This is a genomic window from Mediterraneibacter faecis (assembly GCF_055383675.1).
Map to the genome: position 1 here is coordinate 1,579,285 of NZ_AP043803.1, position 57,671 is coordinate 1,636,955.

The window sequence follows — 57,671 nt, forward strand, 5'->3', positions numbered from 1 at the left end:
ACCGTCTTTACCAAGAGACTGGATCATGACGTCAATGTTCAGTTTATTCTTATCTAAAAGATTTAAAAGACGGAATGTGCTACTAGGCTCGTTCCCGAGACCGGCAACACGGATTTTGGCTACATTTTTATCGGCTGCCACACCACTGATTAACATTTTTTCCATTTTCGTTTTCTCCCTTACAATTGTTCCTGAATTGTGGTTTAAGCTAGAACATACCAGAAGTTCTACACCGTATTTTTTCGCAATTTCTACACATCTGCTGTGAAGGACTTTCGCACCAAGAGAGGCCATCTCAAGCATCTCATCATAAGTGATCTCCGTCATTTTATGAGCGTTTGGAACAACGCGTGGATCGGCGGTATATACTCCGTCTACATCTGTGTAAATTTCACAGACATCGGCATGGAGTTCAGCAGCAAGAGCAACCGCTGTTGTGTCAGAGCCGCCGCGGCCAAGAGTTGTGATATCTTCATACTTATTGATTCCCTGGAATCCAGTTACGATGACGATCTTGTTCGCATCAAGCTCTTTACGGATACGCTCGGAATCAATTCTCTTGAATCGTGCATTTTGATAATTTGAAGTTGTATGCATTGGAACCTGCCATGCATTCAGTGACACTGCACTGACGCCCATGGAAATCAGAGTCATTGCCATTAAGGATACAGAAACCTGTTCACCGGTTGTGAGAAGCATATCTAATTCCCTGCGGGAAGGCTGCTCTGTGATCTGTTTTGCTGTTGCAATCAGATTATCTGTAGTCTTTCCCATAGCAGACAGGACAACAACAACCTGGCTGCCTTCGCGCTGCTTTGCGATACAGCGGTTTGCTACGTTGCGGATGTGCTCCAAATCGGCCACGGAGCTTCCGCCAAATTTCATTACTGTCAGCATATTTTTATCTCCCTTATATTCTCTGACGAATCTGTGTTGCTGGTAATATATAGTGTGAGCAGTAACAGCAAAAGAGTCAGAGAATTTTTAGTTACTGTTCATAGTGGGTGTGAGCAGCAACTTTATACGTAGATAAGTATAGCAAAAAAAAGAAATAAAATACAGAAGAACGTTTGTTCTATATATACTTGCAGTGGCATAAAGTGTGTGTTATACTGCAAATTAACAGAAAGCAGGTGAATAAAGATGACTCCAAAAGAAGTAATACCAAAAGTGCAGCAGGACCTTTTTGCAATGCAGGATCTAAAATATCGGGATTTTCACGCAAAACTGATGCCAACAGTAGAGAAAGAATCAGTGATAGGAGTGAGAGTTCCTGTACTTCGAACTTATGCAAAGAAATTCGGGAAGACAGAAGAGGCGAAGCAGTTTCTTAAGATCCTGCCACATCAATATTATGAAGAGAATAATCTGCATGGGCTTCTGATCGAGCAGATTAAAGATTATGAACTCTGTATAGAAGAACTGGAGCGCTTTCTGCCCCATATAGATAACTGGGCAACCTGTGATCTTCTGGCAGTCAGAACAGTGAAGAATCATCTGAATTCTTATATCAAAAAGATAGATCGATGGCTGGAATCAGAGCATATATATACGATCCGATTTGGAATCAATATGCTGATGCGCTATTATCTGGAAGAAGAATTTAAGTTAGAATATCCGGGGAAGGTTGCCGCAATCCGTTCAGAAGAGTATTATGTAAATATGGCCAGGGCATGGTATTTCGCAACAGCACTTGCCAAAAAGTATGATCAGGTTCTTCCATTTCTAGAAGAACAGAAGATGGACGTATGGACACATAATAAGACAATCCAGAAGGCAATCGAAAGCTATCGGATCACGCCGGAACAAAAAGAGTATCTGAGAACTTTGAAGATAAGACAATAATGTTTGTAGGAGGAGAAATAATGGCAGAAATAATAAGAGTACTTATGATTAATGGAAGTCCAAGAGCAAACGGAAATACTAGTGTAGGACTAAAAGAAATGGAAAAGATTTTTCAGGAAAATGGAGTAGAAGTAGAGACAGTAGTTGTTGGAAATAAACCTGTCCGTGGATGTGTTGCCTGTGGAGGATGTGCTTCCAAGCAAAAATGTGTTTATGATGATGTAGTTAACGAACTGGCTTTGAAATTCGAGAAAGCAGACGGACTGGTTATCGCAAGTCCAGTCTATTATGCATCCGCAAATGCAACATTGATCGCCTGTCTTGACCGTCTGTTCTACAGCACACCATTTGATAAGACTATGAAAGTAGGAGCCAGTGTTGTCTGTGCAAGGCGTGGTGGATGTTCAGCAACATTTGACGAGTTAAACAAATACTTTACAATTTCTGGAATGCCAGTTGCTTCCAGTCAGTATTGGAATAGTATTCATGGAAGAATACCAGGAGAAGCAGAGCAGGATGGAGAAGGAAAGCAGACTATGAGAGTCCTCGCCAGAAACATGACATTTCTTATGAAGAGTATTGCCTTGGGTAAAGAACAGTTTGGACTTCCGGAGAAAGAAGAACGAATTGCAACACATTTTATTAGGTAAAGAAGAGGAGAATTAAAATGAGTTATGTATCTTTTAATGATGTGATAGAATTAAATGGAATTCTTAAAGATAAAGGTCTGAATTTCCGAATTCATCTCAGGGACACTTGTGGAAGGCAATCCTTCTGGATCGAACCACTTGGTAATTGTGCCTGCGAAGGACGATATGATGAGATGTATCAGGTGGTAGAAGAGTACCTCGAAGGAAAAGGATTTTCCGTGCAGTACGACGATCAGAAGATGAATTTTGTGGTATAAATTTGTATTTAGATGTTTGAATTCTGAGTGATGGAGCAAAAACTTTTGTTGGATAAGGGCGTGATATGGATACTTTATTGCATCGGACACCGGCCCGCTCCTCTTCATCCCTTTGAATGAATGTAACGAAAAAGCCCAAACAGGCATCGTGAGTGATTTCTGTTTGGGCTTTTTCTAACATTCAGAACAAAGTGTATTCAGAACCGCTCCTGCCTTAAAATGTGTCCTCAGCAATAAAGTATCCACATCACTTACATTATCCAGGACAGAAGGGATTGCCGTGGAACGAATTCAACACTTAAACATAGAATTCCGGACGGAAGTAAAAAAGGAACGCTATCGACTGAACCTGAGTCTATCTTCTCGTTTACGTGCATCAAATCAAAACTTGTATGAAGTCTTTCAGATTCGTCCCGTTAAGCAAACACTTCTGTTTGGAATAAAGAAGCGAGGATGGTGCTATATTGTTGAGGACACATGTAAGGCAGGAGCGTTCCGAATACACCTTGTTCAGTATGTTAGTAAGAGCCAGACAGGCACCACTCACGGTAACTGTTCTGGCTCTTACGTTACATACTTTCAAGGGGAGGAGGTAGAGCGGGCCGGTGTCCGATGCAATATAGCACCATTCTTGCGGCCTTATTCACCACCAAATCCTTTGCTTCAATATGGAGAATCAGACAGACAAATACAAATTTATTTCGACTTCACTTCTCTCCACAATTCGTTATACAGCGCCTCATTTTCATCTCCGAGGAAATTAAACGTCTCACAGTTTTTCAACTGATCAATATCAGGGAATGCAATCGTGCTGTTTCTCATGTAGTCATCCTCGATCAATGCCTGCCCGGCAGAGTTAGGGATGGAGTAAGTGATGTATTCAAAATTCATTTTTGCAATATCCGGTCTACAGAGGAAGTTGATGAATTCTTCTGCATGTTCTTTATTCTCTGCATTTTTTGGAATAACCCAGGAATCAATCCAAAGATTAGAACCTTCCTTAGGAATCACGTAATCGAGATTTGGATTCTCCTGCTGGCAGTAGAGTGCTTCGCCGGAATAAATTACTCCGAGAGCTGCTTCATTTCCAATCATTTTATCACGTACCTGGTCGATAACATATGCCTGCACAAGAGGTTTCTGTTCAATCAGCAGATTTTTGGCAGCCTGAAGTTCATCCAAGTCTGTTGAATTTAATGAATAGCCCAGGTATTTTAAAGCGACACCAAAGGCATCTCTTACACTGTCCTGCATAAGGATGCTATCTTTATATTTTTCATCCCACAGAACACCCCAGCTGTCAATTGGCTCATCTACCATTTTCTTGTTATAAAGGATTCCGACAGTCCCCCAAAGATAAGGGACAGAATATTTATTATCAGGATCAAATCCTTTGGCAAGATCCATATATTTCTGATCGATATATTTCAAATTTGGGATGTTGTCATAATTAATCTCTTCCAAAAGATTATTCTCAATCATTCTCTGAATCATATAATCAGATGGACATACGACATCGTATGCAATCGCTCCCGACTGAATTTTTGGATACATGATCTCGTTTGTCTCAAATTCTTCATATACTACATCAATACCGGTTTCTTCTTCAAACATATCAATAACATCAGGATCAATATAATCACCCCAGTTATAAACAATTACCTGACCTTGTGAGGAGATAACATCGTTCTTTCCATAAATAAAACCACCGATGATAATAAGCACAGCCATAGCAACAGGTACCAGACGTTGGAAGAAAAATCTTCCAAATTTTTGTGCTTTTCCGAAACGCTTTATTTTTACTACTTTTTTCTTTTCGGCAGGTGACATATTAATCAGGATCAAAAGTAACAGCACTGTAACAAACATAATGGTTGAAAGTGCATACATTTCAGGCTTGATTCCTTTACGGACTTCACTGTAAATCTTGGTTGAGAGTGTATCAATACCAGGACCTTTTGTGAAATGCGTGATCACAAAGTCATCCAGAGACATTGTAAAGGAAAGCAGGAAACCGGAGAAAATTCCAGGCATAATATCTGGAAGTACTACTTTGAAGAATGCATAGGCTGGAGAAGCTCCAAGGTCCAGTGCAGCTTCATAAGTTCTACGGTTCGTCTGTTTTAATTTTGGCATTACACTTAAGATGACATAAGGTATGTTGAATGTAATATGTGCCAAAAGGATTGTTTTGAATCCAAGTGTGAAGCGGAATGCAATGAAGAGAAGCATCAGGGATACTCCTGTTACGATATCGGCATTCAGCATAGGGATGTTTGTAACTCCCATAAAGAGGGTACGCATTCTTGAATTCATTGCCTGCATGCCAAGTGCGGCACAAGTACCGATCAATGTTGCAATCAGTGCAGAGAGCAATGCAATGATCAGTGTTGTGTACAATGCATTCATAATCTCTTTGTTTTGGAAAAGAGACACATACCATTTTCCGGTGAATCCGCCCCATTTGGAACGTGTTTTAGTATTGTTAAAGGAGAGGACCATCAAAGTCACGATCGGTGCATACAAAATAATGCAGATCAGTGCCAGATAGATCTTTTTTGCTATAGTTTTCATTAAAATGCTGTCCCCTCCCCGTTTTTATCATATTTGGCGATCACAGCCATACTTGCGATGATGAAGATCATCAGCACCAGGGATAAACCGGAACCGGTATGCCAGTTGCTTCCCTGTTTGAATTCCTGCTCGATCACGTTTCCAATCAGAAGAATCTTGCTTCCACCGAGAAGGTCGGAAATAACAAAGGTCGTCAGCGCAGGTACGAAGACCATAGTGATACCACTGATAATTCCAGGAATGCTCAAAGGAAAGATGATCTGTGTAAATGTCTGAAATTCATTGGCTCCAAGATCTCTTGCTGCATAAATGACATCTTTATCAATCTTTGCCAATACATTATAAATAGGAAGCACCATAAAAGGCAGGAAGTTATATACCATACCTAATACAATAGCCCCCGGTGTATTGATGATAGACTGCTGTGGCAGACGGAAGAATGCAAGAATGCTGTTGATCACACCATTTTTTTCAAGCAGTGTCTGCCAGGCGAGTGTACGCAGAAGAAAGTTCATCCACATAGGAAGAATAAAAATCAGTACGATAAGACTTGTCTGGTTCATGTTTTTTTCAGATAAAATCATTGCAAGAGGATATGCAAGAACCAGGCAGATCAGTGTGCTGACCAGGGAAAGCAGCAGCGCAAGTCCGAGTGCTTTCAGATTCTCAGGCGAAGCCATCATTGCAATGTTAGACCAGGTAAAAGTCCCTTCTTTATCTGTCAGACCATAATAAAAGATCATGAGCAGTGGGATAATAATAAATGACACGGACCAGAAAAGATAAGGTCCGGCAAGTAATTTTCTATTCTTCAACAGCAGGTGCCTCCTCATCTTCAGATTCTGGTTTTTTCATAATCTGGATGTCAAAAGGATCTACTTTGATTCCGACTTCAGTTCCTACAGGGAACATATCTGTGCTATGTACGAGAAGTTCATAGTTGTTGGCAAGAACTTCCATCTCGTAGTGAACGCCCTTAAAGATCAAGTTTATTACAATTCCGTCAATAACACCTTCTCCAGGCTTGACAAGATCAATATCTTCCGGACGGATTACAGCATCGACCGGACGGTTATGACCAAATCCTACGTCTACACATTTCCAGACAGCACCGAGCATACGGACAACTTTGTCTTCGAGCATGGTTGCAGCAATAATATTGCTGTCTCCGATAAAATCAGCTACGAATGCATTTTGCGGTTCGTTATAAATATCTTCCGGGGTGCCGATCTGCTGGATGTATCCCTGATTCATAACGACAATCGTATCAGACATTGTAAGAGCTTCTTCCTGATCGTGCGTTACATAGACAAATGTAATTCCAAGTTCATTTTTTAATCGGATCAGCTCATATTGCATATCCTGGCGAAGTTTTAAATCCAATGCACCAAGTGGTTCATCAAGAAGAAGAACCTTTGGTTCATTTACAATCGCACGTGCGATTGCGATTCGCTGCTGCTGACCACCACTTAAGGAGTCAGGAGAACGATCCCCGTATCCTTCCAGATTGACAAGCTTTAAGGCATAATGAATTTTATCGCGGATATAGCCTTTAGATTTACCTTTGATCCTCAATCCAAAAGCAATATTTTCTGCAATGGACATATGAGAGAAGAGGGCATATTTCTGGAATACGGTATTCAGCTGACGACGGTTTGGCGGAAGACTGTTGATATTTTTTCCATCAAAAATAATATTACCGGAGTCCGGTGTCTCAAATCCACCGAGAATACGTAATAGTGTTGTTTTTCCACATCCACTAGGACCAAGGAGTGTGAGAAATTCGTTCTCACGGATATAAAGATTTAATTTATCCAGAATTACATTTTCGTCATAGGATTTGGTAATATCTATGATATCGATCAGTTTATTAGACATTTTTATCCTCCGTATATAATTGTTTTATCTGATTCATCCGGCTGACTGCATTACGCAAGAGCAGATCAGCGAGAGTGAGTGCGGTCATTGCTTCCACAACAACAACTGCGCGCGGTACGATGATTGGATCATGACGTCCGTGAATAGACAGTTCGATTTCTTCGCCTGAATTAGTTACAGTGTGCTGCATCTGAGAGATCGAAGGTGTTGGCTTGATCGCAGCTCTTAAGATTAATTGAGAACCATCACTCATGCCACCCAAAGTTCCACCGGAATGATTCGAAGTTTTCATAACCTCTCCTTGTTGCATGCAGAAAGGATCATTGTTTGTGCTTCCGGTAGAAGAGGCACTCTGAAAGCCATCGCCGATTTCGACACCTTTTACGGCTCCGATAGACATGATTGCCTGTGCAAGTAAAGCGTCCAGTTTATCGAAGACCGGTTCACCGAGACCGGCTGGAAGATGGTCAACACGGCATTCAATTAGACCGCCGCAGGAATCCATCTGCTCCATAAGAGTAGAAACATATTCAGCAGCCTTTTTGGCAGCATCTTTATTCGGCAGATAAAAACTGTTATTTGTAATCTCAGTAAAATCATAATCAGCTTCATCTACAGTGACAGGACCGATGGATTTTGCATAAGTTGTCAGCACAATCCCTAATTCGCCAAGTAATTTTGAAGCAATTGCACCGGCAGCAACACGGCCGATCGTCTCACGGCCGGAAGAACGTCCACCGCCACGGTAATCACGGAAACCATATTTCTGATCAAAGCAGTAATCTGCGTGTCCCGGACGATAAGATGTCGCAATATTCCCATAATCTCTGGAACGCTGATCCTGATTCCGCACGAGAAGAGAAATAGGAGTTCCGGTTGTAGTTCCTTCAAAGACTCCGGACAGAATCTCGACAGAGTCAGATTCATTCCGCTTCGTTGTATATTTACTCTGTCCCGGTTTGCGGCGATCTAAAAATTGTTGAATATCCTGTTCAGATAAAGGGATGCCGGCAGGGCATCCATCTATAACTACACCAACTCCGGGACCGTGGGACTCGCCCCAGGTAGTGACTCGAAATAAAGTACCAAATGTTGAACCGCTCATAGTATATCTAAAACTCCTTTCGTTTGTATCAATAAGGTATACAAAAAGTGCGTATAAAATGCTCTTTTGCATATCATATATCATTCTTTTTCGTATCATACCCCCAGATACGAAACATATTGTTGTGTTTCATAACTGAGGGTACAGTGCAATTATATAGGAAGAAAGAGGTGTACGCAAGTTAAAATGTTATAGAATTCAACAGAATTTCAAAAATAAATTACAAAAGTATTTCTAAAAGATTTCGTTCGAATTAACAATTCAACATCGGTTTAATTTGTGCGTATTTCATGAAAGTTTGGGGTGTACATTTTGGAAAAAGCGTAATATAATGAAGTCTGAATCAAAAAGAAGTATTAATCCAAAAGACGAGGGTGAGAATTAGAATGTCTGAAAAGAAAGTAGTTAGAAGACGCAAAGTAAGAAGAAAGAAAAAGCAGAAGACAATTGACAAGAAGATCTGGATGATTATCGGTGGTGTTATTGCTGGCCTTGTTATTGTTTATCTTGCAATATCAGTCTTTTTTATGAGTCATTTCTATATTAATACGCAGATTAACGGAAAGAACTTTTCTGGTAAGAACGCGGCGGCGGTAGAGAATTATATTAAAAATCAGGTGGCAGATTATAAACTGACAATTGTAGAACAGAATAATATGACAGATGCAATCGAAGGATCGGATATTTCACTTGTATATAAGGAAAATTCAGATATAGAAGATGCGCTGAAGAAGCAGAATGCATTTTTGTGGCCACAGGCATTTTTCTCAAAAAGTTCAGCTGAAGTCACAATTGAGGTCGGATATGATGAAGCGGCGTTGGAGTCAAAGATTGAATCCGTACAGGCTCTGAATCAGGAGCAGACAGATCCACAGTCTGCTTATCCAAAGTATGATGGGAACAGTTTTGTTGTTGAACCTGAAGTTTATGGTACGAAAGTAGATGTGGATACATTTAAGGCAAAAGTGAAGGATGCGATCACAAACTTCAAGAGTGAATTAAATATGATGGATGAGAAGTGCTATGCTATGCCGAAGTACACTTCAGAGTCTCCGGAAGTTCAGAAAGCCTGTGATGCGATGAACAATTATCTGAAAGCCAGCATCACTTATAAGATGACAAACCAGGATGTGGTTGTGAACAAGGATCTGATCTCAGGCTGGGTAACATATGATGATAATATGAATGCAACGCTTGATGAGTCAAAGGTGAAAGAGTGGCTTCGTGAATTTGGAAAGACTTATGATACGGTTGGAACGACAAGAAGTATTACAACTCCGGGAGGAAAAACAGTAGACGTTTCGGGAGGTACTTACGGCTGGTCAGTTGACGAGGCAGCAGAACTGACTGCGCTTGTTGACAGCATTAAGAAAGGTGAGGTTGTCGAGAAAGAACCTGCTTATGCACAGACGGCAGCTACACATGACGCGCAGGATTGGGGAACGACTTATCTGGAAGTAGATATCCCGGCTCAGCACATGTGGTATGTGGTTAACGGAGCTGTACAATTAGAGACAGACGTTGTTACAGGACTTCCTACACCGGAGCGAGAGACACCGACAGGAGTTTATTCGATCCTTGAGATGAAGAGGGATAAAGTTCTTACAGGAACAATAAATCCTTCAACAGGAAAGCCAATTTATCAGACGGAGGTAGATTACTGGATGCGTGTGACCTGGACAGGAATCGGATTCCACGATGCGACATGGAATCCAAGCTTTGGAGGAAGCCGTTATCAGACGAATGGTTCTCATGGATGTATCAATATGCCATTAGACCAGGCGGCAAGTCTTTACGGAATGCTTAGTACGGGAACACCTGTTATAATACATAATTAAAGGAAATGCAAAGATAAATATAGCCTGCCATAACTATTGGCAGGCTTTGATAGTCTGAAAACCAAAAAGAAAAGAAGAGGAAAAAAGCTTATGTATGAACTTTTAAAGAAGGACGGGCGTGCGAAAAGAGGACGCTTTACAACAGTTCACGGAGTAATTGAAACTCCGGTTTTTATGAATGTTGGAACAGTAGCAGCAATCAAAGGAGCAGTATCTACAGATGATCTGAGAGGGATTAAGACGCAGGTGGAGTTGTCTAATACATATCATCTTCATGTTCGTCCGGGAGATGAAGTTGTGAAGAAACTCGGAGGACTTCATAAATTTATGAACTGGGATAAACCGATTCTAACAGATTCCGGCGGATTTCAGGTATTTTCCCTTGCAAAGTTGAGAAAGATCAAGGAAGAAGGAGTTCATTTTAATTCACATATTGATGGTCATAAGATATTTATGGGACCGGAACAGAGCATGCAGATTCAGTCTAATCTTGCATCCACGATTGCGATGGCATTTGATGAGTGCCCGTCCAGTGTGGCAGACAGAAAGTATATGACGAATTCTGTAGAGCGTACGACGCGCTGGCTGAAGCGCTGTAAGGAGGAGATGGCAAGACTGAATTCTCTGCCGGATACGATCAATCCACATCAGATGCTGTTTGGAATTAATCAGGGTGGAATTTATGAGGATATCCGAATTGCACATGCACAGCAGATCGCAGAACTGAATCTGGATGGTTATGCAGTGGGTGGACTTGCAGTAGGAGAGAGCCACGAAGAGATGTACCGTATTCTTGATGCAGTGGTTCCGCAGCTTCCGGAAAACAAGCCAACTTATCTGATGGGTGTTGGTACACCGGCTAATATTCTGGAGGCAGTAGATCGAGGAGTGGATTTCTTTGACTGTGTATATCCGTCAAGAAACGGACGTCATGGGCATGTATATACAAATCATGGAAAGATGAATCTGTTTAATGCCAAGTATGAACTGGATGACCGTCCGATCGAGGAAGGATGTAACTGTCCGGCATGTAGAAGCTACAGCAGAGCGTACATCAGACATCTTTTGAAAGCAAAAGAGATGCTCGGAATGCGTCTGTGTGTACTTCATAATCTGTATTTCTATAACACAATGATGGAAGAAATCCGTGATGCGATTGATGCAGGGGAATTCCAGGCATACAAGAAGAGAAAATTGGAAGGCATGGAACAGAAATAAAGATTCTGAACAAAAGATATAAAAAATGTATAAAAACATATAAAATATCCATGGAATATTAGAAAAACACTTGAATTAAAAGCTATTTTTGTGTATAGTAGATTTATTGTCTATTAGTATTTTAAAAGTACTGGACAGATAGGTTTAAGAAATAGTCAGGAGGAAATTTCAATGGGAACAGTAGGTATTATTGTTGTTTATGCTGTTATCCTCGGTGGTATGTGGTTTCTTCTGATGCGTCCTCAGAAAAAGGAGCAGAAGAGAATCCAGGCAATGCTCGCTGATATGGAGATTGGAGATACAGCGCTTACTACAAGTGGATTTTATGGTGTTATCATCGATATTACTGATGATGACGTGATTGTTGAGTTCGGTAATAATAAGAATTGCCGTATTCCTATGCAGAAGGCTGCGATCGCTCAGATTGAGAAGCCAGGTGCTGAATAAGAGGAAAAATGAGACCGGAAGGAGTGTGACTCTTTCTGGTCTTTTACTTTATATAAAAACGTGCCCGAAAAGTACAATTTTCGATAAAAATACAGAGCGCCCTCTATTTTTTCACTCGAAATACTTGAAACAGCGAAAAAAATGCGGTATGATAAAAAAAGATTTTTACATTTTGGAAGGATGAGTTAGATATGGAAATGAAAATTGGAGTAATCAAAGGAGATGGAATCGGTCCTGAGATCGTAGATGAGGCAATGAAGGTGCTGGATCAGACAGCGAAAGTTTATGGTCATTCTATTTCCTACACGCAGCTTCTGATGGGAGGAGCATCAATTGATGTGAACGGGGTGCCGCTTACAGAAGAGACTCTTCAGCTGGCAAAGGACAGTGATGCAGTTCTTATGGGCTCCATTGGTGGTGATGCGAAGACTTCTCCATGGTATCAGCTCGAACCATCAAAACGTCCGGAAGCAGGTTTGTTACAGCTTAGAAAGGGACTTAATCTTTTTGCAAACTTAAGGCCGGCAGTTCTCTACGATGAACTGAAAGGTGCGTGTCCACTGAAGAAAGAGATCGCGGACAGAGGATTTGATCTAATGATCATGCGTGAATTGACAGGTGGTCTTTATTTCGGAAAACGAAACACAGAAGAGATTGATGGTGTCCTTACCGCAAAAGACGAACTTACTTATAATGAAAATGAAATCCGCAGAATTGCAAAACGTGGCTTTGATATTGCAATGAAGAGAAACAAGAAGGTCACAAGTGTTGACAAAGCGAATGTACTTGACTCTTCCAGACTTTGGAGAAAAGTTGTTGAGGAAGTAGCGAAGGACTATCCGGAAGTTACATTAGAACATATGTTTGTTGACAACTGTGCAATGCAGCTTGTGAAGGATCCGGCACAGTTTGACGTTGTCCTGACAGAGAACATGTTTGGAGATATTTTATCCGATGAAGCAAGTATGGTGACAGGTTCTATCGGAATGCTTGCAAGTGCAAGTCTGAACGATACAAAATTCGGTCTGTATGAACCAAGTGGCGGTTCAGCACCGGATATCGCCGGAAAGGGAATCGCAAACCCGATCGCAACAATTCTTTCAGCAGCAATGATGCTGAGATTTTCATTTGATCTTGATAAAGAGGCAGATGCGATTGAAAATGCTGTTGCAGCAGTATTAAAAGACGGATACCGTACAATCGACATTATGTCTGAAGGAAAAGAACAGATCGGAACAGCCCAGATGGGAGATAAGATCTGCGAATATATTAAGTAATTAGCAGTTGTTACAGAAAGAGAGGATTTTAAAATGAGAAGTGATACAGTTAAAAAAGGAATTCAGCAGGCACCACATCGTTCTCTGTTTAATGCACTGGGACTTACAGAAGAGGAATTAGAACGTCCACTGATCGGTGTTGTAAGTTCTTATAATGAGATTGTACCGGGACACATGAATCTGGATAAGATCACAGAAGCAGTTAAACTTGGCGTGGCAATGGCCGGAGGAACACCAATCATGGTTCCTGCAATTGCTGTCTGTGATGGTATTGCTATGGGACATATCGGTATGAAATATTCTCTCGTAACAAGAGATCTGATCGCAGATTCTACAGAAGCTCTTGCTATGGCACATCAGTTTGACGGGCTTGTAATGATCCCAAACTGTGACAAGAATGTACCGGGACTTCTGATGGCAGCTGCCCGTGTGAATGTACCGACAGTATTTGTAAGCGGCGGACCGATGCTTGCAGGACATGTAAAGGGAAGTAAAACAAGTCTTTCCAGTATGTTTGAAGCAGTAGGTTCTTATGCAGCCGGAAAGATGAATGACGAAGACATTTGCGAATTTGAGAATAAAGCATGTCCGACTTGCGGATCCTGTTCCGGTATGTATACGGCAAACAGTATGAACTGTCTGACAGAGGCTCTTGGTATGGGGCTGAAAGGAAATGGAACAATCCCAGCTGTTTATTCTGCAAGAATCCAGCTTGCAAAGCATGCAGGTATGCAGGTGATGGAGCTTGTAAGAAAGAATATCCGCCCGAGAGATATTATGACAGAAGATGCAATCCTCAATGCACTTACAGTTGATATGGCACTTGGATGCTCTACAAACAGCATGCTTCACCTTCCGGCAATCGCACATGAGATTGGTATGGATTTCGAGATTGATTTTGCAAATGCGATCAGCGAGAAGACTCCAAACCTTTGTCATCTTGCACCGGCAGGTCATACTTATATTGAAGATCTGAACGAAGCAGGCGGAGTTTATGCAGTTATGAATGAGCTGAATAAGAAGGGACTTCTTCACACAGACTGCATGACTGTAACAGGAAAGACAGTAGGAGAGAATATTGCCGGATGTGAGAATAAGAACCCGGAAGTTATCCGTCCAATCGACAACCCATATACTCAGACAGGCGGACTTGCTGTATTGAAAGGAAATCTTGCACCGGACGGAAGTGTTGTAAAACGTTCTGCAGTATGTGATGAGATGCTTGTACATGAAGGACCGGCAAGAATCTTCGAGAGTGATGAAGAAGCGACAGAAGCAATCAAGACAGGAAAGATCAATCCTGGAGATGTTATTGTAATCCGTTACGAGGGACCAAAAGGCGGCCCTGGAATGAGAGAGATGCTCAATCCTACATCTGCGATTGCAGGATACGGACTTGGGTCTACAGTAGCTCTTATCACAGATGGAAGATTCAGTGGAGCATCCAGAGGTGCTTCTATCGGACACGTATCACCGGAGGCAGCAGTTGGCGGACCGATCGCACTGGTAGAAGAGGGAGATATTATCAAGATCAATATTCCGGAACTGAAATTGGAGCTGGATGTATCGGATGAAGAACTGGCAGCAAGAAAAGCAAAATGGCAGCCAAGAGAACCTAAGGTTAAGACAGGATACCTCGCAAGATATGCTTCTATGGTAACATCAGGTAACCGCGGAGCAATTCTCGAAGTACCGAAGGCAAAATAAAATAAAGAACCAGGAGGAGAGTACGTCATGCAGTTAAATGGAGCAGAAATCGTGATCGAATGTCTGAAAGAACAAGGCGTTGACACTGTATTTGGCTATCCGGGTGGAGCAATTTTAAATGTATATGATGAACTTTATAAACACCGCGATGAGATTCGTCACATCCTGACTTCTCATGAGCAGGGGGCAGCACATGCGGCTGACGGATATGCGAGAGCTACAGGAAAAGTGGGGGTCTGCCTTGCAACAAGCGGACCGGGCGCAACAAATCTTGTAACAGGAATCGCAACAGCATATATGGATTCTATACCGATTGTTGCAATTACATGTAATGTCGGTGTCCCATTACTTGGAAAAGACAGTTTTCAGGAGATCGACATTGCTGGAGTAACAATGCCAATTACAAAGTACAGTTATATCGTTAAAGATGTAACAAAGCTTGCAGAAACAATCAGAAAGGCTTTTCGTATTGCTAAGACTGGAAGACCGGGGCCTGTGCTGATCGATATTCCGAAGGATGTTACTGCGAAAGTTACAGAGTATGAGAAGGAATATCCAGGGGTATATGACCGAGAGGTAATCCATTCAGAAGAAGAGGATCTCAAGAAAGCTGTTGAGATGATCAAAGAAGCGCAGAGACCATATATTTTCGTAGGTGGTGGAGCTGTTCTTTCTGAGGCAAGTAAAGAACTTTATGAATTTGCACAGAAGGTAGATGCACCGGTAACAGATTCTCTGATGGGGAAAGGAGCTTTCCCGGGAACTGATGAGAGATATACTGGAATGCTCGGAATGCATGGAACAAAGGCGTCGAACTTTGGAGTAAGTGAATGCGATCTTCTGATCGTAACGGGAGCAAGATTCAGTGACCGTGTAACCGGAAATACTGCAACATTTGCAAAAGATGCGAAGATTCTTCAGATTGACATTGATCCGGCAGAGATGGATAAGAATGTCATGATCGATCTTGGGTTAGTAGGTGATATTAAAGCAGTCCTGAAGAAAATAAATGAGCATCTTCCACAGCAGTCTCATCCGGAATGGATGAATAAGATTAAAGATTACAAGGCGAAATATCCATTAACATATCATAAGGATGTACTTACAGGTCCATTTGCAGTAGAAGAAATTTATCGTCAGACAAATGGAGAAGCAATTATCACAACAGAAGTCGGACAGCATCAGATGTGGGCAGCACAGTATTATAAATATACGAAACCAAGAACACTTTTAACATCAGGTGGTCTTGGAACAATGGGATATGGTCTTGGAGCAGCAATCGGTGCGAAGACAGGATGTCCGGATAAAATTGTTGTAAATATTGCCGGAGACGGATGTTTCCGTATGAATATGAATGAGATCGCAACAGCTGTAAGACATGATGTTCCGATTATCCAGGTTGTAGTTAATAACCATGTACTCGGTATGGTTCGTCAATGGCAGGATCTTTTCTATGATGAAAGATATTCTGCGACAGTTCTCCGTGATGCAGTTGACTATGTGAAGCTTGCAGAAGCGATGGGAGCAGTAGGACTTCGAGCTACAACACAGGAGGAGTTTAAAGAGTGCTTTGCGAAAGCATTGACATGTGGAAAACCGGTTCTGATCGATTGTATGATCGACTGTGATGATAAGGTATGGCCTATGGTTGCGCCGGGAGCACCGATCAGCGAAGCATTTGATGAGCAGGATCTGAAAGCAAAAGAAAACTAAAAATAATAAGTTTCAGCCACATAGTTGTATGGCTGATAAGTAAAGGAATATTTTATTTTTATGTGAGAAAATCTGTGAAAACGGAGTTTCTATAGATACACAATAACAGGAGGTAATTAAAAATGAGTAGAGTGTATAATTTTTCAGCGGGACCGGCGGTTCTGCCAGAAGAAGTACTGAAGGAAGCGGCAGCAGAGATGCTGGACTACAAGGGAACAGGAATGTCTGTTATGGAGATGAGTCATCGTTCCAAAGCTTTCGAGGAAATTATCACAGAAGCTGAGCAGGATCTCAGAGATCTGATGAATATTCCGGATAACTATAAAGTACTGTTTCTTCAGGGTGGAGCGTCACAGCAGTTTGCTATGATCCCTATGAACCTGATGAAGAATAAGGTTGCTGATTACATTGTCACAGGACAGTGGGCTAAGAAAGCAGCTAAGGAAGCAGAAAAATATGGAAAGGTAAATGTTGTTGCATCCTCAGCGGATAAGACATTTTCATACATTCCAGACTGCTCCGATCTTCCGATTTCAGAAGATGCAGACTACGTATATATCTGTGAAAACAACACTATTTACGGAACAAAATTTAAAACACTGCCAAACACAAAAGGAAAAGATCTTGTGGCAGATGTCTCCTCCTGTTTTCTTTCCGAACCTGTAGATGTAACAAAATATGCAATGATTTATGGTGGAGTTCAGAAAAATATCGGACCTGCTGGTGTAGTGATCGCAATCATCCGTGAAGATCTGATCACAGAGGATGTTCTCCCGGGAACACCTACAATGCTTACATATAAGACACATGCAGATGCAAAATCTCTTTATAATACACCACCGGCATACGGAATCTATATCTGTGGTAAAGTCTTCAAATGGCTTAAGAAGATGGGCGGACTTGAAGTAATGAAAGAACGCAACGAAAAGAAAGCAAAAGTTCTTTATGATTTCCTTGATCAGAGCAAACTGTTCAAAGGAACTGTTGTCCCGGAAGATCGTTCTCTTATGAATGTACCATTCGTGACAGGCGATGCAGATCTGGATGCAAAATTCGTTAAGGAAGCAAAAGAAGCTGGATTTGAGAATCTGAAAGGACATAGAACTGTAGGCGGAATGCGTGCCAGTATTTACAACGCAATGCCATATGAGGGTGTTGTTGCACTTGTAGACTTTATGAAGAAATTTGAAGAGGAGAATCTGTAAGATGTTTAAATATCATTGCCTGAATCCAATTTCTGCCGTTGGCATGAATAAGTTGGATGAAAATTATGTAAAGACAGAAAATGCGGATGAAGCTGACGTGATTCTTGTCCGCAGTGCAAAAATGCATGAGATGGAATTCGGAAAGAACCTGAAAGCAATCGCTCGTGCGGGAGCCGGAGTGAATAATATTCCGCTTGATAAATGTGCAGAGGAAGGAATTGTTGTATTCAATACACCTGGAGCAAATGCGAATGGTGTAAAAGAACTTGTGATTGCAGGAATGCTTCTCGCAGCCAGAGATGTCGTTGGTGGAATTCAGTGGGTACAGGAATTCGAGGAAGATGGAGATATCGCAAAGATTGCTGAGAAGAAGAAAAAAGCATTTGCAGGAACAGAACTTTCCGGAAAGAAACTTGGTGTGATCGGACTTGGAGCAATCGGAGTTCTTGTTGCGAATGTAGCAACACATCTTGGAATGGAAGTTTATGGATATGATCCATATGTTTCCGTAGATTCTGCATGGAGACTTTCCAGAAGTATCCATCACGCAACAACAGTAGATGAAATCTATAAAGAGTGCGATTATATCACAATCCATGTACCTGCACTTGACAGTACAAAGGGAATGATTGACAAGAATGCAATCAGTCTGATGAAAGAGGGCGTTGTAATTCTGAACTTCGCCAGAGATGTTCTTGTAAATCAGGAAGATATCGTTGATGCACTTGTAGCAGGTAAAGTACACCGTTATGTAACAGATTTCCCAACAAAGGAAATTGTAGGTGTAAAAGGCGCAATTGTAATTCCGCATCTTGGAGCATCTACAGAAGAGTCAGAAGACAACTGTGCACAGATGGCTGTTGCTGAGATCCGTGATTTCCTTGAGAACGGAAATATTACACATTCCGTTAATTATCCGGATTGCAACGTGGGAACAAAAGCTGACGGAGACAGAATTACAATTCTTCACCGTAATGTGCCGAATATGATCGGTCAGTTTACAACACTTCTTGCACAGGAGAATCAGAATATCGCACTTATGACAAATAAGAGCAAGAAGGAATATGCATATACAGTAATTGATGTGGACGGAAGCGTTTCTGATGAAGTTGTAAGTAAACTGGAATCAATCACAGATGTACTTGGTGTGCGTGTGATCAAATAAAAAGTAAATGAAGTGTAAATTTGGCTAAGCTGATTTTGAAAGCTGATTTATAACGAAAAGAACAGGGTGGTTTTTCTATGTGAGAGACCACCTTTTTGTATACAATAAGTTGATAAATAAGATAGGGTACAAAGCATATAAAAATGAACAGATAGTATGGAGAAGTATTATGCAAAAATGGATACATTTTTAATACAATGATATCAGCATGAAATCATCTTGACAATATTTGTATAATCGTATACAATCATACAAAAAGAGAATAGGAGGAAATCATGGAAGAATATCAGGACCGTTCTCTGGGAGGACGTGTTTTTAAGAGACTCCGTGAAGATATCCTCAAAGGCAGATACAAACAACAGGATGAACTCAGAGAGGCTACCATCGGGAAAGAACTCGGGGTCAGCAGAACTCCAGTAAGGGAAGCGTTAAGACAGCTTGAATTAGAAGGTCTTGTGACGATTGTACCGAATAAAGGTGCTTATGTTACCGGAATCAGCCAGAAGGATATCTGGGATATCTATCAGATGCGTAAGTATCTGGAAGGAATGTGCGCCAGATGGGCGGCGGAACATATTACAGAAGACCAGTTAGAAGAATTAGAAGAGACTATTTTACTTTCAGAATTTCAGATGAAGAAAGAAAATGGATACAATAAAGAACAAGTAACAGGATTAGACGGAAGATTTCATACGATATTATATGAGGCTTCCGGAAGCAGGATGCTGTGTCATGTTCTTACAGATTTTCACCGATATGTTCAAATGGCAAGAAAGTCCTCGATCAATGTGAAGGCAAGAGCCGAGAAGTCAATTGAGGAGCATAAAGCAATTCTTCAGGCAATCAGGGACAGAAACCCGGATCTGGCAGAACAGCTTGCAAAGGAACATATTGTTCATGTCATGCAGAACCTAAAGAAAATAGAAGAAAAACATAATCAGGAGGAAGCAAAAGATGGAAAAAATTAAGATGACAACACCACTGGTAGAGATGGATGGAGATGAGATGACAAGAATTCTCTGGAAGATGATCAAGGATAATCTTCTTGAGCCATATATTGATCTCAAGACAGAATATTATGATCTTGGCCTGGAACACAGAAACGAGACAGATGACCAGGTAACAGTTGATTCCGCACTCGCAACAAAGAAATACAAAGTTGCCGTAAAATGTGCAACAATCACTCCGAATGCAGCACGTATGGATGAGTATGATCTGAAAGAAATGTGGAAGAGCCCGAACGGAACAATCCGTGCGATCCTTGATGGAACAGTGTTCCGCGCTCCAATCGTTGTAAAAGGAATTGAGCCATGTGTAAAGAACTGGAAGAAACCAATTACAATTGCAAGACATGCTTATGGAGATGTATATAAAGGATCCGAGATGAAGATTCCGGGGGCGGGAAAGGTTGAACTTGTATACACAGCAGAAGATGGAAGCCAGACAAAAGAACTGGTTCATGAGTTTGACGGACCGGGAATCGTACAGGGAATGCATAATATCAATAAATCCATCGAAAGCTTTGCAAGAAGCTGCTTTTCTTACGCTTTGGATACAAAACAGGATCTGTGGTTTGCAACAAAGGATACAATTTCTAAGAAATATGATCATACATTCAAAGATATCTTCCAGGAAATCTTTGATGCAGAATATGCTGATCAGTTCAAAGAAGCAGGAATTGAGTATTTCTACACACTGATCGATGATGCTGTTGCCCGTGTTATGAAATCAGAAGGTGGATATATCTGGGCATGTAAGAACTACGATGGAGATGTAATGAGCGACATGGTATCTTCCGCATTCGGTTCACTTGCTATGATGACATCCGTACTTGTTTCTCCAGACGGATATTATGAATATGAAGCTGCTCATGGAACTGTACAGCGTCACTATTATAAGCACCTGAAAGGTGAAGAGACATCTACAAACTCAGTTGCAACAATCTTCGCATGGACAGGAGCTCTCAGAAAACGCGGCGAGCTGGATGGAAATAAAGATCTGATGGACTTTGCAGATAAACTTGAGAAAGCAACAATCGACACAATCGAAGCAGGAGAGATGACAAAAGACCTCGCTTTGATCACAACGATCGAGAATCCGACAGTACTCAATAGTGAGGAGTTTATTAAAGCAATAGCGAAGAGACTGTAATTTATCGAGGGAATTTATACAATGGGCTAAGTTTTTGACAGAATCGTCGCAAGAATGGGTCTACTATTACCATGGGCACCGGCCCGCTCTACCTCATCCCTTTGAAAGTATGTAACATAAGAGCCAGAACAGTTACCGTGTGTGGTGCCTGTTCTGGCTCTTATTAACATACTGAACAAAGTGTATTCGGAACGCTCCTGCCTTACATGTGCCCCTGGCAACAGTAGACCCGTTCTTGCTTGCGTAGTTCAAAATTAAACTTTCTCCTACAAATACAAAATTCACTCGAAAATACAGAAACTAAAGTCAAAAGATCAAGAAATCTTCATCGACAAAAACAATGTCCTGTGAAAAAAATGTCAATTTGCGGAAAATATGAATTGAAATTTCAATCGACCTAGTATATAATACAATAGGCAGAAATTTTGGTTTATTTTAAAATTATTTTATAAGTATGGAGGGCTAAAATATGAGCTACAATGCAACAGAAAACTCAGCAAGCAGACGAATTGCCACACTGCTTGATGAGGGAAGCTTTGTTGAAATTGGCGGAGCTGTTACAGCTAGAAGCACAACTTTCAACTTGCAGGAGAAGGCAGCTCCTTCTGACGGTGTTATCACTGGATATGGAGTGATTGACGGTAACCTGGTTTATGTATACAGCCAGGATGCTGACGTTCTGGGTGGAGCACTCGGAGAGATGCATGCGAAGAAGATCGCAAGAATCTATGATATGGCTATGAAGATGGGAGCACCGGTGATCGGACTGATCGACTGTGCAGGACTCAGACTTCAGGAAGCTACAGATGCACTTGAGGCATTTGGAAGCCTTTATCACAAACAGGCACTTGCATCAGGTGTGATTCCGCAGGTTACAGCAATCTTTGGAATGTGCGGCGGCGGTCTTGCAGTTGTTCCGGGGCTTACAGATTTCACATTTATGGAAGCAAAAGACGGAAAACTTTTCGTTAATTCTCCAAATGCACTGGAAGGAAATGAGATTTCCAAGTGTAACACAGCAAGCGCTGAGTACCAGAGCAAGACAGCAGGTCTTGTAGACGGAATCGGTGCAGAGGCAGAGATCCTCGGACAGATCCGTGATCTTGTATGTATGCTTCCGGCAAACAACGAAGATGATATGTCTTATGAGGAATGCACAGATGACCTGAACCGTATCTGCGCAGACATTGCTAACGCATCAGAAGATACAGCAATCGCACTGGCACAGATTGCTGACAATCAGATTCTTGTTGAGACAAAGAAAGACTACGCAAAAGAGATGGTTACAGGATTTATCCGCCTGAACGGAATGACAGTTGGTGTTGTTGCAAACCGCTCTAAAGTATACAATGCAGAAGCTGAAGTAGAGGCTGAGTTCGACAGCGTTCTTACAGTAGACGGATGCAAGAAAGCAACAGATTTTGTAAACTTCTGTGATGCATTCTCAATCCCGGTTCTTACACTGACAAATGTAACAGGATTTGCTGCTACAGTAGAGTCAGAGAAGAACATGGCAAGCGCAGTTGCAAAACTGACATATGCATTTGCTAACGCTACAGTACCGAAGGTAAATGTAATCGTTGGTAAGGCATTCGGAAGTGCTTACGTTTCTATGAACAGTAAGTCAATTGGTGCAGATCTTGTTTATGCATGGCCAACAGCAGAGATCGGAATGATGGATGCGAAGCTTGCAGCACAGATCATGTACGCAGACGCAGATGCTGAGACTCTTAATGAGAAAGCAGCTGAATACAAAGAACTTCAGTCAAGCCCGAATTCAGCAGCAGCAAGAGGATATGTTGATGCGATCATCGAGCCGGCAGATACAAGAAAATATGTGATCGGAGCATTTGAGATGCTGTTCACAAAGAGAGAGGACCGTCCGGCTAAGAAACACGGAACGGTTTAGTGAGGTGAGGCGAAGTGAAGAAAAAAATCAGTTTATTAGGACTTATCCTCATTCTCGTTCTTAGCTTCACAGGATGTGGTAAGTCTGAGACAACAGAATATGATCAGGCAACATTAGAACAGTATGCTGAGTTTGTTGTTCAGAATTTCGAAGCGATGACAACAGAGCAGCTTGACAGCTTTTCTGATATGCGTGATCTTCAGCTTGACACACAGCTTATGAATGCAGGACTTCCGGTTGATGGAGAGGACTTCCTTACAATGATCAGCTCCTGGGAAGCAGCAGAAGAAGAGTGCGGTGCTTATGTTGAACATGGCGACTGGACAATGGAAGTAAAGAACGATGGAGTTTCACTCACATCTGAAGCAAAATATGAAAACAGAGATGCAGACATCGTCTTCAGTTTTGACGAAAAGGGCAACATGGAGAGTATGGATGTTTCTGCTCATTATTCAACAGGAGAGATCCTTAAGAAAGCCGGTCTGAATACAGTACTTGGTATGGGAACAGTATTCGTTGTATTGATTTTCATTTCATTCATTATTTATCTGCTTGAATACATTCCGAAACTTCAGCAGAAGATGGCTAATAAGGATAAAGAAGTAGAAGTGAAGAAGGAAGCAGCTGTACAGGCAGCTCCGGCTCCGGTAGCTACAGCAGAAGATGACGGAGAACTCGTAGCAGTAATTGCAGCAGCAATTGCAGCAGCCGAGGGAACTTCTACAGATGGATTTGTTGTTCGTTCTATTAAGAGAAGAAAATCAAACAGATGGAATTAATCAGGAGGATAATTAGATGAAAAACTATACAATCACAGTAAACGGAAATGTATATGATGTAACAGTAGAAGAGAATGGTGCAGGCGCACCGGCAACAGCACCGGTTGCAGCACCTAGAGCAGCAGCACCGGCAGCTCCGGCAGCAGCACCGAAAGCGGCAGCAGGCGCTGGAAGCATCCAGGTAAAAGCTGGAGCAGCAGGTAAAGTATTCCAGGTTCCTACATCTGTTGGACAGAAGGTAGAGGCTGGAGATACAGTTATTATCATTGAAGCAATGAAGATGGAGATCCCAGTTGTTGCCCCAGAGGCAGGAACTATTGCCAGCATTGATGTGGCAGTAGGTGATGCTGTTGAATCAGGAGCTGTACTTGCTACATTAAACTAGTAACTGAACCAGGAGGTTTTTACAAATGGAATATATTTCAAATACATTGGGAAACCTCGTAGAACAGACAGCGTTCATGAATCTTACATTTGGTAACCTGATCATGATTGCTGTTGCCTGCGTGTTTCTCTATCTGGCAATTCGCCACGAATTTGAGCCACTGCTTCTTGTTCCAATTGCCTTTGGTATGTTGCTTGTAAATATCTATCCGGATATTATGCTTCATGCTGAGGATGCAGCGAACGGAACTGGTGGACTTCTGTATTACTTTTATCAGCTTGACGAGTGGTCCATCCTTCCTTCTCTGATCTTCCTTGGAGTTGGAGCGATGACAGACTTTGGTCCGCTGATCGCAAACCCGAAGAGTTTCCTGCTTGGTGCAGCAGCTCAGTTCGGTATTTTCGCAGCTTATCTTGGAGCTATGGCTCTTGGATTTTCAGACAAAGCAGCAGCTGCTATCTCCATCATCGGTGGAGCTGACGGCCCGACATCTATCTTCCTTGCAGGTAAACTGCAGCAGACAGCTATCATGGGACCGATCGCCGTAGCAGCATACTCCTATATGTCACTTGTGCCGATCATCCAGCCACCGATCATGAAACTTCTCACAACAGAGAAGGAAAGAAAGATCAAGATGGATCAGCTTCGCCCGGTTTCTAAGCTTGAGAGAATCCTCTTCCCGGTTATCGTTACAATCGTTGTATGTGTGATTCTTCCTACAACAGCTCCACTTGTTGGTATGTTGATGCTTGGTAACCTGTTCAAAGAGTGTGGAGTTGTAAGACAGCTGACAGAGACAGCTTCCAATGCCCTGATGTACATCGTAGTTATTCTTCTTGGTACATCTGTAGGTGCTACAACAAGTGCTGAAGCATTCCTGAACTGGAATACAATCAAGATCGTTATCCTTGGTCTTATAGCATTTGCATTCGGTACAGCTGCCGGAGTTCTCTTCGGTAAGTTAATGTGTGTCCTTACACATGGTAAGGTTAACCCGCTGATTGGTTCCGCTGGTGTATCTGCGGTTCCTATGGCAGCCCGTGTATCTCAGAAGGTTGGTGCTGAGGCAGATCCTACAAACTTCCTTCTTATGCATGCAATGGGACCGAACGTTGCCGGAGTTATCGGTACTGCAGTAGCAGCCGGAACATTTATGGCTATTTTCGGCGTTAAGTAAATTAGGAGGATAAATAAATGGCAGAAATTGAAAAAAAACCAGTTAAAATAGTAGAAACTATTCTGCGTGATGCACATCAGTCTCTGATTGCTACCAGAATGACAACAGAGCAGATGATGCCAATCGTTGAGAAGATGGACAAGGTTGGATATCATGCTGTAGAGTGCTGGGGTGGAGCAACATTCGATGCTTCCCTCCGTTTCCTGAAAGAAGATCCATGGGAGAGACTTAGAAAGTTCCGTGATGGATTCAAGAATACAAAACTTCAGATGCTGTTCCGTGGACAGAATATCCTTGGATACCGTCCATACGCTGATGATGTTGTAGAGTATTTCGTACAGAAATCTGTGGCAAACGGAATCGATATCATTCGTATTTTCGACTGCCTCAATGATATGAGAAACCTTCAGACAGCTGTAAAAGCAGCTAACAAAGAGAAGGCTCATGCACAGGTTGCAATGTCTTATACACTTGGTGATGCTTACACAATGGAGTACTGGGTAGACCTCGCAAAGAGAATCGAAGATATGGGTGCAAGCTCAATCTGTGTTAAGGATATGGCAGGACTTCTTGTTCCATATAAGACAACAGAGCTTGTTGGTGCATTGAAAGATGCAGTAAATATCCCAATCGAGATGCATACACATTACACATCAGGTGTTGCTTCCATGACATATATGAAGGCTGTTGAGGCAGGAGCTGATATCATCGATACAGCAATGTCTCCATTCGCACTTGGAACATCTCAGCCGGCTACAGAAGTTATGGTTGAGACATTCAAGGGAACACCATACGATACAGGACTTGATCAGAGTCTCCTTGCAGAGATTGCTGACTACTTCCGTCCAATCCGTGACGATGCTCTTGAGAGCGGACTGCTCAATCCGAAGAACCTTGGTGTTAATATCAAGACTCTTCTGTACCAGGTACCGGGAGGAATGCTTTCCAACCTGACATCCCAGCTGAAAGAGCAGGGAGCAGAAGATAAGTTCTACGAAGTACTTGAAGAGGTACCTCGTGTACGTAAAGATCTTGGTGAGCCACCGCTTGTTACACCATCTTCACAGATCGTTGGAACACAGGCTGTATTCAACGTACTGATGGGTGAGCGTTATAAGATGATCACAAAAGAGACGAAGGATGTTCTTGCAGGTAAATACGGTAAGACAACAAAACCGGTTGATCCAGAACTTCAGAAGAAGGCTCTTGGAGATGAAGAACCGATCACTTGCCGTCCGGCAGATCTTATCCCGGATGAGCTTGATACACTTCGTAAAGAGTGTGCACAGTGGATCCAGCAGGATGAGGATGTACTGACATATGCATTGTTCCCACAGGTTGCTGTTGACTTCTTCAAATACAGACAGGCTCAGCAGACAAAAGTAGATGCTACAGTAGCAGATACAGAGAACGGATCTTATCCGGTATAATCCTGACTAATTTAGTTAGATTATGAATTGAATAGAAAGACCAGAAGATAACAGATTGAAAGATTTGTGTTTTCTGGTCTTTTTCATTTGTAAGGAAATTTATTTGGTGGTATCATAGATGTGTACAATTTTGAATAATCAAGTTTTTTGTAATATGAGTTTGATTGTTGGAATATATGGAGGCAGATATGAGTGTTTTAGACAGAATAGAGCGATTACGAAATGTAATGGAACAGCAGAAAATAGACTGCTATATCATCCCTACAGATGACTATCATCACAGTGAATACGTCGGTGATTATTTTAAATTCCGCGAATATATAACGGGCTTTACAGGATCAGCAGGTACCGCAGTTTTTACAAAGGATAAAGCGGGACTCTGGACAGATGGAAGATATTTTATTCAGGCAGAAACTCAGTTGAAGGGGAGCGGGATCACGCTCTATAAATCAGGAGAATCTGATGTTCCAACGATAGAAGAATTTTTAAAAAGTGAGCTGAAAGAAGGGGATGTTCTGGGATTTGATGGTCGTACAGTGACTTATGCACAAGGAAAACGATATTGTCATATCGCAGACGAGAATGGTGCATCATTGAAATACCGCTTAGATTTTGCACAGAATATCTGGAAGGAAAGACCTGAAATGTCTATGGAATCTGTATTTTCTCTAGAAGATGAATATACAGGTGAAAAAATTGGATCCAAATTAGAACGAATCAGAGAAATAATGAAAGAAAATGGATGCAATGCACATGTTTTATCGAGTCTTGATGATATTGCATGGCTTTTAAATATAAGAGGAAATGATATTGCATATTGTCCACTTGTTCTTTCTTACGCAATCGTTTATAATAATTCAGTTGAGCTGTTTGCTGACATTAGAAAATTCTCTGACGATATTATAAATTTGCTAGCAGAAAATCAAGTGAAGATTTATCCGTATGAGGATATTTATCGCAAAGTTTCAGAAATGACATCGGAAGATAAGCTTCTTCTGGATTCTACAATCATGAATTATAGTCTTTATCAGGCTATTTCCAAAGAGACGGTGATTGTTGATAAGCAGAACCCGGAAATCCTGATGAAGTCAGTTAAAAATGAAACACAGGCAGAGAATTTGAGAAAAGCGCATTTGAAGGATGCGGTTGCACATACAAAGTTTATGTACTGGTTAAAGAAGAATATTGGCAGAGTGGAGATTACAGAGTTGTCTGCTTCTGCCAGGCTGGAAGGATTACGTGCAGAGCAGGAGCATTTCCTCGGACCAAGTTTTGGCCCGATCAGTGCATATGGAGAACATGGGGCAATTGTTCATTATAGTGCGGATGAGAAAAGCAATGTCCCTTTAAAAGAAGGAAAGCTTTTCATGACAGATACAGGAGGTCATTACCTGGAAGGGTCTACCGACATTACGCGTACGGTTGCACTTGGAGAAGTGGGGAATATTGAAAAAGAACATTTCACACTGGTTGCAAGAGCAATGCTGCGCCTGGCAAACACTGTATTTCTCTATGGATGCAGTGGTGCGAATCTGGATTGTATTGCAAGAGAGGTCTTTTGGAAAGAAGGATTAAACTTTAATCATGGGACGGGGCATGGTGTTGGTTATTTATTGAATATCCATGAAGGACCGATCAATTTCCGTTGGAAAGAGGGAGAGAGACCGGCTCCGGCATTGGAAGAAAATATGGTGATCACAGATGAACCGGGGATCTATATTGAGGGTTCCCATGGAATTCGTCTGGAAAATGAGCTGCTTGTCAGAAAAACAGTTAAGAATGAGTATGGACAGTTTATGAATTTTGAAATTCTTACTTATGTACCAATTGATCTGGATGCAATCTTGCCGGAGAAAATGAGTACAGAAGAGAAAGAAATGCTGAATCATTATCATAAGCAGGTTTATGAAAAAGTGTCCCCTTACCTTTCAGAGGAAGAACGAATCTGGCTGAAAGAGTACACGCGGGCTGTGAAGTAATCAGCAAAGCAGAGGTATGACAGAACTCTTATCTATCTGTTGAAGCTGCTGGACGGACAATGAAATATTTAGGGATTAGGAAAAGTGTAAAAGAATGGAAACATCAGAACGCAATATTGAAGCGAATATGAATGAGCTGATCGGAAGGATCGAAGCAAAATATGAGAAGATGAGCAAGGGGCAGAAGCGCCTTGCAGAATATGTGAAAGAAAATTATGATAAGGCTGTATTTCTGACAGCGGCGCGTCTTGGAGAGATTGTGGGTGTCAGTGAATCTACGGTTGTACGATTTGCAACTCAGCTTGGATATAGGGGATATCCGGAATTTCAGAAAGCATTGGAAGAACTTGTCCGTAATAAGTTGAATTCAATCCAGCGTATGGAAGTGACCTATGGACGAATTACACAGAGTGAGATCCTTGAAACAGTTCTTCAGTCAGACATTGAGAAAATCAAGATGACCTTGTCTGCAATCGATCATAAGGCATTTAACTGGGCGATTGATACCCTTTTAGAAGCAAAGAGAATCTATGTTGTGGGAATCAGAAGCTGTGCACCACTTGCTTCTTTTATGGGATTTTATCTAAATCTTGTATGCGACAATGTAATTACAGTAAATACAAACAGTTCCAGTGAGATTTTTGAACAGATCATTCGAATCGGGGAAGGAGATGTGATTATAGGAATCAGTTTCCCAAGATATTCGATGAGAACATTGAAAGCATTGGAATTTGCGAGCAATAGAAAGGCAAAAGTAATCACACTTACTGACAGTATCCATTCACCTATGAATCAGTATTCTTCCTGCAATCTGATCGCAAGAAGTGATATGGCATCTATTGTCGATTCACTTGTTGCACCATTGAGTGTGATCAATGCTCTGATTGTTGCAATCTGTATGAAAAAACAGAAAGAAGTTGTCTCGACATTAGAGACTCTGGAGAAAATCTGGGGTGAATATCAGGTTTACAGCGGAGAAGAAAGCAGCCAGGAAGGTGGCAGCGCAGGAACGAACGAGTCTTACAGACAGAATAAAGGAGAAGAATAGAGCATGAGTAATGTGATCGTAGTGGGCGGCGGGGCTGCCGGGATGATGGCGGCAGTTTTCGCTGCAAGAAATGGTCAGAATGTTCAGTTGCTTGAGAAGAATGAAAAGCTTGGGAAAAAGCTGTTCATTACAGGAAAAGGACGCTGCAATATAACGAATGCCGCTGATATAGAAGATTTATTTACGGCGGTGACAAGTAATCCGAAATTTTTATACAGTGGATTTTACAGTTTTACAAATCAGCAGGTGATCGATTTCTTTGAAAAACTTGGTGTGAAGACGAAAATTGAACGTGGAGAACGAGTTTTCCCTGTTTCAGATCATTCTTCTGATGTGATCGCAGCATTTTCAAGAGAGTTAAAATCATTAGGAGTAGCTGTTTCTCTTCACACAGAGGTGAGAGAACTACTTTGTGAACAGGATAAAGTGTGCGGGGTTTTATTAACTAATGGAAAGAAAATGAAGGCAGATGCTGTGATTGTTGCGACAGGTGGTATTTCCTATCCTTCTACGGGTTCTACAGGCGATGGATATCGTTTTGCGAAAGAAACAGGGCATAGAGTGACAGAACTCCTTCCATCACTTGTACCGATGGAAGTCAGACAATGGTATGCGAAAGAATTGCAGGGATTATCTCTTCGAAATATAGAAATTTGTATCACAGATGGGAAGAAAAAACTCTACGAAGAATTCGGAGAAATGCTTTTTACACATTATGGTGTAACAGGACCGGTTATTCTGAGCGCGAGCAGTGTGGTGGGAAAAACTTTAAGAAAAAAAGAACTTACACTTCATATAGACTTAAAACCGGCATTGAGTGAGGAACAACTTGATAAAAGAATCCTCAGAGAGTTTGATGCAAACCATAATAAACAGTATAAAAATTCAATCGATTCACTCTTTCCGGCAAAATTAAAGCCCGTTATGATAGAACTCTCGGAGATTGAACCTGAGAAAAAAGTGAATGAGATTACAAAAGAAGAACGACAGAGACTGGTTCATCTGATCAAGGATTTTACAATGACATTGACAGGGCTTCGCGGTTATAATGAAGCAATCATTACAAAAGGCGGAGTATCTGTAAAAGAGGTTGATCCAGGAACAATGGAATCAAAAAAAATGAAAGGATTATATTTCGCCGGAGAGGTGCTTGATCTTGATGCAATGACCGGAGGATATAATCTTCAGATTGCGTGGTCAACAGGGTATCTTGCCGGAATTAACGCAGGATGTGATTGAAAATTTTACTGGGGAATGTCTGAATCCTGTGACAGGAAGAATAGATATTACTGTTAGATTTGAAAATGGAATGTAGAAAGAAAAGATGGAGAAATAAAAATGGGATATAATGTAGCAATCGATGGACCGGCAGGGGCAGGGAAAAGTACAATTGCAAAGCAGGTTGCAAAAGAAAACGGATATATTTATGTAGATACCGGCGCAATGTACCGTGGATTGGCCATTCACTTTCTGAATCTTGGAATTGATCCAAAAGATACAGAAAAGATTATAGAGGCCTGCAAAGATGTGGAAGTAACGATTGGTTATGAAAGCGGAATCCAGCAGATTTATGTAAACGGAGAGAATGTTACAGCAAAGCTTCGTACAGAAGAAGTTGGAAATATGGCTTCTATGACATCTGCGATTCCGGAAGTCAGAGGAAAACTCCTGGAACTTCAGAGAACGCTTGCAAGAGAGAAGGATGTGATCATGGATGGAAGAGACATTGGTACCCATGTGCTTCCAGATGCAGATGTAAAAATCTATCTTACAGCAAGCGTAGAAATCAGAGCAAAGAGAAGATATAAAGAGCTTGTTGAAAAGGGAGTACAGTGCGATCTGAAAGAGATAGAGAAAGATATTGAAGAAAGAGACTACCGTGATATGACAAGAAAGATCGCGCCACTGAAAAAAGCAGAGGATGCGATACTTGTTGACAGTTCGGATATGACACTGAAAGAAGTTGTAAACACGATTTCCAGATATTGTCATAGATAAATTTGCAGGAGTTGGATAGAATGAAAGTAATAAAGGCGAAATCAGCTGGATTTTGTTTCGGCGTTAAGCGTGCAGTGGATACAGTTTACGAACAGGTGAAAGAGAATCAGAATCTTCCGATCTATACGTATGGTCCGATTATCCATAATGAAGAAGTGGTGAAAGATCTGGAGCAGAAAGGTGTGATCGTCCTTCGCAGCGAAGAAGAGCTGGATACACTGGAAAGGGGAACTGTTATTATCCGCTCTCATGGGGTGGCAAAAGATGTGTATGACAGATTGGAAAGTAAGAAAATCCAGATTGTAGATGCTACGTGTCCATTTGTTAAGAAAATCCATAATATCGTGCAGAAACACAGTGAGATGGGCGAGAATATTATTATCATTGGAAATCCGGAACATCCGGAGGTTCAGGGAATTAAGGGCTGGGCAGGAGACCATGTAGAGGTCTTTCAGACAAAGGAAGAAGCAGAAAATTATTCTTGTGAGCAGGGGAAAAAGATTTGTATCGTTGCCCAGACGACATTTAATTACAATAAATTTAAAGAATTAGTTGAAATTCTTGAAAAAAAGAGTTATGATGTAAGTGTTTTAAATACAATCTGTAATGCTACGAAGGAGCGCCAGACAGAAGCGCAGAGCATAGCAGAGACGGTGGATGCTATGATCGTTATTGGTGACAAACATAGTTCCAATACCCAGAAGTTATTTGAAATATGCCGCAAAGCATGTAACAATACGTACTATATACAGACACTTGGCGATTTGGATTTGAATCAATTAGGGTCAGTGGAAACGGTAGGTATTACAGCAGGGGCATCCACGCCCAACAATATAATTGAGGAGGTTCAAAATAATGTCAGAATTATCTTTTGAACAGATGTTAGAAGAGTCATTTAAAACAATTCACAATGGAGAGGTTGTCGAAGGTACAGTAATCGACGTGAAACCGGATGAGATTATCCTGAACATTGGATATAAAGCAGACGGTATCATTACAAAGAGCGAATATTCCAACGATCAGTCTCTTGACCTTACAACAGTTGTATCCGTAGGTGATACAATGACAGTTAAGGTACTGAAAGTAAATGACGGAGAGGGTCAGGTTCTTCTTACATATAAGAGACTGGCTGCAGAAAAAGGAAATGAGAGACTGCGCGAAGCATATGAAAACCACGAAGTGCTGAAAGCTACAGTTACACAGATTCTTGGCGGCGGTATTTGTACAACAGTTGATGAAGTAAGAGTATTTATCCCGGCAAGCCTTGTTTCCGATTCTTATGAGAAAGATCTCAGCAAGTATGAAGGACAGGAAATCGAATTCGTAATCAGCGAGTTCAACCCGAGAAGAAACCGTGTGATCGGTGATAGAAGACAGCTTCTTGTAGCAGAGCGTGCTGAGAAGCAGAAAGAGCTGTTCGCGAAACTCAATGTTGGTGATACAGTAGAAGGAACTGTTAAGAATGTAACAGATTTCGGAGCATTCGTTGACCTTGGTGGTGTTGACGGACTTCTTCACATCTCAGAGATGTCATGGGGAAGAGTTGACAATCCGAAGAAAGTATTCCATGTAGGAGATACACTGAAAGTTCTTGTAAAAGACATTCATGATACAAAGATTGCGCTCAGCCTGAAATTCCCAGAGACAAATCCATGGGTAAATGCAGCAGAAGATTTCGCTGTAGGTACAGTAGTTACAGGAAAAGTTGCACGTATGACAGACTTTGGTGCATTCGTAGAACTTGCACCGGGAGTTGACGCACTTCTTCATGTATCCCAGATTTCAAGAGCTCATGTTGAGAAACCATCTGATGTTCTTGCAATCGGACAGGAAATCACAGCTAAGATCGTTGATCTTAACGAAGCAGAGAAGAAGATCAGCCTGAGCATGAAAGCTCTTGAGGCTGACAACGCTGGAGAGACAGAGGAATAAGATATAAATTATTTTTTAGAAGAACCTGCCATTGGCAGGTTCTTTTTCTGTTAAAAATTCGACAAGATGTATAGCGAAAGATACAAGAATTATTACATATTTGCTAGATTTTCAGAGCGCATTCTAGTAAAATAAGTATTACAAAATTAAAATATTATTGTTGTAATGACAATGATAAAAGAAAGGAAGGAAATGAGATGGGGCTTTTGACATTTAAAGGCGGAATCCATCCAGATGATGGAAAACGTTTTTCAAAGGATCAGCCGATCAGACCTGTAGTACCTCAGGGTGAACTGGTCTATCCACTTTCACAGCATATAGGAGCACCGGCTAAACCGGTAGTTAAGAAAGGCGATTGTGTGCTGAAAGGACAGTTGATTGCTGAAGCGGGAGGATTTGTATCTTCTCCGATCTATTCATCTGTCTCCGGTAAAGTGAAAGGATTGGAACAACGTTTTAATCCAACTGGATCCCAGGTGGAGTGCATTGTTGTAGAAAACGATGGAGAGTATAAGGAAGTTGAATATGAACCGGTAAAGCCTTTGGAAGAGATGACAAGGGAAGAAATCATTAATAAGATTGGAGATGCCGGAATCGTAGGAATGGGTGGTGCAGGATTCCCTACAAAGGTAAAGCTTTCTCCGAAGGAACCGGATAAGATAGAATATATTATTGCAAACTGTGCTGAGTGTGAACCTTATATCACTGCAGATTACAGAAGAATGCTCGAGTATACAGAAGATCTTGTCAGCGGAATGAAGGTCATCCTTTCTTTATTCCCAAATGCAAGAGGTGTTTTTGCTGTAGAGGATAACAAGAAAGATTGTATTGAAAAGTTACAGAAAGCAGTTTCCGGCGATCCAAGAATTGATGTGAAAGCATTGATGACAAAATATCCACAGGGGGCAGAACGTCAGTTGATCTATGCAGTGACAAAACGAGCAATCAATTCTACCATGCTTCCGGCAGATGCAGGATGTATTGTTGATAACGTGGAGACTTTGATTGGAATCCACAATGCGGTAATCAAAGGAAAACCGTTGATGGAACGTGTTGTTACAGTGAGCGGCGATGCAGTTGAAAAACCAGGAAACTTTATGGCTCCTTTTGGAATAAACCACAGAGAGCTGGTTGAGGCAGCAGGAGGTTTGAAAGCGGAACCGCAGAAACTGATCTCCGGAGGACCGATGATGGGATTTGCCATGGTGACAATGGATGCACCGGTTACAAAGACTTCTTCCTCTATTCTGCTTTTTAAAGAAGACGTTGTGGCAAAGAGTCTTGAGACTGCATGTATTAACTGTGGAAGATGTGTGGAGATCTGTCCAAGCAGAATTATTCCATCCAGACTTGCAGACTTTTCAAAGAGAAAAGATGAGGCATCTTTTGTTGCATGGAATGGATTGGAATGTGTGGAATGTGGTTCCTGCAGTTATGTCTGTCCGGCGAAACGTCAGCTGAAACAGGCAATTGGTTCAATGCGTAAGACAGCATTGGCGAATAGAAAGAAGAAATAAGAGAGGTTGAAGTAAAGTGAACGAGAAATATAACGTATCTTCTTCGCCGCATATCCGTGATAAAGTGACAAGCAGCAACATTATGCTTTATGTTGTGATCGCACTTCTTCCGGCTACATTTTTCGGAATCTGGAATTTCCGTCATGAGAATGCCTGGATTCTTGTAGTTGTTACAACGGCAGCGGCTGTTTTATCTGAGTATCTTTATGAAAAATTAATGCATAAGCCAATTACGATCAATGATTTCAGTGCGGTTGTAACAGGACTTCTGCTCGCATTGAATCTTCCTCCGACACTCCCGTGGTGGATGGGTGTGCTTGGTGCAGTATTTGCTATCATTGTTGTGAAACAGTTGTTTGGAGGACTTGGACAGAACTTCATGAACCCTGCATTGGGAGCACGTTGTTTTCTGCTGATCTGTTTTGCAGGAAAGATGACTTATTTTGTTTACGACGGAGTGACAGGACCGACTCCTCTAGCAGAACTGAAAGCAGGAGAAACAGTGAATACATTGTCTATGCTTCTCGGAAATATCAGAGGAACAATCGGAGAGACTTCTGTAGTTGCAATTATGATCGGTGCAATGTTCCTGATTCTTATGGGTGTAATTGATCTTAGAATTCCTGGAACTTACATTGTGACATTTGTGATTTTTATCACATTGTTTGGAGGACATGGATTCGATCCTCAGTACATCACAGCGCATCTTTGTGGTGGTGGTCTGATGCTTGGAGCATGGTTTATGGCAACAGATTATGTAACATCTCCGATCACGAGCAAAGGAAAGATCCTTTTTGGAATCTGTCTTGGATGTCTGACGGGTCTGTTCCGTCTTTTTGGTGGATCAGCAGAAGGAGTTTCCTATGCGATCATCATCAGTAACCTTTTAGTTCCATTGATCGAGAAGGTTACTCTTCCAAAACCATTTGGTAAAGGAGGAGAGAAGTAATGAATAAAATTGTTAAAAACACGTTGATTCTGACAGTAATCACTGTTGTTGCAGGTCTTCTTCTCGGAGTTGTATATGGTGTGACAAAAGATCCGATCGCTAAAGCACAGGAGGAGGCAAAACAGGAAGCATTTCGTTCTGTTCTTTCAGATGCAGAGACATTTGAATCGGATACAGAATTTGATGCTGATGCAGCTTCTGCTCTTCTGAAAGAAAATGGATACACTTCAGATGATATTTCTGAGGTGGCTGAGGGAAAAGACGCTTCCGGTGAGACGGTTGGTTATGTCGTAAATGTTACATCACATGAAGGATACGGCGGAGACATTGATATTTCTGTAGGTATCAGGGAAGATGGAACAGTAACAGGTATTGAGATGCTCAGTATCAGTGAGACAGCAGGTCTTGGAATGAAAGCTAAGGAAGCAGATTTCAAAGATCAGTTTAAAGATAAGAATGTAGAAAAGTTTACATATACAAAGACAGGAGAGTCAGGAGATGACATGATCGACGCCATCAGTGGTGCTACGATCACAACCAATGCTGTGACAAATGCAGTAGACTCTGCACTTGTATATTTTCAAAATGAGTTAGGAGGCGGAAGTAATGAATAAATGTACAGAACGGCTGTATAATGGCCTTGTAAAAGAAAATCCGACCTTCGTTCTTATGCTTGGTATGTGTCCTACACTTGCGGTTACAACATCTGCGATCAACGGTGTTGGTATGGGACTTTCTACAACAGTTGTATTGATCATGTCTAACATGTTGATTTCTATGTTGAGAAAGATTATTCCGGATTCTGTCAGAATGCCGGCATTTATCGTTATTGTTGCTTCTTTCGTAACAATTGTACAGTTCCTGATGGAAGGATTCGTTCCAAGCCTTTATGATTCACTTGGACTTTATATTCCTCTGATCGTTGTAAACTGTATCATCCTCGGAAGAGCAGAAAGTTATGCTTCAAAGAATCCGGTTCTTCCTTCTATCTTTGATGGAATCGGTATGGGACTTGGATTTACTGTGGGTCTTACAGCAATCGGTATTGTCAGAGAACTGATCGGTGCAGGTAAAATCTTTGATATCCGTGTTATGCCGGAATCTTACGAGCCACTGACAATCTTCATCCTTGCACCGGGAGCATTCTTTGTCCTTGCAGGTCTTGTTGCTTTACAGAATAAAGTAAAGAACAATATGGCAAAGAAAGGAAAGAAGGTTCCGGAGACAGTCGGATGCGGAGAAGGCTGTGCAAGCTGCGGGAATGCTTCATCCTGCAGTGGAAAGATCTTCCCGACAGGCGAAGAAGACGCAAAGAACGAATAAAGGAGGGGACAGAAAGTGAAAGAATTATTATTAATTGCAGTTGGTTCAGCATTTGTAAATAATGTTGTCCTGAGCCAGTTTCTTGGTATATGTCCGTTCCTCGGTGTATCCAAGAATGTGAAGACTGCTGCCGGAATGGGTGGAGCGGTTGTATTCGTTATTACGATCGCATCTTTTGTAACTGGATTGATCTATAAGTTTATTCTCGGAAATCCAAATATCATGGGAGGAGAATTATCTTACCTGAATACGATTGTATTTATTCTTGTTATCGCAGCACTTGTACAGTTTGTAGAGATGTTCTTAAAGAAAGCGATGCCATCATTATACAATGCGCTCGGTGTATATCTTCCGCTGATCACAACGAACTGTGCAGTTCTCGGAGTAGCACTGACAAACGTACAGAATGGCTACTATGATGACATGAGTGCAGGTATTGGACTTCTCACAGGTGTCGTAAATGGATTTGCTACAGCTGTCGGATTCCTTGTATCAATTGTGCTGATGGCCGGAATTCGCGAGAAGATTGAATACAATGATATCAGTGAGTCATTTCAGGGGACTCCGATCGTGCTTGTTACAGCAGGACTGATGGCAATTGCATTTTTCGGATTCTCGGGATTAATTTAGGAGGAAGAGCAAATGAGTATGACAGGAATTATTTTGGCGGCAGTAGTCGTCGGTGGAACCGGTTTATTCATCGGTGTTTTCCTCGGAATCGCAGGTAAGAAGTTTGCTGTAAAAGTAGATGAACGTGAAGAAGCGATTTTAGGCGTTCTCCCGGGAAATAACTGTGGTGGATGCGGTTATGCAGGCTGTTCAGGACTTGCAGCTGCAATCGTAAAAGGTGAAGCAGAAGTCAGTGGATGTCCGGTTGGTGGGGCACCTGTTGCTGCAAAGATCGGTGATATCATGGGTGTTGCAGCAGGCACACAGGAGAGACAGACCGCTTTTGTAAAATGTGCCGGAACCTGTGAAAAAGCAAGCTTGGATTATGACTACACAGGTATTCAGGATTGTACGATGGCAAGCATGATGCAGAATGGAGGAGCAAAGGGATGTAATTCAGGATGTCTTGGATTCGGTTCTTGTGTTGCTGCCTGTCCATTTGATGCAATTCATGTAGTAGATGGAATTGCTGTTGTTGACAAAGAAGCATGTAAAGCATGTGGAAAATGTATTGCAGCATGTCCAAAACACCTGATCGAGCTGATTCCATATGAGCAGAAGACATTTGTACGCTGTAATTCCAATGCAAAAGGAAAAGTACAGCTGACAATCTGTCAGGCCGGATGTATCGGATGTCGTCTCTGTGAGAAGAACTGTGAAGCAGGAGCAATCACTGTAACGAATTTCCTTGCACATATCGATGCAGATAAATGTACAGAGTGTGGTGTTTGTGTAGAAAAATGCCCGAGAAAGATTATTACGTTACGTTAATAATACGACAGGATTTTATTGAAAAAAGAGATCAGAAAAGGAAGCTGAAGATTTAAAATGATCAGCTTCCTTTTCTTTAGTTATCAATATCAGTGATTAAATCGACAGAGTCACTGCTTTTATAAATCGTATTGTCATCGGTAATAAATACAGCCTCTATATTATCCATACTTCGGATAAGTTTTAATCCTTCATCCAGTCCAAGCGCATAACAGGTTGTGCTTAAGGCATCCCCGTCAACCGATTTGTCAGAGATGATTGTGACCTGGTTTAAGTTATTTTCTATTGGATATCCTGTAGAAGGGTCAAGGATATGATGGTAAATCTTTCCGTCTTTCTTAAAGTACCGTTCGTAATTTCCGGAAGATACGATGGACTTATCAGATACCGGAAGAACCGCCATAACTGTCCCGTCTTCTGCAAATGGTTTCTGGATACCGATCCGGAAGTTGGAACCATCCGTTTTTCCACCGAGTGTCAGTATGTTACCACCGAGATTGATATAGGCATGTTCTATTCCTTCTTCTACAAGATAATTCTTTACCTGATCTGCAATATAGCCTTTGGCGATACCACCCAGATCAATCTTTGCATAAGGATCTGACATGGTTACCGTTGTTCCGTTGACCTCTATAGTTTTATAATTGATATGAGTAACTGCTTCGGACAGCTGCTCTGCGTCAGGGATGCTATGATCCGCATTATCGTGAAAATTCCAAAGATCACTGGCAGAAGCGATTGTGATATCAAATTTTCCTCCGGAAAGATCCCCATAATATTTTCCAAGTTTAATTAAATCAGCAGTTTCTTTCGATACAGAAACGGAGGCACCTTGTGCCTGATTGATCTGACTGATTTCACTGGAATCGATCGTAGGACTTAAGAGTTGTTCATATTTCTCACAGATATCTTTGCAGCCATCCATGATCTTAGAATCTGCTCCCCAGACTTCAATCTTAACAACGGTGTCGAAATAGGTTCCTGTCATAGAAAGCGACTGTGACTGATCTTTTGTGGAACATCCGGTCAGCAGAAAAGAAAATGTAAGGAAACAAGCCAGTATTTTTTTGTGTTTCATAAAATCTCCGTTCTTAATATAAATGAATGATGTGTTTATTATAACGAGGTTTGAATAAAAATACAATCGAACATGTGGTTGCATTCAAAATATGGTTGTGCTATGATGAATTAGCAAAACCATTATGGAAGAAAGATGGTGCGGAATGAAGAAGAATGACTGGATACTTGCAGCAGCTATTTTTTTTGTAGCTGTTTTAACGATTGGTTTACAGCTTTTAAAAACTACAGATGAATACAGTGAAGTAGAGATTCAGGTAAATGGCGAGTTGTATGGAAGATACCGCTTGGAACAGGATCAGGAAATTGATGTAAATGATAAGAATAAAGTACTCATAAAGGACAGAAAGGTTCGTATGGAAGATGCTGACTGTCCGGATCAGATTTGTGTAAACCACAGAGCAATTTCAAGAGATGGGGAAAGTATAATCTGCCTGCCGAATCAGACTATAGTAACGATCCGTGGCGGAGAGGAACCGGAGGTGGATGAGATTGCACGGTAGAAAAGTAGCGATATTTGGCGTATTTACAGCATTGGCATTGATTTTTAGCTATGTGGAACTTTTGATTCCGATTAATTTCGGAATACCGGGAGCAAAACTTGGTCTGGCGAATCTTATGACAGTTCTTGTTCTGTACAAGATGGGGATAAAAGAGGCACTGGCACTTTCCGTGACAAGGATTATTTTATCGGGCTTCATGTTCGGAAATCTGTTTGGTATTCTATATAGTTTATCAGGAGGACTTTTGAGTTTCCTTGTTATGGTTCTCCTTAAGAAATCAGACAGGTTCAGTGTTGCCGGAGTCAGTATTGGTGGAGGTACAGCACATAATATCGGGCAGCTTCTTGTTGCAATGGTTGTTGTACAGACATATCAGGTGGGGTATTATCTGCCGGTTTTGTTAGTGGCAGGAGAAGTGACCGGGCTGCTGATCGGACTTGTGGCAAAAGAAGTTTTAAAAAGGATCCAGGGAATTTCTCTGGTATAATTATTATGGAAGCGTTGCGGTTTTGGTGCAGCGGGAAAAGGATAGAGGAAGATGATATCATATATTAGAGGTGAACTGGCAGCAGTCCAGGAGCAGAAAGCGATTGTGGAAGCGGGTGGAATCGGATACGGAATTTATATGTCGCAGCAGACATTATCCATGCTTCCGGCAGTTGGGGAAGAAGTGAAAATTCATACATATCTCAACGTGCGTGAGGATGCAATGCAATTATATGGATTTCTAACAGGCGAAGATCTTCAGGTTTTCAGACTGTTGATCGGTGTCAGCGGGATCGGACCGAAAGCCGGGTTGAATATTCTTTCCTGCCTTTCTCCGGATGAACTTCGTTTTGCCGTGCTGGCCGGAGATGTAAAAACAATTTCATCAGCTCCTGGAATTGGGAAGAAGACCGCGGAAAAGCTGATTCTGGAGTTGAAAGATAAGATGAGCATTGAGGATGTTCTGGAACAGGCAGCACATGGCAGTGAACAGTCAAAAGAAATTGAGGCGACAGATACCGGAATGCAGGCGGAAGCGGTACAGGCACTGACAGCACTTGGTTATGGAAGTGCAGAGAGTTTACGTGCAGTGAAGAAGGTATCTGTTGATTGTGCGAGTGTAGAAGATCTTTTGAGAGAAGCGTTAAAGAATCTGCTCTGAACAGTTACAAAATTTGAAGTAAAGAGTTATGAAATGAGAGGTCGGTTATGGCGAAGAGAATTATAACGACAGAGAATCTGGAAGAAGACAGTAAGATAGAGGGACAGTTAAGGCCGCAGCTTTTATCAGAATATATTGGACAGGAGAAAGCAAAGAAGACGCTTAGTATTTATATAGAAGCAGCGAAAGCAAGGGGCGAAGCACTGGATCATGTGCTGTTTTACGGACCGCCGGGGCTTGGTAAGACAACACTGGCAGGAATCATAGCGAATGAGATGGGTGTAAATATGAAGATTACTTCCGGACCGGCAATAGAGAAACCAGGCGAGATGGCTGCAATTCTGAATGGTCTGCAGGAACATGACGTATTATTCGTGGATGAGATTCACAGACTTAACCGTCAGGTGGAAGAAGTGCTTTACCCGGCAATGGAAGATTATGCGATCGACATTATGATCGGAAAGGGACCGGGAGCAAGGTCTGTTCGTCTGAATCTTCCCAAATTTACGCTGGTTGGGGCAACAACAAGAGCAGGAATGCTTACAGCACCGCTCAGAGACCGTTTTGGTGTAGTGCATCATTTGGAGTTATATAATGAAGAAGAGTTGAAGACGATCATTCTGCGTTCTGCACATGTTCTAGGTGTAGAGATTGAAGAAGAAGGTGCTATGGAACTTGCCAGAAGATCAAGGGGAACACCGCGACTTGCGAACCGTCTGCTGAAAAGAGTGCGTGACTTTGCACAGGTTAAATATGATGGTGTAATCACAAAAGAAGTAGCAAATTATGCATTGGATCTTCTTGACGTGGATAAATTCGGATTAGATCATATTGATCGTAACATTCTGATCACAATGATTGAGAAGTTCCAGGGAGGACCGGTAGGACTTGAGACACTTGCCGCATCGATTTCAGAAGATGCAGGCACATTAGAAGATGTTTACGAACCGTATTTGTTGAAAAATGGATTCATTCAGAGGACTCCAAGAGGTCGTGTTGTAACAGAATTAGCTTACCAACATCTTGGAATTCCGAGAGAAGTATAGAAATTCTGAAAAAATAGTTGGTTTTTGAGGATAAATAGTCTATAATAGAAGAATAGAAACTCGAGGAGGAAGCTATGAGTTCAGCAAAACATTTTACAGAAGTATTAATCGGAGGAAAAGTCTATACTCTCAGTGGCTTTGAAGGAGAAGAGTATCTGCAGAAAGTATCTTCCTATCTTAATCATAAAATCACAGAATGTACGAACAGTGAAGGATACAGAAAACAGAGTGCAGACACAAGGAATGTCCTTCTTGCACTTAATATTGCAGATGATTATTTTAAAGCAAAGAAACAGGGAGATTCCCTGGAAAGCGATATCGAGCTCAAAGATAAAGAGATGTATGATCTGAAGCATGAATTGATTTCAGCCCAGATCAAACTTGAGAATGCTGAGAAAGAGCTTGCAAAGATGAAAGAAGAGAATAATGACCTTCAGATGCAGATTGTTAAGCTCGAGACAGAGATGAAAAACCGAAGAAGGTAAATGAGAAAAGCTGTCACTTTGGCAGCCTTTTTCATTTACGCGAACAACGAGCCAAAGTCCGTGCTTGCACGAGACCTTGGCGACTGTCGCGATAACTTGAGAAACTCGCGGAGCGTGTTTCTCATAGATTATGTGAACATAATAATAAAGAGAAGGATAATGACAGAAGAATGAGAAAAGACCGACAGGTGGAGATTCTGGCTCCGGCGGGATCCTTTGCATGTTTTCAGGCAGCAATGAATGCAGGTGCAGATGCCGTTTATGCGGCAGGAGCACGTTTTGGAGCAAGAGCATATGCAAACAATTTTACACAGGATGAACTGATCGAAGCAATTGAGCGTGCTCATATTTATGGGAAGAAGTTTTATCTTACAGTAAATACATTATTAAAAGATCATGAGATTGCAGAGCTGTATGATTATCTGGCACCATTATATGAGAAAGGTTTGGATGCGGTGATCGTTCAGGATACGGGTGTATTCCAATTTATCAGAAGCAATTTTCCGGATCTTGATATCCATGCGAGTACACAGATGACAATCACTGGTGCGGCAGGAGCGAAGTTTTTAGAGAGTCAGGGGGCGGCAAGAGTTGTCCCGGCAAGAGAGCTTTCGTTGGAAGAAGTTCGACAGATTCATGAAACAACGGACCTTGAAGTAGAGTGTTTTGTTCATGGAGCACTTTGCTATTGTTACTCCGGACAGTGTCTGATGAGTAGTGTGATCGGCGGCCGAAGTGGAAATCGTGGTCAATGTGCACAGCCATGCAGACTTCCTTATACAGTAGATGGTCAGAAGAAATATTTTCTTAGCCTGAAGGATATCTGTACGTTGGAATTAATTCCGGAACTGGTTGAAGCCGGGATTGACTCATTTAAGATAGAAGGACGCATGAAGAAACCGGAATATGTGGCAGCAGTAACAGCTATGTATCGGAAATATGTGGATTTATATTTGAAAAAAGGGAAAAGTGGTTATGCGGTGAAACCGGAAGACCGCGAAAACCTGATGGATCTTTATAATCGCGGTGATTCAGATACCGGATATTATAAGCAGCATAATGGAAGAGAAATGCTGGCACTGGATCGTCCGAATCATGCCGGAGTAGCAGCAGCCAGATGTCTGTCGCAAAATGGACGTGAGGTCACAGCTCAGGCTTTGACAGATCTGCATGCACATGATGTTCTTGAAATCGGTAGCGGGAAAGATAATTATACACTTGGCAAGAAGATCATAAAGGGAGAAAAGTTACGTTTTCTTGTGCCGAAGGGGATGCGTTTCAAAGAAGGCTTTGTTTTTAGAAGAATCCGAAATGAAGAACTGATTGAGAGTTTGGATCAGAAATACAGGAAAGAAGACCGGCAGGAGGAGATTTACGGATTTTTGAGCCTTCAGGTTGGATATCCGGCATCTTTTACGGTCTGCTGCAGGGAATTTTCTTATACAGCATATACAGAACATGCAGTTGAACGTGCACAGAAGCGCCCATTGGAGGAAGAGAGAATTCGCACACAGCTTGCGAAGACAGGCGGTACGCTATTTTTCCTGAAAGATCTGGAAATATCTATGGATCAGGATGCATTTCTTCCGATGCAGCAGCTGAATAGTTTAAGAAGAGCAGCACTGGATGGATTGAGAAGAGAGATCGCAACTGCTTTTTACAGGGAATGTAATCCTTCAACGACACAGGTAGAAACATTTAAAGAAGAGACAGGAAATGGAAATCTGAACAGATATTCTGTGTTTATTGAAACAGAGGAACAGTTAGAGACCGTGTTCAGCTTTTTGAATCAGAAAGAGGAACTTTATGGACAGGGAACTCAAAGGATTGGCCGGATTGCATTAGATTTCCGGTTGTTTGGCACAGGTTTTTCAGACACACATGTCAGAGACAGGATTGATTTTTGGAGAAAAAGCGGAGTTGAATTGTATCTGGTATTTCCACATATTTTCAGAGAGAATGCGCAGGAATGGTTTGGAAGACAATTTGAAAACTTTAATCAATTGCCAATTGACGGCGTTGTTATTCGAAATTTTGAAGCTTTCTTTTTCTTAAAAGAAAGAGGATTTGACAAAAAGATTATATTAGACCATAATCTATATATCTTTAATCAGTATGGCAAAGAATTTTGGAACCAGCAAAAAGTTGAGGATTTTACAGCTCCGTTGGAGCTTAACAGCAGAGAACTAAGAGAACTTGATATCAGAAACGGTGAACTTCTTGTTTACGGAAGAATTCCGGTTATGGTATCTGCACAGTGTATTGAGAGAACAACTTCAGGCTGTTCTAAGAAACCGGGAGTACGAGTGCTTCAAGACAGAAGAGACGAAAAATTCTTTGCGCGTAACTATTGTGATCTCTGTTATAATGTGATTTATACGGAAAATCCGATCAATCTAAGACAGGAATGGGACAGAGTGAATGAATTGTATCCAAAGATGCGTCGTATCCAGTTTACTCTGGAGGATAAAGAACAGACAGAAACAGTTCTGAATACATTTTTCTTAACAGATGAAAAAACTGTTGCCAGAGGAAAAGAAGATACAGATTTTACAACAGGACATTTCAACAGAGGAATTATTTGAAGCAGGTGAAATATGGCTAATATTATTATTCAGGTATCCAAATACCTTATCATCATCTTGATGGCGGCATATACTTTTTCCTGTTTTTCAATCTTTACGAGAAGTTATGAAGATGAGGAAAACAAAGTATTGATCCGTCAGGATGTACTTCTATTTATGATACAGATCACTGCATTTATTGCAATGTATTTTGCAACGCAGGATCTGAGGATGATGTTCATATATGGTGCACTGGCAGTGATTGTGATGGCAGTCATCTTATTATACAATCTGATCTACCCGAATGTTTCGAGACTGGTTGTCAATAATATGTGTATGTTGATCACAGCGGGAATGATCATGATCACAAGGCTTTCCGCACAGAGTAAGTCTCCTTATGGAATTGCAATCCGTCAGCTGGCATTTGTTGTTGTTGGTATTGTTTTTGGTCTTATTGTTCCGGTTCTGATCCGGAAGATGACTTTCCTGGAGAACTGGACTTATGTCTATGCAGCAGTTGGAGGAGCAGCACTTCTTATCGTTGCATTGTTTGCAGCAACACTTGGAGGAGCAAAGCTGAGTTTCAATATTGGACCTGTGAGTCTGCAGCCTTCTGAGTTTGTTAAGATTCTGTTTGTATTTTTTGTAGCAGCAAGCCTGAATAAATCGACAGAATTTAAGAATGTTGTTGTTACGACTGCGATAGCGGCAGCACATGTTCTGATCCTTGTATTGTCAACGGATCTGGGAGCTGCATTAATCTTCTTTATTGTGTATCTGATTATGCTATATGTTGCGACAAGGCAGCCGTTATATGCAATTGCAGGTGTGGCAGCGGGGTGTGGAGCTGCAGTGATTGGATATCATCTGTTTTCCCACATTAAGGTCAGAGTTGCGGCATGGCAGGATCCGTTTGCAGCTTATAGCGAAGGGGGATATCAGATCGCCCAGTCGTTGTTTGCGATTGGAAGTGGCGGCTGGTTTGGAACAGGGTTATTCCGTGGTCAGCCGGATACGATTCCAGTGGCAGAGACGGATCTGATCTTCTCTGCAATGACAGAAGAAATGGGACTGATTTTTACACTGTGTCTGATCCTTGTATGCGTCAGCTGTTATGTGATGTTTTTGAATATTGCGATGGAATTGCGTAATTTCTTCTATAAATTAGTAGCACTTGGTCTGGGAACCTGCTATATTTTTCAGGTATTTCTGCAGATCGGAGGAGTGACAAAGTTCATTCCGTTAACCGGAGTAACACTTCCATTCGTCAGTTATGGTGGAAGTTCTCTGTTAAGTACGATGATCATGTTTGGGATTATTCAGGGACTCTACATTGTCAGAGAAGATGAAGAAGCAGAAGAAGAGCATCAGATTGAGATGCAGCGCGCAAGACAGAGAAACCGCAGCAGGCAGAATGAAAGACGCCGCCAGAGCAGTTCGAATGCAAAATCAGGAAGATCCCGTCAGGATGGACGTGACAGACGAAGAGAATATGATGGAGATAACAGAGACAGAGCAAGACAAAGAGAAAGGGATTTAAGAAATGAATCGGGAAGAACGACCGGTAAGAAAACAACAAAAAGCAGACCGAGATTCGAGGATGTCCCGGAACAGCGGCAGCAAAGACAGCGGAGAACGCGTTCGGAACAAAGAGTTCGCTAGAGTCACTTACTTTTTCGTGATTCTCTTTATCGCGTTGATGGGATATCTTGTATATTTTATGGTCGTGCGGGCAAAACTTGTAGTGAACAGTCCATATAATCAAAGACAGGATGCTTATGCAGATACGATTATACGAGGAAGCATTGTTGATAAGAATGGAAATGTGCTTGCACAGACAGCCGTTGGGGATGATGGATCAGAGACGAGAGAGTATCCTTATGGAGAAGTGTTTGCTCATGTGATCGGATACAGTGATTCCAAACTTGGAACTACGGGCCTGGAATCGGTAGAGAATTTTGAGCTTCTGACATCAAATGCATTCTTTCTTGAAAAACTGCAGAATGAATTCAGTGAAAAGAAGAATCGAGGAGATACAGTTGTAACAACATTGGATGCAAATCTGCAGCAGGCGGCTTATGATGCGCTTGGATCAAACAAAGGTGCGGCAATCGTAATGGAGGCGAGTACGGGAAAGATTCTCGCCATGGTTTCCAAACCGGCATATGATCCGAATAATATTTTAAGTGACTGGTCAGAATTGAATTCAGATGAAGAAAACAGTCCGCTGTTGAATCGTGTGACACAAGGATCTTATGCTCCAGGATCGACGTTTAAAGTGGTTACAACACTTGCTTTTATGCGTCAGAACAGTGATTATCCGAATTATACATATGATTGTAATGGAGAGATTTCACAGGGAGATATTACAATTCACTGCTTTAATGGAAATGCACATGGCTCAGAGGATCTGAGAAGTTCCTTTGCAAATTCCTGTAATTCATCTTTTGCCAATATTGGTCTTGGCCTGGATCTGACGCAATACCGTCAGACGGCGGAAGATTTATTGTTCAATAAATCGCTTCCGGGTGTACTGAATGCAGCGAAGAGCTCTTTTGCACTGGATCAGAATTCCAGTGAGGGAGAAGTAATGATGACGGCAATGGGACAGGGAAAGACAACCGTAAGTCCATATCATATGGCACTGATTGCCGAGGCAGTGGCGAACGGTGGAACCATGATGCAGCCATATCTTGTGGAAAGTGTGACGAATTATACGGGCTCCCAGATACGAAAGAATGTTCCGAAAAGTTATAAGAAGGTCATGACATCGGATGAAGCTGCACAATTGAAAGAGTATATGACAGCTGTTGTAGAGGAAGGAACAGGATCTGTCTTAAAAGGAAGATCCTATACTGCTGCAGGAAAAACGGGAACAGCAGAGTACAGTATGTCAGATGGAGAAAAGACACATTCCTGGTTTATGGGATTTACAAATGTGGATAATCCGGATCTGGTAATCAGTGTGATCACAGAAGGTTCGGATGGAAGTTCCAGCGGAAAAGCAGTGGCAATCGCCGGGGATATTTTAGACGCCTATTACAACTAATGGGAGGAGAAAAGATGCAGACAAAATTTTTCTGTGATTTATATGTCAGCGAAGGCTGGGAAGAGAAAAAACTGAAATTAATAAAAAAATTGCAGAAAAATAAACTGCAGCCTTCTGTCTATGTAATTACGCTTTCACAGGGAAAGCAGAACCATTTAGAATATTATTCGTCGCTTCTTTTAAAGCAACATATATTTGACAATGCATCTTTATTTATTGTTGGAATTGCGAATGGGTATGATGGCGCATTGAGTCTGATCGAAAGGATTGCGGAAGAAGCATATGAGAAGACGGGAGAGGTAAACTTGAGAAAGTTCCTTTTGGATCGTCAGGAAGAGTTTGAGAAAAAGGAGATTCGAAGCGTATGATACATATCCTGTTTCTTATACTGAAAATAATTGGATGGATTCTTCTTTTTTTGCTCGTAATTTTACTCTTACTGATTTTAACAATCTTGTTTTATCCGGTGAAATACAGATTTTCTGCAAAAGGGGAGAATACACTTGATACCCTTGTGGCATATGGAAAGGTCAGTTGGCTGTTTCATCTGATTTCCGGATCAGCGTCTTATGAACATGGAGAATTAAAGTGGAAGCTTCGTCTTGCCTGGAAGAAATTTGACAGTTCGGAAGAGGAACAAAAGGAAACGTCAGAGAAGCCGGTGGTTTCTGAGCCGTTGGAAAAAGAACCTTTGGAAGGTAAGAAGACGGAAGTAAAGAATAATCCACCGGAAAAAGATGTGAAAATTGCGAAAGCATCAGAAAAAGGGACAAAGATAGAAAAAGAGCCAGGGATAGAAAAAGAATCAGGGACAGAAAAGACGAAAGTTCGAGAGGAGCGCAGGTCCGAAAACGTACAGACGGAATCTAAATTGAAAAAAATCAAATATACATTTCAGAAACTCTGTGGTACTATAAAAAAAGCAGGAGAGAAAAAAGAATTTCTGACCGCTTTTTTAACTTACGAGAAACATCAACGGGCATTCGAGGCAGTGAAGAAAGAATTATGCCATCTGTTACATGTTCTGAAGCCTAAAAAGCTTCAGGCGAATGTTACATTTGGATTCAGTGATCCTTCCTGGACAGGATATATGTTAGCTTTTCTGGGGAGCATTTACGGACTGATTGGTGAGTATGTTCAGATTCAGCCGGATTTTGAAGAACGAAAGCTGGAGGGAAATGCATCTGCAGAAGGGAAGATCCGGGTTATTTACTTTGCTGTTCCTGCATGGAAGCTATTCTGGAATAAAGATGTGAAGATTACCTACAAACACATTAGAAAATATATAAAATGAGAGGAGTCAGGATTATGGCAGACGGAAACAAATTTAAAGAAACAGTAGAATCACTCTTTCAGGGAATGGACAGCGTTGTTTCATCAAAGACAGTTGTCGGAGATGCGATCCATATCAATGGAACAATCATTCTTCCATTGGTAGATGTCTCTTTTGGTATTGGAGCAGGTTCTTTTAACGCTGAAAAGAAAGACAGAGCAGGCGGTGGAATTGGTGGAAAGATCACACCGAGTGCTGTGATCGTTATTCAGGATGGAAAGACGAAACTTGTGAATATCAAGAATCAGGATACAATTACAAAACTTTTGGATATGGTACCTGATGTGGTAGACCGTTTTACATCAAAAGATGAAAAATTAACAGAAGAAGATGTAGCAGATATTCTGGATGCAGAATAAAATAGTTACTAGAATATAGAAAATATTGGGAGCAGTATTGTGAAGAAAGTTTTTGGATTTGCATTGTTTTGGTTTGCAGCAGGAATGATCGTCATGATGCTGCTTTCTGATGTCTTATGGGGAACTGTGATCGCAATTACCGGTATTGTACTGGCATATTGTTTGTTCTGCAGATAAAAAAAGAACTTTATCCGAATAAACAGATAAAGTTCTTTATACCGTGTCATATTGAATCATCAAACGAGAATTAAGCACGCTCAACGAGTCCTGATCTCAGGCAAGAAGTACAAACGTACATTTTCTGAGAACCGCCCTCTGTCTTAACTCTTACAGACTTCACATTTGATTTCCACATTTTTGGTGATCTTCTATGAGAGTGGCTTACATTGTTTCCAAAATGAGCACCCTTTTCACAAATAGCACATTTAGCCATGACTGCACCTCCTAACAATCTAAACTGGTCTTTTAGACTCATAACAATGATATTCTATCAGAAACTTTCGAGTAATGCAAGTGTTATTTTAAAAAAATCAAAACTGTATTGTAAAAAACAAAAAGTAATAGTATAATAGTCATGTTATATATGGAAAGAACCTATAGAATTGGAGGGAATATATGATGAAGGGAAGTATGAGTACAGATCTTGGAATCATTACAATCAATCCTGAAGTCATTGCAAAATATGCAGGCTCAATGGCAATTGAGTGCTTTGGCATAGTAGGAATGGCAGCAGTTAATATGAAAGATGGCCTTGTGCATCTTTTGAAAAGAGAAAGCCTGACAAGGGGAATTCATGTTGAGATCACAGAAGATAATGTAATTACGCTTGATTTTCATGTGATCGTTTCCTATGGAGTGAATATTCTTTCAGTTTCTGACAACCTTATGAATAATGTAAAATATAAGGTAGAAGAATTTACTGGTATGAAAGTAGATAAGATCAACATCTTCGTTGAAGGTGTCAGAGTGATAGATTAAGGAGGAACAATTGTGGCTGTTAAAACGATAAACACCGAATTGCTTCAGAAGATGTTTCTTGCGGGAGCAGCGAATCTTGAGGCAAAGAAGGAGTTCATTAATGAATTGAACGTATTTCCGGTGCCGGATGGTGATACAGGAACAAATATGACACTGACGATCCTGTCAGCGGCAAAAGAAGTAAAGGCGCTGGAGAATCCTGATATGGTGGCGATTGCAAAAGCAATTTCTTCAGGCTCTCTTCGTGGAGCAAGAGGTAACTCCGGAGTTATCTTATCCCAGCTTCTTCGTGGCTTTACAAAGGAGATCAGGGAACATAAAGAGATTGACACAATTACACTTGCGAAGGCATGTGAACGTGCAACTGCAACTGCTTATAAGGCTGTTATGAAGCCGAAGGAAGGAACAATTCTTACTGTAGCAAAGGGAGCATCCCAGAAAGCGGCAGAGCTTGCAGAGACAACAGAAGATCTGGATACATTTATTTCAGAAGTGATCAACTATGCGCAGGAAGTCCTTGAAAAGACACCGGAGATGCTTCCGGTATTAAAAGAAGCAGGCGTAGTAGATTCCGGTGGACAGGGACTTCTGGAAGTAATGCGTGGTGCATACGATGCATTCCAGGGAAAAGAGATTGATTATTCTGCAATCGAGGCAAGTGCCGGCACAAAGATGGTGAAGCCTTCTGAACAGGCAGAAACAGAGATTAAATTCGGATATTGTACAGAGTTTATCATCATGCTGGAAAAAGAATTCACAGCGAAAGATGAGACAGAGTTCAAAGCATATCTGGAGTCTATCGGAGATTCTATCGTATGTGTAGCGGATGATGATATTGTTAAGATCCACGTACACACGAATGATCCGGGACTTGCAATCCAGAGAGCGCTGACATACGGACAGCTCTCACGTATGAAGATTGATAATATGAGAGAAGAGCATCAGGAGAGATTGATCAAAGATGCGGAGAAGCTGGCTGCACAGCAGGCTGAAGCGAAAAAGGCGGAGCCGCGCAAAGAAGTCGGATTTATTGCAGTTTCTATCGGAGAAGGAATGAATGAGATTTTCCGTGAGCTTGGTGCTGACTATATTATTGAAGGCGGTCAGACAATGAATCCAAGTACAGAAGACATGCTCAATGCGATCGATCAGGTGAACGCAGAACATATCTTTATCCTTCCGAACAACAAGAACATTATTCTTGCTGCCAATCAGGCGCAGACACTGACAGAGGATAAGGATATTATTGTAGTACCTTCCAAGACAGTTCCGCAGGGAATTACTGCGATTATTAACTATATGCCGGATGCAGACGCACAGACGAATCTGGAAGCAATGATCGAAGGAATTGGAAATGTGAAGACAGGACAGGTTACTTATGCAGTCCGTGATACACACATTGATGACAAAGAGATCCATGAGGGAGATATCATGGGAATCGGAGACAGTGGAATTCTTGCTGTCGGACAGTCTGTGGAAGAGACAACAAAAGAGATGCTTGCACAGCTGGTGGATGAAGACACAGAGCTGATCAGTCTGTATTATGGTCAGGATGTACAGGAGGAGAGTGCAGAGAACTTTGCACAGGAGATTGAAGATTTATATCCGGATGTAGATGTTGATGTACATTCCGGTGGACAGCCAATCTACTATTATGTACTTTCTGTTGAATAAGGAGAACTGTCAGTAAAGAGACAGAACAGCAGTACTGTAATAAAATCAGGAACAGACCGGGACATTTGGGAAAAGTGTTCCGGTTATTTTGTTTAGGAGACAGACATAAATGAGTAAAAAATCAGGAGTTGGAACAATCAAAGGTGTGGGCGAAAAAACGGAGAAGCTCTTCGAAAAAATCGGAGTTTACACAGTGGATGACTTGATTCATTATTATCCGAGAGGGTATGAGATTTTTGGAGAACCGGTTCCGATCAGTGAAGTGGAGGAAGGCAAAGTCTGCACGATCTGTGGCAGTGTTTTTGGGCGTGTACAGGTTTCTCCGGGAAAAGGAAGACAGATCACGACTGCATATTTAAAGGATCTGACAGGAACAATAAAGGTAATCTGGTTTCGAATGCCGTTTTTAAGAAATACACTTGGGCGAAAAGGAGCAGTTGTTCTTCGCGGCAGGGTTGTGAAGAAAAGAGATTCCCTTGTGATGGAACATCCGGAGATTTACGATCCGGCAGTTCGTTATCAGGAAAAAATCAACACCATGCAGCCTGTTTATGGATTGACAGCAGGTCTGACAAACAATGCAGTAATCAAAGCACTACGTCAGGCATTAGAACAGGTGCGGGAACAGGATGACTTTCTTCCGGATGAATTTACGAAGAAATATCATTTCCGGCCTTATGAACAATCTGTGCGGGAGATGCATTTCCCGGAGAATAAAGAAGCATTTCTTGCGGCAAGACAACGATTTGTTTTTGAGGAATTTCTTGTTTTTATTCTTTCTCTGCGCCAGATTAAAAATACACAGGACAGGATGAAGAACGGATTCCATTTTGAAGATCAGCCTCAAATCAGCGAATTCCTGAGACAACTGCCGTATGAACTGACGGCTGCACAGCTGCGGGTATGGGATGATATGCAGAAAGACATGAAAAGTCAATATGTCATGTCCAGACTTGTTCAGGGAGATGTTGGATCAGGTAAAACAATCGTAGCAGTTCTTGGATTACTGTTTGCAGGATTGAACGGCTATCAGGGAGCGTTAATGGCACCGACAGAGGTACTTGCAAGACAGCATTTTGAAAATATCAAAGACATGTTGGAACAGTATCAGATCCCACTGCGGGCAGAACTTTTGACCGGATCTATGAAAGCAAAAGAAAAGAGAGAAGCTTATGCCCGGATTGAGAGTGGGGAATCATCAATTATTATAGGAACACACGCATTGATACAGGAGAAAGCAATCTATCACAATCTGGCACTTGTGGTGACGGATGAACAGCATCGTTTTGGCGTAAAACAAAGAGAAATGCTTGCAGGTAAAGGAAACCTGCCACACATTCTCGTAATGAGTGCGACACCGATCCCGAGAACACTTGGAATTATTCTTTATGGTGATCTGGATATTTCTGTGATCGATGAGCTCCCGAAGAACCGTCTTCCGATCAAAAACTGTGTTGTGGATACAGGATACCGTCCGAAGGCCTATGAATTCATAAGAAAACAGGTAGCACAAGGACGTCAGTGCTATGTGATCTGTCCGATGGTTGAAGAAAGTGAAGCAATGGAAGCGGAAAATGTTATCGATTATTGCGAGATGCTTTCAGAAACGTTGGGAGATTCAATCAATGTCAGCTTTCTGCATGGAAAGATGAAGGAAAAAGAGAAAGATGAAGTGATGAATGCATTTGGAAAAAATGAAATCCAGGTGCTTGTTTCAACAACAGTTGTTGAAGTGGGAATTGATGTGCCGAATGCAACAGTGATCATGATCGAAAATGCAGAACGTTTCGGGCTGGCGCAGCTTCATCAGTTGAGAGGAAGGGTTGGTCGTGGAAAGTATCAGTCCTATTGCATTTTCATGACAGCATCGAAATCAAAAGAAACGAAGGAACGGTTAGATATCCTGAATCATTCAAATGATGGTTTCTTTATTGCAAGTGAAGATCTCCGACTGCGTGGTCCGGGGGATCTTTTTGGAATCCGGCAGAGTGGCGTGCTTGATTTTAAAGTTGCCGATGTATTTCAAGATGCAAAGCTGCTTCAAAACGCAAGTGAAGAGGCAGACAGACTTCTTTTGGACGATCCGGAACTGGAATTCCCTGAGCATCGCAAATTGAAAGAACATTTACGGATAAAACTGGATGAGATCATGCTGGAAACAACATTGTGATGTTTGCGGATTACAGCAATTGTATAGCAATGGAGCAATCTGGCTGCATCAGTGATTGCCAGAAGTTACCAGTTTAAAATTAATTTTCCTCCACATACTAACAGTGTAACAAAGCTAAATAGTAAAGTTACAAAATGCAAAAGGAGGAAAAAGATCATGGCAAGTCGTTCATCTAACAAAACAGCAGTACCTGAGGCGAAAGGAGCTATGAACAAGTTCAAGTACGAAGTAGCATCCGAGTTGGGAGTTCCGTTAACAGATGGCTACAATGGAGACCTCACATCAAAACAGAATGGTTCTGTCGGCGGTTATATGGTTAAAAAGATGATTGAACAGCAGGAGAAGCAGATGGCAGAAAAGTAACAGGCGAAGAAAAATCGTCTGCAGAAGCGGTCTGCATCAGACAGAAAAGCGGTTCAAAAACTGTCATGTACAGTAAAAAGAACACAAGAAATGAAAAAGAGAAAAGCACTCGGCATTGACCCGGGTGCTTTTTTCTGCTAAAATTCACCATAGTTAATGACAGGAGGTGTCGATATTTGAGAGTAATTGCAGGAAGCGCAAGAAGCCTAAAACTGAAGACTCTTGAGGGGATAGAGACAAGACCGACAACGGACCGGATCAAAGAGACTTTGTTTAATATGATAAGTCCGCAGATGTATGACTGTATTTTCCTTGATTTGTTTGCAGGAAGTGGCGGAATCGGAATAGAGGCTCTCAGCAGGGGAGCAAAAGAAGCAGTATTTGTAGAGAAAAATCCTAAGGCGATGGAATGTGTCAAGGAGAATTTGAAATTCACACGTCTGGAGAAGAAGGGACTTACACTGACAAAGGATGTGATGAACGCATTATATCAGTTGGAAGGTGAAAAGGTTTTTGACTTTGTATTCATGGATCCACCGTATAATATGGGATTTGAGAAAAGAGTTCTGGAATACCTTGCAGGATCGGATCTGATCTATGAAGATACGGTGATCATCGTAGAAGCTTCGTTAGATACAGATTTTGGATATCTTCCAGAATTGGGATATTCTTTGATCAAAGAGAAGAGATATAAGACAAACAAGCATGTATTTATTGAGAAAGCCGGAAAGGAAGAAGTATGTTAAAAGCAATTTATCCGGGAAGTTTTGACCCCGTTACCCGTGGACATTATGATATCATTTGCAGATCTTGTAAAATCGTAGACAAATTAATTGTCGGAGTACTGAATAATAAAGCAAAAATGCCGTTGTTTTCTGTAGAAGAACGTGTTAAAATGTTAAAGGAAGTGACGAAAGATCTGCCGAATGTTGAGATTATACCATTTGATGGATTGCTGGTAGACTTTGCGGAACAGATAGGTGCAGATGTGGTTATCAGGGGATTACGTGCGATTACCGATTTTGAATATGAGCTGCAGATGTCGCAGACGAATCAGAGGATGAAGCCTGATATAGAGACCATGTTTCTGACAACAAGTATAGAATATTCTTACTTAAGTTCGACTACAGTGCGGGAGATTGCCGCTTTTGGGGGAGACGTATCACAGTTTGTGCCGGAAGCCGTCGAGATCGCACTCAGAGAAAAGATGAAAGAAAAAAGGAGAGTGTAACAATGAGCAGCCGTATTGAACAGATCATTGAAGAAATTGAAGAATATATAGACAGAGATTGTAAGTTTCAGCCGTTGTCTACAACAAAGATTATTGTAAATAAGGAGCATCTGGATGAATTACTTCGCGAACTTCGTATGAAGACACCGGATGAGATCAAACGTTATCAGAAGATTATTGCGAACAGAGATGCGATTCTTGCTGATGCAAAGGCAAAAGCAGATGCAATGATCGAGGAAGCACAGGTTCAGACAACAGAGCTTGTCAGTGAGCATGAGATCATGCAGCAGGCATATGCTCAGGCAAATGAGATCGTAACTCAGGCAACAGCACAGGCACAGGAGATTCTTGATAACGCAACAATGGATGCAAATACAATCCGTGTTGGTGCGATCCAGTATACAGATGATCTTCTTGCAAATGCAGAAAGCATTATCGGACATACTTTGGACAGTTATACAACAAAGTATGACGGATTGATCAATTCTTTACAGGAGTGCTACGATACAGTTCGCTCTAACCGTTCAGAACTTGAAGTTCCATCCGATGACGGATATTATGATGAGAATGGACAGGGAGACCTGAGGTAGTCATTACATTGTATTATAAAAATTTCAGATAGAGAAATGTCAAAAGACTGACTGCCAGTGCGGCGGTCAGTTTTTGTATTATATAAGAAGAAAGTTTAAGTCCTGTACCGGCAATCATGGATTGTGTCTGGGCAACGGAACACCATCCACCAAAAGAGGTAAGTGCGAGAAGCAACGGATAAAGAACCTGGGGGTGGGAAAGACTT

The 57,671-nt window shown here is 41.5% G+C and carries 57 protein-coding genes (2 of these 57 only partly in view); 49 read left to right on the forward strand and 8 right to left on the reverse strand.

All coding sequences use genetic code 11. The features are described 5' to 3' along the window. Positions 1-897, reverse strand: partial view of an aspartate kinase gene (locus ACZ47Z_RS07435; RefSeq protein ID WP_015529118.1) — the 5' portion only. It extends 306 nt beyond the left edge of the window; the window shows 897 of its 1,203 coding nt (coding positions 1-897); it begins with the start codon at positions 895-897; its stop codon lies beyond the left edge, outside the window. Between the two features lie 246 nt (positions 898-1,143). Here ACZ47Z_RS07435 and ACZ47Z_RS07440 point away from each other — a divergent pair, with 246 nt between their 5' ends. The 3 genes from ACZ47Z_RS07440 to ACZ47Z_RS07450 are packed head-to-tail and all read left to right on the forward strand — an operon-like array spanning position 1,144 to position 2,752. Continuing rightward, positions 1,144-1,845, forward strand: coding sequence for a DNA alkylation repair protein (locus ACZ47Z_RS07440; protein WP_278414868.1), 702 nt, complete (start codon positions 1,144-1,146; stop codon positions 1,843-1,845). A 20-nt stretch (positions 1,846-1,865) separates the two neighbouring features. Then, on the forward strand, positions 1,866-2,495 hold the full coding sequence (locus tag ACZ47Z_RS07445) for a flavodoxin family protein (RefSeq protein ID WP_054751171.1): 630 nt from the start codon (positions 1,866-1,868) through the stop codon (positions 2,493-2,495). A 17-nt stretch (positions 2,496-2,512) separates the two neighbouring features. Further along, positions 2,513-2,752, forward strand: coding sequence for an RDAC family protein (locus ACZ47Z_RS07450; RefSeq protein ID WP_015529121.1), 240 nt, complete (start codon positions 2,513-2,515; stop codon positions 2,750-2,752). A gap of 696 nt (positions 2,753-3,448) precedes the next feature. On the opposite strand, the gene ACZ47Z_RS07455 is transcribed toward ACZ47Z_RS07450, so the two are convergent. Genes ACZ47Z_RS07455 through aroC form a run of 4 tightly spaced genes read right to left on the reverse strand, consistent with a single transcriptional unit; the run spans position 3,449 to position 8,309 of the window. Beyond that, on the reverse strand, positions 3,449-5,326 hold the full coding sequence (locus ACZ47Z_RS07455) for an extracellular solute-binding protein (protein ID WP_015529122.1): 1,878 nt from the start codon (positions 5,324-5,326) through the stop codon (positions 3,449-3,451). After that, a complete protein-coding gene (locus tag ACZ47Z_RS07460) occupies positions 5,326-6,141 on the reverse strand; it encodes an ABC transporter permease (protein WP_118085259.1) in 816 nt (271 codons plus the stop codon). Before ACZ47Z_RS07460 ends, ACZ47Z_RS07455 begins: the two co-directional genes overlap by 1 nt. Beyond that, the gene (locus tag ACZ47Z_RS07465; RefSeq protein WP_464526023.1) at positions 6,131-7,204 is read right to left on the reverse strand and encodes an ABC transporter ATP-binding protein; all 1,074 of its coding nucleotides are present in this window, start codon (positions 7,202-7,204) and stop codon (positions 6,131-6,133) included. Before ACZ47Z_RS07465 ends, ACZ47Z_RS07460 begins: the two co-directional genes overlap by 11 nt. After that, positions 7,197-8,309 carry a chorismate synthase gene (aroC, locus tag ACZ47Z_RS07470; protein WP_444317087.1) on the reverse strand — a complete coding sequence of 371 codons (1,113 nt, stop codon included), beginning with the start codon at positions 8,307-8,309 and terminating at the stop codon, positions 7,197-7,199. The genes ACZ47Z_RS07465 and aroC overlap by 8 nt, the downstream gene beginning before the upstream one ends. 386 nt (positions 8,310-8,695) lie before the next feature. Here aroC and ACZ47Z_RS07475 point away from each other — a divergent pair, with 386 nt between their 5' ends. The 27 genes from ACZ47Z_RS07475 (at position 8,696) to ACZ47Z_RS07605 (ending at position 38,896) form a co-directional block, all read left to right on the forward strand. Then, entirely contained in the window at positions 8,696-10,147 is a 1,452-nt protein-coding gene (locus ACZ47Z_RS07475) for a L,D-transpeptidase family protein (RefSeq protein WP_464526024.1), read from the forward strand. Positions 10,148-10,237: 90 nt separating this feature from the next. After that, entirely contained in the window at positions 10,238-11,365 is a 1,128-nt protein-coding gene (gene tgt, locus ACZ47Z_RS07480; RefSeq protein WP_054751173.1) for a tRNA guanosine(34) transglycosylase Tgt, read from the forward strand. 171 nt (positions 11,366-11,536) lie between these two features. Beyond that, entirely contained in the window at positions 11,537-11,812 is a 276-nt protein-coding gene (gene yajC / locus ACZ47Z_RS07485; RefSeq protein WP_015529127.1) for a preprotein translocase subunit YajC, read from the forward strand. A 191-nt stretch (positions 11,813-12,003) separates the two neighbouring features. After that, positions 12,004-13,089 carry a 3-isopropylmalate dehydrogenase gene (gene leuB / locus ACZ47Z_RS07490; protein WP_054751353.1) on the forward strand — a complete coding sequence of 362 codons (1,086 nt, stop codon included), beginning with the start codon at positions 12,004-12,006 and terminating at the stop codon, positions 13,087-13,089. 33 nt (positions 13,090-13,122) lie between these two features. Beyond that, positions 13,123-14,796, forward strand: a complete 1,674-nt coding sequence (gene ilvD / locus ACZ47Z_RS07495) for a dihydroxy-acid dehydratase (protein WP_464526025.1) — start codon at positions 13,123-13,125, stop codon at positions 14,794-14,796. Between the two features lie 27 nt (positions 14,797-14,823). Then, entirely contained in the window at positions 14,824-16,509 is a 1,686-nt protein-coding gene (ilvB, locus tag ACZ47Z_RS07500) for a biosynthetic-type acetolactate synthase large subunit (protein ID WP_226865925.1), read from the forward strand. A gap of 122 nt (positions 16,510-16,631) precedes the next feature. Further along, positions 16,632-17,714 carry a 3-phosphoserine/phosphohydroxythreonine transaminase gene (gene serC / locus ACZ47Z_RS07505; protein WP_020436149.1) on the forward strand — a complete coding sequence of 361 codons (1,083 nt, stop codon included), beginning with the start codon at positions 16,632-16,634 and terminating at the stop codon, positions 17,712-17,714. Between the two features lies 1 nt (position 17,715). Beyond that, a complete protein-coding gene (locus ACZ47Z_RS07510; RefSeq protein ID WP_020436148.1) occupies positions 17,716-18,879 on the forward strand; it encodes a phosphoglycerate dehydrogenase in 1,164 nt (387 codons plus the stop codon). Positions 18,880-19,154: 275 nt separating this feature from the next. Beyond that, the gene (locus tag ACZ47Z_RS07515) at positions 19,155-19,847 is read left to right on the forward strand and encodes a GntR family transcriptional regulator (RefSeq protein WP_055145593.1); all 693 of its coding nucleotides are present in this window, start codon (positions 19,155-19,157) and stop codon (positions 19,845-19,847) included. Continuing rightward, on the forward strand, positions 19,834-21,030 hold the full coding sequence (locus tag ACZ47Z_RS07520; protein ID WP_020436146.1) for an NADP-dependent isocitrate dehydrogenase: 1,197 nt from the start codon (positions 19,834-19,836) through the stop codon (positions 21,028-21,030). The genes ACZ47Z_RS07515 and ACZ47Z_RS07520 overlap by 14 nt, the downstream gene beginning before the upstream one ends. A 469-nt stretch (positions 21,031-21,499) precedes the next feature. Further along, on the forward strand, positions 21,500-22,939 hold the full coding sequence (locus ACZ47Z_RS07525) for an acyl-CoA carboxylase subunit beta (RefSeq protein ID WP_054751176.1): 1,440 nt from the start codon (positions 21,500-21,502) through the stop codon (positions 22,937-22,939). Positions 22,940-22,953: 14 nt separating this feature from the next. Further along, positions 22,954-23,718 (forward strand): OadG family transporter subunit, encoded by a 765-nt coding sequence (locus tag ACZ47Z_RS07530; protein WP_054751177.1) that lies wholly within the window; start codon positions 22,954-22,956, stop codon positions 23,716-23,718. Positions 23,719-23,734: 16 nt separating this feature from the next. Beyond that, a complete protein-coding gene (locus tag ACZ47Z_RS07535; RefSeq protein WP_464526026.1) occupies positions 23,735-24,103 on the forward strand; it encodes a biotin/lipoyl-containing protein in 369 nt (122 codons plus the stop codon). Positions 24,104-24,128: 25 nt separating this feature from the next. After that, a complete protein-coding gene (locus ACZ47Z_RS07540; RefSeq protein WP_015529138.1) occupies positions 24,129-25,280 on the forward strand; it encodes a sodium ion-translocating decarboxylase subunit beta in 1,152 nt (383 codons plus the stop codon). Positions 25,281-25,297: 17 nt separating this feature from the next. After that, positions 25,298-26,710, forward strand: coding sequence for an oxaloacetate decarboxylase subunit alpha (locus ACZ47Z_RS07545; protein ID WP_015529139.1), 1,413 nt, complete (start codon positions 25,298-25,300; stop codon positions 26,708-26,710). A gap of 188 nt (positions 26,711-26,898) precedes the next feature. Beyond that, positions 26,899-28,689: an aminopeptidase P family protein gene (locus ACZ47Z_RS07550; RefSeq protein WP_464526027.1), complete on the forward strand. Its 1,791-nt coding sequence runs from the start codon at positions 26,899-26,901 to the stop codon at positions 28,687-28,689. A gap of 94 nt (positions 28,690-28,783) precedes the next feature. Continuing rightward, on the forward strand, positions 28,784-29,737 hold the full coding sequence (locus tag ACZ47Z_RS07555) for a MurR/RpiR family transcriptional regulator (protein ID WP_015529141.1): 954 nt from the start codon (positions 28,784-28,786) through the stop codon (positions 29,735-29,737). Between the two features lie 3 nt (positions 29,738-29,740). Continuing rightward, on the forward strand, positions 29,741-30,976 hold the full coding sequence (locus ACZ47Z_RS07560) for a BaiN/RdsA family NAD(P)/FAD-dependent oxidoreductase (protein ID WP_196021616.1): 1,236 nt from the start codon (positions 29,741-29,743) through the stop codon (positions 30,974-30,976). A gap of 99 nt (positions 30,977-31,075) precedes the next feature. Next, complete coding sequence (gene cmk, locus ACZ47Z_RS07565; protein WP_015529143.1) at positions 31,076-31,735, forward strand: (d)CMP kinase; 660 nt, start codon at positions 31,076-31,078, stop codon at positions 31,733-31,735. Between the two features lie 20 nt (positions 31,736-31,755). Next, complete coding sequence (gene ispH, locus ACZ47Z_RS07570; RefSeq protein WP_055145579.1) at positions 31,756-32,610, forward strand: 4-hydroxy-3-methylbut-2-enyl diphosphate reductase; 855 nt, start codon at positions 31,756-31,758, stop codon at positions 32,608-32,610. Then, on the forward strand, positions 32,591-33,667 hold the full coding sequence (rpsA, locus tag ACZ47Z_RS07575; protein WP_020436604.1) for a 30S ribosomal protein S1: 1,077 nt from the start codon (positions 32,591-32,593) through the stop codon (positions 33,665-33,667). Before ispH ends, rpsA begins: the two co-directional genes overlap by 20 nt. Before the next feature lie 197 nt (positions 33,668-33,864). Continuing rightward, positions 33,865-35,184: an electron transport complex subunit RsxC gene (gene rsxC / locus ACZ47Z_RS07580; protein ID WP_054751180.1), complete on the forward strand. Its 1,320-nt coding sequence runs from the start codon at positions 33,865-33,867 to the stop codon at positions 35,182-35,184. Positions 35,185-35,200: 16 nt separating this feature from the next. After that, complete coding sequence (locus ACZ47Z_RS07585) at positions 35,201-36,133, forward strand: RnfABCDGE type electron transport complex subunit D (protein WP_020436606.1); 933 nt, start codon at positions 35,201-35,203, stop codon at positions 36,131-36,133. Next, on the forward strand, positions 36,133-36,747 hold the full coding sequence (locus ACZ47Z_RS07590) for an RnfABCDGE type electron transport complex subunit G (protein WP_054751181.1): 615 nt from the start codon (positions 36,133-36,135) through the stop codon (positions 36,745-36,747). Before ACZ47Z_RS07585 ends, ACZ47Z_RS07590 begins: the two co-directional genes overlap by 1 nt. After that, positions 36,740-37,456, forward strand: a complete 717-nt coding sequence (rsxE, locus tag ACZ47Z_RS07595; protein ID WP_015529148.1) for an electron transport complex subunit RsxE — start codon at positions 36,740-36,742, stop codon at positions 37,454-37,456. Before ACZ47Z_RS07590 ends, rsxE begins: the two co-directional genes overlap by 8 nt. Before the next feature lie 15 nt (positions 37,457-37,471). Beyond that, entirely contained in the window at positions 37,472-38,086 is a 615-nt protein-coding gene (locus ACZ47Z_RS07600) for an electron transport complex protein RnfA (protein WP_020436608.1), read from the forward strand. Positions 38,087-38,098: 12 nt separating this feature from the next. Continuing rightward, a complete protein-coding gene (locus ACZ47Z_RS07605; RefSeq protein ID WP_055145570.1) occupies positions 38,099-38,896 on the forward strand; it encodes an RnfABCDGE type electron transport complex subunit B in 798 nt (265 codons plus the stop codon). Positions 38,897-38,972: 76 nt separating this feature from the next. On the opposite strand, the gene ACZ47Z_RS07610 is transcribed toward ACZ47Z_RS07605, so the two are convergent. Further along, the gene (locus ACZ47Z_RS07610; protein ID WP_226865919.1) at positions 38,973-39,974 is read right to left on the reverse strand and encodes an FAD:protein FMN transferase; all 1,002 of its coding nucleotides are present in this window, start codon (positions 39,972-39,974) and stop codon (positions 38,973-38,975) included. A 124-nt stretch (positions 39,975-40,098) separates the two neighbouring features. Here ACZ47Z_RS07610 and ACZ47Z_RS07615 point away from each other — a divergent pair, with 124 nt between their 5' ends. From ACZ47Z_RS07615 to ACZ47Z_RS07670, 12 genes are all read left to right on the forward strand, one after another. Continuing rightward, the gene (locus tag ACZ47Z_RS07615; protein ID WP_081016832.1) at positions 40,099-40,476 is read left to right on the forward strand and encodes a NusG domain II-containing protein; all 378 of its coding nucleotides are present in this window, start codon (positions 40,099-40,101) and stop codon (positions 40,474-40,476) included. Continuing rightward, entirely contained in the window at positions 40,466-40,963 is a 498-nt protein-coding gene (locus ACZ47Z_RS07620; protein WP_020436611.1) for a Gx transporter family protein, read from the forward strand. The genes ACZ47Z_RS07615 and ACZ47Z_RS07620 overlap by 11 nt, the downstream gene beginning before the upstream one ends. Positions 40,964-41,014: 51 nt before the next feature. After that, positions 41,015-41,623 (forward strand): Holliday junction branch migration protein RuvA, encoded by a 609-nt coding sequence (ruvA, locus tag ACZ47Z_RS07625; RefSeq protein ID WP_020436612.1) that lies wholly within the window; start codon positions 41,015-41,017, stop codon positions 41,621-41,623. A gap of 47 nt (positions 41,624-41,670) precedes the next feature. Beyond that, a complete protein-coding gene (gene ruvB / locus ACZ47Z_RS07630) occupies positions 41,671-42,669 on the forward strand; it encodes a Holliday junction branch migration DNA helicase RuvB (protein WP_015529153.1) in 999 nt (332 codons plus the stop codon). Positions 42,670-42,743: 74 nt separating this feature from the next. Continuing rightward, on the forward strand, positions 42,744-43,154 hold the full coding sequence (locus tag ACZ47Z_RS07635; RefSeq protein WP_005609966.1) for a cell division protein ZapA: 411 nt from the start codon (positions 42,744-42,746) through the stop codon (positions 43,152-43,154). A gap of 170 nt (positions 43,155-43,324) precedes the next feature. Further along, entirely contained in the window at positions 43,325-45,739 is a 2,415-nt protein-coding gene (locus ACZ47Z_RS07640; protein WP_464526028.1) for a U32 family peptidase, read from the forward strand. A 12-nt stretch (positions 45,740-45,751) separates the two neighbouring features. Then, positions 45,752-47,380 (forward strand): FtsW/RodA/SpoVE family cell cycle protein, encoded by a 1,629-nt coding sequence (locus ACZ47Z_RS07645; RefSeq protein ID WP_464526029.1) that lies wholly within the window; start codon positions 45,752-45,754, stop codon positions 47,378-47,380. A gap of 37 nt (positions 47,381-47,417) precedes the next feature. Next, entirely contained in the window at positions 47,418-48,767 is a 1,350-nt protein-coding gene (locus tag ACZ47Z_RS07650; protein WP_227165219.1) for a peptidoglycan D,D-transpeptidase FtsI family protein, read from the forward strand. A gap of 14 nt (positions 48,768-48,781) precedes the next feature. Continuing rightward, positions 48,782-49,135 (forward strand): hypothetical protein, encoded by a 354-nt coding sequence (locus ACZ47Z_RS07655; RefSeq protein ID WP_020436616.1) that lies wholly within the window; start codon positions 48,782-48,784, stop codon positions 49,133-49,135. Beyond that, positions 49,132-50,061 carry a DUF2953 domain-containing protein gene (locus ACZ47Z_RS07660; protein WP_464526030.1) on the forward strand — a complete coding sequence of 310 codons (930 nt, stop codon included), beginning with the start codon at positions 49,132-49,134 and terminating at the stop codon, positions 50,059-50,061. Before ACZ47Z_RS07655 ends, ACZ47Z_RS07660 begins: the two co-directional genes overlap by 4 nt. 14 nt (positions 50,062-50,075) lie before the next feature. Then, on the forward strand, positions 50,076-50,459 hold the full coding sequence (locus ACZ47Z_RS07665; RefSeq protein WP_015529160.1) for a GerW family sporulation protein: 384 nt from the start codon (positions 50,076-50,078) through the stop codon (positions 50,457-50,459). A 39-nt stretch (positions 50,460-50,498) separates the two neighbouring features. After that, the gene (locus ACZ47Z_RS07670; RefSeq protein ID WP_020436619.1) at positions 50,499-50,636 is read left to right on the forward strand and encodes a hypothetical protein; all 138 of its coding nucleotides are present in this window, start codon (positions 50,499-50,501) and stop codon (positions 50,634-50,636) included. Positions 50,637-50,706: 70 nt separating this feature from the next. Here the strand turns inward: ACZ47Z_RS07670 and rpmB are convergent, their stop codons facing one another. Then, positions 50,707-50,892: a 50S ribosomal protein L28 gene (rpmB, locus tag ACZ47Z_RS07675; protein ID WP_015529161.1), complete on the reverse strand. Its 186-nt coding sequence runs from the start codon at positions 50,890-50,892 to the stop codon at positions 50,707-50,709. Between the two features lie 185 nt (positions 50,893-51,077). On the opposite strand from rpmB, the gene ACZ47Z_RS07680 reads away from it, so the two are divergent. The 7 genes from ACZ47Z_RS07680 (at position 51,078) to ACZ47Z_RS07710 (ending at position 57,465) form a co-directional block, all read left to right on the forward strand. Continuing rightward, positions 51,078-51,437, forward strand: coding sequence for an Asp23/Gls24 family envelope stress response protein (locus ACZ47Z_RS07680; RefSeq protein ID WP_015529162.1), 360 nt, complete (start codon positions 51,078-51,080; stop codon positions 51,435-51,437). A gap of 12 nt (positions 51,438-51,449) precedes the next feature. Next, entirely contained in the window at positions 51,450-53,111 is a 1,662-nt protein-coding gene (locus ACZ47Z_RS07685) for a DAK2 domain-containing protein (RefSeq protein WP_054751188.1), read from the forward strand. A gap of 109 nt (positions 53,112-53,220) precedes the next feature. After that, entirely contained in the window at positions 53,221-55,281 is a 2,061-nt protein-coding gene (recG, locus tag ACZ47Z_RS07690; protein ID WP_464526031.1) for an ATP-dependent DNA helicase RecG, read from the forward strand. 156 nt (positions 55,282-55,437) lie between these two features. Further along, the gene (locus ACZ47Z_RS07695; RefSeq protein WP_015529164.1) at positions 55,438-55,644 is read left to right on the forward strand and encodes an alpha/beta-type small acid-soluble spore protein; all 207 of its coding nucleotides are present in this window, start codon (positions 55,438-55,440) and stop codon (positions 55,642-55,644) included. 149 nt (positions 55,645-55,793) lie between these two features. Further along, a complete protein-coding gene (gene rsmD / locus ACZ47Z_RS07700) occupies positions 55,794-56,390 on the forward strand; it encodes a 16S rRNA (guanine(966)-N(2))-methyltransferase RsmD (protein WP_081016831.1) in 597 nt (198 codons plus the stop codon). Beyond that, positions 56,384-56,875, forward strand: coding sequence for a pantetheine-phosphate adenylyltransferase (gene coaD / locus ACZ47Z_RS07705; RefSeq protein ID WP_015529165.1), 492 nt, complete (start codon positions 56,384-56,386; stop codon positions 56,873-56,875). Before rsmD ends, coaD begins: the two co-directional genes overlap by 7 nt. 2 nt (positions 56,876-56,877) lie before the next feature. After that, positions 56,878-57,465, forward strand: coding sequence for an ATP synthase subunit B family protein (locus ACZ47Z_RS07710; RefSeq protein ID WP_015529166.1), 588 nt, complete (start codon positions 56,878-56,880; stop codon positions 57,463-57,465). A 13-nt stretch (positions 57,466-57,478) separates the two neighbouring features. Here the strand turns inward: ACZ47Z_RS07710 and ACZ47Z_RS07715 are convergent, their stop codons facing one another. Continuing rightward, positions 57,479-57,671 carry the 3' end of a hypothetical protein gene (locus ACZ47Z_RS07715; protein ID WP_054751190.1) on the reverse strand. It continues 764 nt past the right edge of the window, so only the last 193 of its 957 coding nucleotides appear in the window; the start codon falls outside the window, past its right edge; its stop codon occupies positions 57,479-57,481.

Excerpts from the sequence above, each read along its gene's own strand:
- ACZ47Z_RS07440 (WP_278414868.1), top strand. The coding sequence starts at position 1,144 with ATGACTCCAAAAGAAGTAATACCAAAAGTGCAGCAGGACCTTTTTGCA.
- ACZ47Z_RS07665 (WP_015529160.1), top strand. The coding sequence starts at position 50,076 with ATGGCAGACGGAAACAAATTTAAAGAAACAGTAGAATCACTCTTTCAG.
- ACZ47Z_RS07645 (WP_464526029.1), top strand. The coding sequence starts at position 45,752 with ATGGCTAATATTATTATTCAGGTATCCAAATACCTTATCATCATCTTG.
- coaD (WP_015529165.1), top strand. The coding sequence starts at position 56,384 with ATGTTAAAAGCAATTTATCCGGGAAGTTTTGACCCCGTTACCCGTGGA.
- ACZ47Z_RS07605 (WP_055145570.1), top strand. The coding sequence starts at position 38,099 with ATGAGTATGACAGGAATTATTTTGGCGGCAGTAGTCGTCGGTGGAACC.
- rpsA (WP_020436604.1), top strand. The coding sequence starts at position 32,591 with ATGTCAGAATTATCTTTTGAACAGATGTTAGAAGAGTCATTTAAAACA.
- ruvA (WP_020436612.1), top strand. The coding sequence starts at position 41,015 with ATGATATCATATATTAGAGGTGAACTGGCAGCAGTCCAGGAGCAGAAA.
- ACZ47Z_RS07680 (WP_015529162.1), top strand. The coding sequence starts at position 51,078 with ATGAAGGGAAGTATGAGTACAGATCTTGGAATCATTACAATCAATCCT.
- ACZ47Z_RS07710 (WP_015529166.1), top strand. The coding sequence starts at position 56,878 with ATGAGCAGCCGTATTGAACAGATCATTGAAGAAATTGAAGAATATATA.
- ACZ47Z_RS07545 (WP_015529139.1), top strand. The coding sequence starts at position 25,298 with ATGGCAGAAATTGAAAAAAAACCAGTTAAAATAGTAGAAACTATTCTG.
- ACZ47Z_RS07610 (WP_226865919.1), bottom strand. The coding sequence starts at position 39,974 with ATGAAACACAAAAAAATACTGGCTTGTTTCCTTACATTTTCTTTTCTG.
- ACZ47Z_RS07520 (WP_020436146.1), top strand. The coding sequence starts at position 19,834 with ATGGAAAAAATTAAGATGACAACACCACTGGTAGAGATGGATGGAGAT.
- ACZ47Z_RS07445 (WP_054751171.1), top strand. The coding sequence starts at position 1,866 with ATGGCAGAAATAATAAGAGTACTTATGATTAATGGAAGTCCAAGAGCA.
- ACZ47Z_RS07535 (WP_464526026.1), top strand. The coding sequence starts at position 23,735 with ATGAAAAACTATACAATCACAGTAAACGGAAATGTATATGATGTAACA.
- ACZ47Z_RS07660 (WP_464526030.1), top strand. The coding sequence starts at position 49,132 with ATGATACATATCCTGTTTCTTATACTGAAAATAATTGGATGGATTCTT.
- ACZ47Z_RS07540 (WP_015529138.1), top strand. The coding sequence starts at position 24,129 with ATGGAATATATTTCAAATACATTGGGAAACCTCGTAGAACAGACAGCG.
- cmk (WP_015529143.1), top strand. The coding sequence starts at position 31,076 with ATGGGATATAATGTAGCAATCGATGGACCGGCAGGGGCAGGGAAAAGT.
- ACZ47Z_RS07695 (WP_015529164.1), top strand. The coding sequence starts at position 55,438 with ATGGCAAGTCGTTCATCTAACAAAACAGCAGTACCTGAGGCGAAAGGA.
- ACZ47Z_RS07450 (WP_015529121.1), top strand. The coding sequence starts at position 2,513 with ATGAGTTATGTATCTTTTAATGATGTGATAGAATTAAATGGAATTCTT.
- ACZ47Z_RS07615 (WP_081016832.1), top strand. The coding sequence starts at position 40,099 with ATGGAAGAAAGATGGTGCGGAATGAAGAAGAATGACTGGATACTTGCA.
- serC (WP_020436149.1), top strand. The coding sequence starts at position 16,632 with ATGAGTAGAGTGTATAATTTTTCAGCGGGACCGGCGGTTCTGCCAGAA.
- ACZ47Z_RS07465 (WP_464526023.1), bottom strand. The coding sequence starts at position 7,204 with ATGTCTAATAAACTGATCGATATCATAGATATTACCAAATCCTATGAC.
- ACZ47Z_RS07515 (WP_055145593.1), top strand. The coding sequence starts at position 19,155 with ATGGAAGAATATCAGGACCGTTCTCTGGGAGGACGTGTTTTTAAGAGA.
- ACZ47Z_RS07510 (WP_020436148.1), top strand. The coding sequence starts at position 17,716 with ATGTTTAAATATCATTGCCTGAATCCAATTTCTGCCGTTGGCATGAAT.
- recG (WP_464526031.1), top strand. The coding sequence starts at position 53,221 with ATGAGTAAAAAATCAGGAGTTGGAACAATCAAAGGTGTGGGCGAAAAA.
- ACZ47Z_RS07555 (WP_015529141.1), top strand. The coding sequence starts at position 28,784 with ATGGAAACATCAGAACGCAATATTGAAGCGAATATGAATGAGCTGATC.
- ACZ47Z_RS07550 (WP_464526027.1), top strand. The coding sequence starts at position 26,899 with ATGAGTGTTTTAGACAGAATAGAGCGATTACGAAATGTAATGGAACAG.
- yajC (WP_015529127.1), top strand. The coding sequence starts at position 11,537 with ATGGGAACAGTAGGTATTATTGTTGTTTATGCTGTTATCCTCGGTGGT.
- ACZ47Z_RS07655 (WP_020436616.1), top strand. The coding sequence starts at position 48,782 with ATGCAGACAAAATTTTTCTGTGATTTATATGTCAGCGAAGGCTGGGAA.
- ACZ47Z_RS07525 (WP_054751176.1), top strand. The coding sequence starts at position 21,500 with ATGAGCTACAATGCAACAGAAAACTCAGCAAGCAGACGAATTGCCACA.
- ACZ47Z_RS07475 (WP_464526024.1), top strand. The coding sequence starts at position 8,696 with ATGTCTGAAAAGAAAGTAGTTAGAAGACGCAAAGTAAGAAGAAAGAAA.
- ruvB (WP_015529153.1), top strand. The coding sequence starts at position 41,671 with ATGGCGAAGAGAATTATAACGACAGAGAATCTGGAAGAAGACAGTAAG.
- ispH (WP_055145579.1), top strand. The coding sequence starts at position 31,756 with ATGAAAGTAATAAAGGCGAAATCAGCTGGATTTTGTTTCGGCGTTAAG.
- tgt (WP_054751173.1), top strand. The coding sequence starts at position 10,238 with ATGTATGAACTTTTAAAGAAGGACGGGCGTGCGAAAAGAGGACGCTTT.
- ACZ47Z_RS07590 (WP_054751181.1), top strand. The coding sequence starts at position 36,133 with ATGAATAAAATTGTTAAAAACACGTTGATTCTGACAGTAATCACTGTT.
- rpmB (WP_015529161.1), bottom strand. The coding sequence starts at position 50,892 with ATGGCTAAATGTGCTATTTGTGAAAAGGGTGCTCATTTTGGAAACAAT.
- ACZ47Z_RS07455 (WP_015529122.1), bottom strand. The coding sequence starts at position 5,326 with ATGAAAACTATAGCAAAAAAGATCTATCTGGCACTGATCTGCATTATT.
- ACZ47Z_RS07640 (WP_464526028.1), top strand. The coding sequence starts at position 43,325 with ATGAGAAAAGACCGACAGGTGGAGATTCTGGCTCCGGCGGGATCCTTT.
- ilvB (WP_226865925.1), top strand. The coding sequence starts at position 14,824 with ATGCAGTTAAATGGAGCAGAAATCGTGATCGAATGTCTGAAAGAACAA.
- rsxC (WP_054751180.1), top strand. The coding sequence starts at position 33,865 with ATGGGGCTTTTGACATTTAAAGGCGGAATCCATCCAGATGATGGAAAA.
- ACZ47Z_RS07650 (WP_227165219.1), top strand. The coding sequence starts at position 47,418 with ATGGGATATCTTGTATATTTTATGGTCGTGCGGGCAAAACTTGTAGTG.
- ACZ47Z_RS07635 (WP_005609966.1), top strand. The coding sequence starts at position 42,744 with ATGAGTTCAGCAAAACATTTTACAGAAGTATTAATCGGAGGAAAAGTC.
- ilvD (WP_464526025.1), top strand. The coding sequence starts at position 13,123 with ATGAGAAGTGATACAGTTAAAAAAGGAATTCAGCAGGCACCACATCGT.
- aroC (WP_444317087.1), bottom strand. The coding sequence starts at position 8,309 with ATGAGCGGTTCAACATTTGGTACTTTATTTCGAGTCACTACCTGGGGC.
- leuB (WP_054751353.1), top strand. The coding sequence starts at position 12,004 with ATGGAAATGAAAATTGGAGTAATCAAAGGAGATGGAATCGGTCCTGAG.
- rsxE (WP_015529148.1), top strand. The coding sequence starts at position 36,740 with ATGAATAAATGTACAGAACGGCTGTATAATGGCCTTGTAAAAGAAAAT.
- ACZ47Z_RS07560 (WP_196021616.1), top strand. The coding sequence starts at position 29,741 with ATGAGTAATGTGATCGTAGTGGGCGGCGGGGCTGCCGGGATGATGGCG.